We start from the raw sequence: 57,224 nt of genomic DNA, 5'->3' as shown, positions 1-57,224 counted from the left end.
CCTCGCCGGCTTCGGACGCCGCTTCCTAGATTGTTCCCCCACCGAGCTGGCCGACGACGTCCTCTATCAGCTCGGTGCCCTCGAGGCGCTGGCACGGGCCGCCGGAGCGGGCATCAAATACGTCAAACCACACGGCGCCCTCTACAACACCATCGTGCATCACGAAGCCCATGCCCAAGCCGTGGTGGATGCCATCCGTGCCTTCGGTTCGGATCTGCCGGTGCTATTGCTGCCCGGCTCGGTTGCGCTCACCAAGGCTGCGGCCGCAGGACTGCGACCTGTCGCCGAGGCATTTGCCGATAGGAACTACAACCCCGACGGTACCCTTGTCTCTCGCCGCGAAGCCAACGCGGTACTGCACGACCCTGCGCAAGTCACCGCAAACATGCTCCGGCTGGCCACCGAGGCAAGAATCGTGGCCATCGATGGCTCGGTGATCCCGATGAACGCCGAGAGCATCTGCGTGCATGGGGACACCGCAGGGGCAGTGGCCATGGCCGCGGCGGTACGCGCAGGCCTGGAAAACGCGGGCGTCGGCATCAAGAGCTTCGTATGAGCGTCCTAGCCACGCGCTTCGCAGGTTCCCGGGCGGTGCTCGTTGAGCTCTCGGACCTCGATTCGGTACTGGCTCTGGCCGCGTTGCTGAGCGCTAACCCGCTGCCGGGTCAGATCGATGTACTGGCTGCGGCAAGCACTCTCTTCATCAAGGCAGATTCCACGGAGAACGCAGAAAAAATCGCGACCGCGGTGCTGGCCTTGGAACTTGGCACAGCGGCAGCCAGCACCGGTTCACTCGTCGAAATTCCCGTGCACTACGACGGCGATGATCTTGCCGAGGTCGCGGGGTTGACCGGACTGAGCGTTGAAGCTGTCATCAACGCGCATACGCAACAAACCTGGCGGGCGGCTTTCGGTGGGTTCGCGCCGGGCTTCGCTTACCTCATGGGTGAAAATCAGCTGCTCAACGTCCCTCGCCGTTCCACCCCGCGTAAGGTGGTCCCCTCAGGGGCCGTGGCACTGGCCGGGAATTCTTCGGCCGTCTACCCTCGGCAATCTCCTGGCGGCTGGCAACTGATCGGCCACACCGATGCTGTGCTGTGGGATCTTGACCGTGAAAAACCAGCATTGATCCGACCTCAGGATCGTGTGCGCTTCGTACCGAGCCGCGAGACTCTCCATGTTTCCCCGGCGCTAGCCAACACCCACGTTCCGGCAATGCTTGCCGGAACCAACCTGCTAGAAATCTTGGACCCGGGTCCGCAATCTCTCATCCAGGACCTTGGCCGTCCCGGACTGGGCGATCTGGGCGTCTCCGCCTCGGGATCAGCCGATACTCGCTCAGCAGCTCAGGCCAACCGCCTAGTGGGCAACGACGATCGGTGCGCGGTCATCGAAAATCTCATGGGTTCCTTGAGCTTGCGCGCCCAGGGCGATGTGGTCCTGGCTGTTTCCGGCGCCACCGCAACCATCACAGTGGATCCGGTGGATGGCGATGACTTCCACGGTGTACGCGAACTTCCGATGGACACTCCGTTTGCGTTGCTGGAGGGTGAAACCCTCAGCCTCACCCCTGCAGGCGACGGCCTACGCAGCTATCTTGCCGTCCGCGGTGGCATAGATGTTCCCCAGGTGCTGGGCTCGCGCTCCACCGACTCCATGTCCGGCATTGGCCCGGCTCCGCTGGCCCGCGGCACCATGCTGCCCGTGGGAGCCATCCGTGGTGCCCACGTAGTTGGCAACCCGGAATCCTCCACGCTTCCACTACCCGACGCCGAGGGTGTATACACCTTACGGATCAGTCCGGGTCCCCGCGATGACTGGTTCGATGCCGCGGGGCTTGCCCAGCTGACAGGACAAATCTGGAGCGTCTCGACGGAATCCAACCGCGTCGGCATTCGTCTGGCGCTTGGGGCTGACGGCACAGCACTGGAACGCGCCCGCACCGGCGAGCTGGCCTCGGAGGGCGTCGCGGCTGGTGCCCTGCAGGTCCCACCCTCGGGGCTGCCGGTACTCTTCCTGGCAGATCATCCGGTGACCGGCGGCTATCCCGTCATTGCCGGAGTCATTGCCGAGGATCTGCCCGCGGCTGCTCAGTTGCCGCCCGGTGCCTCTCTCCGTTTTGTTTTGTCTGATCTGCACGCCCCCATTCAGGCCCTCCCCGATGAAGGAATCCACGCATGAAAAAAGTATTGATTGCCAACCGCGGGGAAATCGCCGTCCGCATTGCCCGCGCCTGTGCCGACGCTTCAATGGTTTCGGTGGCCATCTACGCGGATCCCGACGCCGATGCGCTCCACGTGCGCCGGGCCGATGAGGCCTACGCCCTGAATGGCTCCACGGGTGCCGACACCTATCTGAACATTCCCAAGATCCTTGACATCGCTGCACGCTCTGGTGCCGACGCGGTGCACCCGGGATACGGGTTCCTCTCCGAAAATGCCGACTTTGCGCAGGCTGTCATCGACGCCGGGTTGAGCTGGATCGGGCCCACCCCCGAGTCCATTCGGTTGCTGGGCAACAAGGTCACGGCCCGTGAAATTGCGGTTCGTGCCGGAGCCCCGTTGGTCCCGGGCACCGATGGCCCGGTGGCATCAGGTGCCGAGGTCCGCGCCTTCGCCGAAGAATTCGGCATGCCGGTGGCCATCAAAGCCGCCTTCGGTGGCGGCGGGCGCGGCATTAAGGTGGTGCGTAGCTTCGAGGAGATTGACAACGCCTTTGAATCGGCGGTCCGTGAGGCCACGTTGGCCTTTGGCCGCGGCGAATGCTTCGTAGAACGTTTCCTCGATAAGCCGCGCCACGTCGAAGCCCAGGTTCTGGCTGACACGCACGGCAATGTGGTGGTGGTGGGCACCCGCGACTGCTCACTGCAGCGACGCAACCAGAAGCTCGTCGAGGAGGCGCCGGCCCCTTTCCTGAGCGAGGAACAGCGTGCCTCCATCCATTCCTCAGCGAAGTCCATCTGTCGCGAGGCCGGTTATCATGGCGCCGGAACCGTGGAATACCTGGTGGCACCGGATGGGCTGATCTCCTTCCTGGAGGTCAATACCAGGCTGCAGGTTGAGCACCCGGTCACCGAGGAAACCACCGGTGTGGACCTTGTGGCCGAGCAATTCCGGATTGCCGCGGGACTGCCGCTCTCCTTCACCGAAGACACTGCACCGGTGGGCCACTCCTTCGAGTTCCGGATCAACGCCGAAGACCCTGCCCGTGGCTTCTTGCCCGGCCCGGGCCGCATCACCGGTTTTGAGGCACCCACCGGTTCGGGTATCCGGGTGGACTCCGGGGTGCGGAGTGGATCGGTGATCCCCTCACACTATGACTCGCTGATGGCGAAGCTGATCGTCACAGGCGCCACCCGCGCCCAGGCGCTGCGCCGGGCCAAGGTGGCACTGGATGAAATGGTCATCACCGGTGTCCCCAGTGTGTTGCCCTTCCACCGTGCCGTGGTGCGTAACGCCGACTTTGCCAACGACGAGCGCTACGGGGTCTACACCACGTGGATCGAATCCGAGTTTGCCCAGGAGCTGGCCGCCAGCCCGGAAATCGCCGCCGCCCAACCGGGTGCCGAACGCGAAACTCTGACTATCGAGATCGATGGCAAGGCCATGAACATTGGCTTGCCCGCCTCACTGGTTGATTCGATCCGCCATGGCGCAAGCGGGACGGCACGCGATGTTGCGGCCGAAAATATTGCTGCGGCCACCGACGATGCCGCGCTGAGCGCCCCGATGAATGGGAATCTGATCAAATGGGTCCTCGTGGACGGCGCGGTCGTGGCCGAGGGTGACACCGTGGCCGTACTGGAGGCTATGAAGATGGAATCGAACATTGTGGCGCATAAAGCCGGGACCTTTACTCGCGGTGGTCAGGAACCGGGCGCTGCGATATCCCGGGGCGATGTCCTCGGAACTATCGCTTAACACTCGCGGGTGCGTGGTTGGGGACCGGGGTGGATTAGATTGGGAAGATGCCAGTGAACGCGTTATTTTCAGTCCAACCCCTCGCGGAGGGGTCCACCCACGCGCACACCGGCGCCTGGGTAACTTCCGTGATCCGCGCCCGCATCGCGGAAGGCCAACTACTTCCGGGGGCCAAGCTTTCGGAACTGGCACTCTCCGAAGCGCTGGGGGTATCCCGGAATACGTTGCGTGAGGCCTTTACCGTGCTTGATCATGAGCTGATCATCACCCGCATCCCCAACCGCGGTGTCTTTGTGGCGTCTCCCGGCGTCGCGGGCGTGAAGGAAATTTACGGTGTGCGGCGCATGATCGAACCTGCGGCCGTCCTCTGGGGCCAACAATTAGACGTTCAGGCGCTGGCGGATGTGGTGGTTGACGCTCGGGCCGCGCTTGCTGAAGGTGACACTGCGGCCATGGCCGATGCTAATCAGCGCTTTCATGAAGAGTTGGTGCGGGCCACCGGCAGCGAACGTCTGCAGGAATTGATGACGCGCGTATTGGCGCAAATGCGTCTCGTCTTCCATGCCATGAGCGATGCACCAGACTTCCATTCACACTACGTCGAGCTCAATGGCTCACTGGTGACGCTTTTGCAGGACGGCAAGCGCGAGGAGGCAGCACAGGCGCTGCGCCTTTACCTGGACCGGGCAGAAGCCGAGCTACTAGAGCATTTGGAGCAGGAGAACTAACAGGTGGGGTGCTCTCGTCCTGCCGCACCTGCGAGCATGGTGGGCGAGCACCCCACCAGCCCATTGCGAGCAATGTCCTACCCCTCGGCTACGGTTAAAGCATGAACCTGACCGTGGATCAACTCTCCGAATCCGAGCTTCTGGCCCGTATTTTTCCGCGCCTACACACAGGCACCACCACACTGCTCGGCCCCGGGGACGATTCCGCCATCATCGCCGCCCCCGACGGACGCACCGTCATCTCCATCGACACCCAAGTTCAAAACAAAGATTTCCGCCTCCTCTGGCCCAACGGCAGCATCTCCTCCGGGTACGACGTCGGCTGGAAGGCCGCCGCGCAAAACCTCAGCGACATCAACGCCATGGGTGCCGTTGCCACGGCCATGGTTGTCAGTCTCACCCTCCCACGTACGACGCCGGTCACCTGGGTTGAGGACTTTGCCGACGGCTTGAGTGCCGCGATAGTAGCGCTCGGCGCCCCACAGTGTTCAGTTGCGGGAGGAGACCTTTCTGGCGGCAGTGAACTAGTGGTCACCGTCGCGGTCACAGGATCACTCGAGGGGCTTGAGCCTGTGCTGCGCAGCGGAGCTCAGGTGGGGGACCAGCTTGCCGTGTGCGGAAATATGGGCGTCTCCGCCGCTGGCTGGGCCTTGCATGAGAGCAGCGTAGTCGCATCAGATTTCACCCCGGCCATGGCTCATGCCGCGGGACTCTTTGCCCGCCCTGTACCGCCGCTGGCCGCCGGGCCCGCAGCAGCACGCGCCGGAGCAACATCCATGATGGACATTTCAGATGGGCTGCTGCGCGACGCCACCCGCATCGCGGCAGCGAGTAAAGTCTGCGTAGATCTAGACTCCGCCATGCTCGCGGCCATGGCAGCGGAACTGGAGGAAACCGCCGTCGTACTTGGGAAAAATGCGCTCCAATGGGTCCTGACGGGCGGAGAAGATCATGGACTGTTATCCACATTCCCGGCAGGCCGCACCCTCCCGGAAGGGTTCATTGGGATAGGCTCAATAGTGTCTATGGAAGCGGCTGTTGCGGCCGTGATCATTGACGGACAGAATTTTGAAGGCGTCGTTTCAGGCGCCCTGGGATGGGATCATTTTGCAGTCTAAGATCACCGCAACTGCACCCGTAGTCCGCCGCTGGCTGGCCATGGCCGAACAAACGTTGGCCAACCACAGCGACAGGCTCAACGCCATCAACATCTACCCGGTGGCGGATGCAGATACGGGCACCAACTTGTACTTGACGGTCCGTGCGGCCGCACAGGAAGTGGCGGACCTGGAGCCCTCCGATGTTGGCGCCACACTCGCTGCCGCCGGTCGTACCGCGATGGAACAGGCTAGGGGCAACTCCGGAACTCTTTTCGCCGTATCGCTGGCCGCCATGGCCGAACCTCTGATCGGCGCCCAGCGGATCAGCGGACCCTTGCTAGCCGCAGCCTTGCACCGTGCGCAATTGCGAGCCTGGAGCGCCCTGAGCGAACCCATGCCAGGCACCATGCTTTCCGTGCTGGAAGCCGCAGCCCGGGGCGCCGTCTCCGTGGAAGCTACCCTCAACGGGGATGAATCCAACCAGGTGTTGGCTGAGACCATCGACAGCGCCGTCAGTGCTGCCCGCGACGCCGTGGTGCTGACCGAATCTCAGCTGGGCGTCCTCACAGACGCGCAGGTGGTGGATGCCGGCGGCGTCGGTCTGCTGCTCATCTTAGACTGCTTGCGTTCGGTCATGATCGGGGAGCCGTTGCAGGAAGATTTATTGGATGGTTTGTCTGGTTACAAGGTTCAGGACCCCAATATTGCCCTGACCATGCCGGAACAGGAAGGTGTCGAGGTCATGTGCACCATCTCCTTGACGCCGCTGGCCGCCGCTGGCCTCCGTTTGGAACTCGATGGCATGGGTGACTCGGTCATCATGAGCGCGGTATCTGAACAGGCTGACCCCACCGGCGCGTACCCGTGGCGGGTGCATGTCCACGTACCCTCAGCCCATGTTGCTCTCGAAGCTATCCATGCTGTGGGTGATCCCAGCAACGTGAGCATTTCAGCGCTGTCCGCCACTGCAGCGCAGGACGCCCATGAGCTCCTCTGACCCCGGCCCCAGATTCCCCAACCCTGCACAAGGGAATTCAGACCTTGCCATGGATATCTCCCGTCTGCTGGGCCAAGCCACGGCCAATGTGGTGGAAAAAAACCTAGGCCTCACCACGGCCGGCCAGCTGCTGCACCAGTTCCCGCGCCGGTATCTGGAGCGCGGTGATCTGACCGATCTGAACCGATTGGAACTGGGTGAGGACGCCACCATCTTGGCACGCGTGGTATCCCAGCACACTCGCTTTATGCAGAAGCGCAAGGGCACCATCACCGACATTGTCATCAAGGACAACTCCGGGCGTCCGGCCGATCTAGCCATCAGTTTTTTCAACGGCTACACCGCTAAGAAGGAACTCCAAGAGGGAGTGTTGGCTCTGTTCTCCGGCAAGGTGGGGGAGTACGGTGGCCGCCAGGTGCTGACCAACCCCGGCTATGTTCTTTTGCCGGATGACGAACTGGCCGAGCATGAAGCAGAGCTTCAGGCTGCTAGGCCCATTCCGGTGTATCCGGCCACATTGAAGTTTCCCAGCTGGAAAACGGCGGATGTTATCGAGGCGCTGCTGCCTGTGCTGGATCTGGATAAGGTGCCCGATCCCATCCCCAAGCACATTGCCGCGCGTGAGCAGCTCATGCCACTGCCTGAGGCCTACAACGAGATCCACGCTCCTACGGATATGGAATCGTGGCCCCGGGCACGCAAGCGCTTCCGCTATCAAGAGGCTTTGGCGCTGCAAACGGCTTTGGCGCAACGCCGTCTGGCGGTCATGAAGCAGGACGCCACCGGCCGGCCTCCGGTCCACGGCGGATTGTTGGATGCCTTCGACGCCAAACTGCCCTACACCCTCACCGCTGGCCAGCAGGAGATCGGCGCGTTGCTCGCCTCCGAGGTTGCCCAGGGCCACCCCATGCACCGGCTCTTGCAAGGTGAGGTGGGTTCCGGCAAGACGGTTGTCGCCCTGCGTGCCATGCTCCAAGTGATTGACGCCGGTGGGCAGGCAGCATTCTTAGCCCCCACCGAGGTGCTGGCCGCCCAACACCTACGCTCCATTTCTGCGCTGCTGGGTCCGCTGGGTGAGGGCTCCTTGCTGGGTGGTACCTCCGCCACTCAAGTGACGCTACTGACCGGATCCATGCCCGCCGCGGTCAAGAAGAAGGCGCTACTGGCGGCCGCTTCCGGCGAAGCTGGCATTGTTATTGGCACGCATGCGCTTTTATCCGACAATGTGCAGTTTGCCGATCTGGGGCTCATCGTGGTCGATGAGCAGCACCGCTTCGGGGTGGAGCAGCGCGATGTGCTACGGGCCAAAGCCCACAAGCCCCCACACCTGCTGGTCATGACAGCCACGCCCATTCCGCGCACCGTGGCCATGACCGTGTTTGGAGATCTTGAGGTCTCGGAGTTGACGGAGCTGCCGGCTGGGCGCACACCCATCCTTACCTACGTCGCTCCTCTGTCGGAGCACCCCAGCTGGGAATCGCGCGTGTGGGCCCGCACTCGTGAAGAGGTCGACGCCGGACATCAGGTGTATGTGGTCTGCCCCAAGATCGGTGATGCTCCCGATGCGCAGGACATTCCTGCGGACAAGACAGACGCGCGCCCCATGACAGGTGTGTTGGAAACTCTGGAGTACTTGCGCACGGTTCCGGCCCTAGCCGGTCTGCGAATTGAGATGCTGCACGGACGGATGGATTCTGCCCGGAAGCATGACGTTATGGAGGGATTCACCGCCGGTGAGATTGATGTGCTGGTGGCGACCACGGTGATCGAGGTGGGGGTGGATGTGCACAATGCCACGCTCATGGTGATCGTGGACTCCGACCGCTTTGGCATGTCACAACTGCACCAGCTCCGAGGCCGTATTGGGCGCGGCGGGCACCCCGGAACCTGCCTGTTGGTGACCGGCTTGGAACGGGATCACCCGAGCCGGAAACGGCTCGATGCCGTGGCTGCCACCATTGACGGTTTTGTGCTGGCCAAGCAGGATTTGGAAATGCGCCGAGAAGGCGACATTCTGGGTGCTCGGCAATCAGGCGGCGTCAGTGGTTTACGGATGCTCAGTGCGGTGAAGGATGAAGCGTTGATTGGCAGAGCCAGGCAGGACGCCATCAGGATTGTTGAGCTGGATCCTGACCTGGAATTCCATCCAGCCCTGAAGCTGGAAATTGAGATGTACTTGACCGAACAGAATGAGGCTTTCCTTGAACGTGGCTAAGAATTCCGTGGCTCGCAGTGGCCGCGCTACGAGCGGCACAGCTGTGCCTGCCACAGCCCTGGCCGTGAACTGCATGGTAGCTGGAGCGCGGGCATGACCCGCATTGTTGCCGGAGCAGCTGGCGGGAGCACCTTGGTGTCAGTCCCCGGGGAGGGCACCCGACCCACCACCGACCGAGTCAAGGAAGCACTTTTTTCTCGGCTGGAATCCATGAATATGCTCGCTGACACGCGGGTCCTTGACCTGTACGCAGGCTCCGGATCTCTGGGTGCCGAAAGTGCCAGCCGCGGTGCAAAATCTGTAGAACTCGTCGAGTTCAACGACAAAGCTGCGGCCGTCTGCCAGCTCAATGCCGAACTGGTCAACAAGGTACTCGGCTCCAAAGTTGTCACGGTGCAGCGCTCCAAAGTGGAAACGTTCCTGGCTAGGACTGCCGAGGCTGCCCTAGAACAGTGGGACCTGGTCTTCATGGATCCGCCGTACCCCCTGACCGAGGCAGAACTCTCTGTGGTGCTGGAATTGTTGGCTCCGCAGCTGAGCCACTTTGCAGTGGTGATTGTGGAGCGTTCAGCACGCACGCCCGAGCCCACCTGGCCGGCCGGATTGACTGGACTGGCACATAAAAAATACGGTGAGACCCGCCTCTGGTTCGCCGAGCCTGTGACTGAAACGGCCGGCGTCGAACCTTCAACTGATTAAGCAGCCGACCCACAACGGCCCACGGCTCGAAGCGTTTTCACACTGACTAACGACAAGGATGCTTTAGTGACACAGCTGCGCGTAGGTCTCATTGGTGCCGGTGGGATTGCCGGCGTTCACATTGCCGGGTGGCAGCAGTTGGGGGCACAGGTGAGTGTTTATTCGCGCTCCGGGGCCGCTCATCTGGTGCAGGAGTTTGGTGTTAGTGAGGCCGATTCCTTGGACGCGCTGCTGGCAGATTGCGATCTGGTCAGCATTCTCACGCCTACCACGACGCACCATCACTACGCTATGGCTGCCATTGCTGCGGGTAAGGACGTGATCTGTGAGAAGCCGCTGGCCGAATCTGTCACCCGGGCCGCCGAGATCGTCAACGCCGCCCAGGCTGCAGAGGTACGGCTGTTCCCAGCTCATGTGGTGCGGTTTTTCCCTGAGTATGTGCAGGCGAAGGAGCGGCTGGATCAGGGTCTGTTCGGTGCTCCGCAGGTGGTGCGACTTAGCCGTGCAAGTGCGGCTCCGGCGGCGGGTTCCTGGTTTTTCAACGAGGAGCTGGCCGGGGGCATTGTCAGGGACCAGATGATCCATGATCTCGACCAGGCTCGGTGGCTGGCTGGGGAAGTCGTCCAAGTTGAGGCTCTGCAGGACCCGCCTACAGTAAACGGCGTGGTTCCGCGGCCAGTCACGGCGAAGGTGTTTCTGACCCATGAAAGCGGTGCCGTCAGTTTCCTGCAGGGGGAGTGGGGCCCGGACATCATGCCGTTCCACACCTCCATTTCTGTGGAGGGCGACGCCGGAATGTGGCGTTTTCCGCTCCCCATGGCCGCCGATGACGACGGCGCAGCTGAGGATAAAGTGGGCGGTCAGCTGCCGGTGCAGTCACCGGCTGATAGCCCTTACACTTTGCAGATTGCGGAGTTTGCTGCGGCACTGGCCACTGGTTCGCCATCTCGGGTTAGCCCGCTTGACGGTGTCATGGCGGTTGCGCTGGCAGAGGCAGCTTACGCTTCAATCGCCTCGGGCGAGCCGGTGGAATTCTCGGCCGCTGAGGTGGCTGGGCTGCTGGCTCATTAGCGTGTGATCGTGGCGGGCTGGGTGGTCTAGGGCGTGAACGCCAGGTGCTCTAGCGCGTGAACAAGGGTGCCAGCGCTAGCACGAGGGCTGTGGCTGCGATCAGTACAACGCAGGCGGAGATGATCGCGAAGGCGCGGCGCTTGTTGCGGTTGGAGTGGTCCACTGAGTGGTTCATGCGGCGATAAGCCGGTTTGTCAGAACCGTGTTTGCTAGAGCTTCGGCGGTCCGATGTTCGGACCCTTGCTGAGCGGGACATTGATCTCCATGAATAAGCGGTAATTCCTCGGGTGCCAGCCCGAACCGTCTTCCATCTTACGGGGAACCGCCTCCGGAATGAGAATGTGGGCCGTGTAACGGTGCTCTCGCTTTCCTCAAACAAAGCCGTGGGACCGATTGTTGGAGGGTCCGTGCACGGTTGAAAACTCAACGTTGACAGCCCGGCAGTGTTGTCATAAGTTCAGGACACTGCACACTTGCTGAGCCAAAGGCTTCAATTATGCGCACCCGGACTGCAACTCTCTCACTCGTCCTTGGAGCTATGGCGTTGTCAGCGCTGACAGCCTGTAATGGCGGGGCATCAGATCCGCCAGGATCCGGGGGAGAATCGGGCGCTTCGGATGGAACCTCCATCGAAGCTACTGCAACGGGCTCGGCTGGCACTAAACCGTCAACCGCTTCATCGAAACCCAGCTCTCCCACGCCCAGCGCAGTGGATATTCGGAGCATAGATCTGGCCAACACCACGTGGCTGTATTCTTTCCGCGGATTAGAACTGCCGAGCGAGGTGAAGCTGGTCAACGGGGAGGCGACTATAAATCCCGGGGAATTTTCCAGCACTTACAAGCTGGGTGAGATGGTCTACGGCGACGTTGACGGGGACGGCGATGACGATGCGGTGGCTCGCATCGACGGTCAGACGCCTGAAGGATCTAGAGGTTTCTGGTACATCTGGATCGCCGAAGTCTCCGGGGCTGTGCAGTTGAAGTATCCGATAGCGGAAACCGGCAGGTGCGCCACATTGGTAGAACTCCCGGTGATCACCGAGGGGGCCATTAACCTGACCGAGTACCACCGGATTCCTGGACTCGATGACGAAATTCCATGCTCCGATCCGGGCACGGGTCTGAAAAAACGAACCATCACTGTCATCTCAGACAACACAGGGTCAGAAGCTGACTCCGGAGCGGAGATGTGGCCGGTGCAGACGGCCCCGGTTGTCGCGTGGGGTGGCATTTGTCCTGGACCAAAATATCCCGACTCTGCACCCGGTCTTGTCGATCTATGGGCGAGCCCGTCCAAGACAGCCCAAGTGGCCGCCACTGCCGGACAGGAAGGCGTTATTTTTGAACAAATCGACTTTCCCTTAGTTGCACGTGAGGGATGGAATCTAGTGGGCTTTAGAGTGTTCGGCGTTGAATCAGATTTAGGCGGCAAGGACATGGCCTGTGCTTGGGCCGTGAAGTAACGCCGGTTTCTGCAGGAGCTCCCTCGCTGGGTGATTGAAGGGTTGGGAAACGCCGTTTCTAGTGCGCTAGCGTCTGGAGAAACACGGCATTTACTGCGCTAGCGTCTGTAGTGGGGCGGGCGGCTAGCTCGTCAGTTGATCAGTTCGTCTAGCTCTACGCCGCTCATGACTGTAGCCGGGTGCGGTCCTGCCGCCACTAGTGCTTGCGCCCACCCTTGTGGCCATGGGCTGTTCTTGCCCAACAGGATGATGTTTCCGGGGTACCGGCGGCTAAATAACATGGTTGTGCCATAAGCGGCCACACTGGGCATGGCTTCCTGCAGTGCCTTGGTCTGGCTGGTCACCAGGGTGAAACCGGGCTCGTCTCCTACGTTGACGGCCAGGATTCCTTCCGGCGCCAGCACTGCCGCGGCTTCGCGGTAAAAGTCTTCGCAGGCGAGATGAGCAGGCGCGTCCGGACCGCTGAAAATGTCCAGGACAATGACGTCGAACTTCAGGCCTTCCGTCAATGCTGCCATTTCCTCGCGGGCATCGCCCACATGGCTGGCCAGATTTGTGCCGGCGGGCAGGGGCAGCTGCTCCAAGACAAAGTCCAACAGTTCGCGCTCGAGTTCCACGGCGTGCTGCAGCGAACCCGGACGGGTGGCCTGAATGTAGCGGGCCAGCGTCAGGGCTCCGGCGCCCAGATGCAACGCAGTAATGGGTTCCCCAGCAGGCTTGACCAGATCAATGGCGTTGGCAATGCGGCGTAGATATTCGTAGAACACTTCCTGCGGTGCAGCAAGGTTTACGTGCGACTGCTCCGCACCGTCGATGCTCAAGACGAAGGCATTGTTGTGCCAAGGATCGGCTTCGATCGTGGCGTGGACACCGCCGGTGCGCAGGAAACGGCTGGGCATGGCCATTAGAGCTTGTCCTTGAGGGTTGCGAGGCGTTCGGCGGCCTGTTCCAGCAATGGAACTTGTTTGCAGAAGGCGAACCGCAGCAGGGAGCGGGTGCGCTTGGCGCCTTCGGGGTGGCAGAAGACCGGGACAGGGATGGCGGCAACGCCAATGAGTTCCGGGAGGCGGCGGGCTAGTGCGGTGGCGTCGGTGATGCCCAATTTCTGAGTATCGGCGTTGATGAAATAGGTGCCCTGCGGCAAATAGACGTCAAGGCCGGCAGCGCGCAGACCCTCGGCGAGGATGTCGCGCTTGTGAGCCAACGTCGCGGCGGCGTCGGTGAAGAAGCTCTCTTCCATCCTTAGCCCTGCGGCAACGGCACCTTGGAACGGTGTGCCGGAGGAGTAGCTCAGGAACTGTTTGACGGTGCGGGCTGCGGCGACAAGTTCCGCGGGGCCCGAGAGCCAGCCGATCTTCCAGCCGGTGAAGGAGAAGGTCTTGCCGGCGGAGGAGATGGTGAGCGTTCGTTCTGCCGCGCCGGGCAGCGTGGCTACGGGTATGTGCCGGGGACCAAACGTCAGGTGCTCATAGACCTCATCGCTGAGGATGACGGCGTCGTACTTGATGGCGAGGCGGACAATTTCACTCAGCACTTCTAGAGGGAACATGGCGCCGGTGGGGTTGTGCGGGTTGTTCAGGATGACCATTTTGGTGCGCGGGCTGAAGCTCTTCTCCAGCGCGGCCAGATCCGGCATGAAGTCAGGTGCCAGCAGCGCAGCCGTGGTGTGTTTGGCGCCGGTCAGGGCAATCATGGCGCCGTAGGAATCGTAGAAAGGCTCGAAGGTGAGGACCTCATCGCCGGGGCCGGACAGTGCCAGAACAGCGGCGGCGATGGCCTCGGTGGCGCCCGTGGAGATGATGACTTCGGTTTCCGGATCGAGGGTGATGCCGTAGAAGCGGTGCTGATGGTCGGCAACGGCGCGGCGCAGATCCAGAATGCCCTTGCCGGGCGCGTACTGGTTGTTGCCGTTGGCGATGGCGTCTTGGGCGATGCGGCTGAGCTCCGCAGGGCCGTCTTCATCCGGGAAGCCCTGGCCGAGATTGATGGCCTGGTGCCTGTTGGCGAGGGTGGTTATTTCCTCGAAAATGGTCACCCCGAGGGACCCGTCCGGGCCTAATAGATTGGCTCCTTGTGCGGTCCGGTGCCAGGGCGTGCTCATGGATGCTCCTCAATCAAGTGCTCATAGTGTTCTCATATAACGCAGGCTACCTTGGCAAGGTTACCGGCCGGGGCGCGCTAAGCCCTATAAGTAGCTAGGCCGAGCGGGGGAGGTGTGCCGGGTTTGCGCTGTTGGGTGGCTCTGGTTGGTTCCTGTGTTGGGTGCTTATTGATCGTTACCGGCTGGTACTCGACGCAAGATGACGTGTGTGTGCCAAAAACATTGGTCAGCGGCATGCAGGTGGACTAGATTCTTCTGTATGCGACGCGCTGTATGCCCCGGATCCTTTGACCCTATCCATAAGGGACACATTGAGGTGATTGCCCGCGCTTCGGCCTTGTTCGACGAAGTGATCGTGGCGGTCTCCACGAACTATGCGAAGAAGTACCGATTCACGCTCCCTGAACGTCTGGACATGGCGCGGAACACCTTCGCGGCATTGTCAGGGATTGTGGTCGAGCCCATGGGGGAGGGCCTACTCTCGGACTACTGTCACGACCGCGGAGTCTCCGCCATCGTCAAGGGTCTGCGGTCCTCCTCAGATTTTGATTACGAACTGCCGATGGCCACCATGAACCGCCAGCTCTCCGGAGTGGAGACTGTGTTCCTGCCCGGGGACAGCCGTTACCTGCACCTGTCCTCCACCCTCATCAAGGAAGTGCACACACTCGGCGGTAGCGTAGCTGATTTTGTGCCACGCGCAGTGTTGCGCCGCTTGCAAGGCGACGTCGGTCCGGACACCAGACCTGTCACCGTGGTCCCGCCGAAGGGGTAGCCGCTTTGGGTTCCGCTTTCCGCGACTTATCCGCATCGGCGGCGGGCCCGCAATGCGGATACGCAAAGTTCGACTTAACTTATGCGCAACCGGAGGGCGCCTAGCTGCGGCAGTGTCACAGCACCGCAGCTTGGCCGGGCGTGGCGTGCGCATAAATAAAGTGCTGTCTTGCTGTCTTGCTGTGTTGCTGAGGCGCGGGGCGGGGAGACGCGGGCTGAGGGATGTCTGGCGGTTATGGCCCTGTTTCGAGGTTTTCCTGCTGGGCAGGGTTGAGCTGATGTGCCGGAAAGTGCCCGCCCGGATCATATACTGTCCCGGAAAGTGGCGCATACGCGAACCACCCCACGCCGTCGCTCTGATCGGCCTCGATGCGCGCCTTGAGTTCCTCCTCGGCGGCCACCATGGCACGGAAAGCGTCTGCTGCTGCGGGGTTCTGGCTGGGCTGCTCCGAGCGGAAGCGCTTGCGGGTGGACCTGGGCGCGTAAGAGTGGAAGTCCACTTCAAAGCCGTCACCCAGTTCTTCGGCGAGCCGCTGTGCTAGTTTCGTCCCGGTGGCGGTGAACGGTGTAGCAGCTTTGGGATGCTTCCATGATTGGTTGCTGTCGAGCGAGGCGTAGTACGAGGCCTCCCACGCTTCCATGTCTGCAGTGAGAGCTGGGGAAAGCTTGGCGTCGGCATACGGCACAGGGCCGTACAACCACAGCACGGTATCGGCATAGTGGGGATAGAGCCTGATACGGATAAGCGAGCCAGTTGCGTCGGCCTGTGTGGGGTCAGTTGTAGCGGCCGCTGCCTCTGGATCCACGGCATTGATGTCCAGATGCAGCACCACACCTGTGGTCACCAGATGAGGAGACGATTCGGTGCCCGCCCCGGCCTCGCCGGCTGCTGGCACATAGTCTGGATAGTTGCTGATGGGTCGGAACTGCTGCTCGTGACCGTGGGCAGGAGCCCAATGCACTCCGCCACCGTCTGCGTTTTCATAGAGCAGTGTTGCCAGTTCCATGGAGACCACCACACCGGAGGCTTCCGGAAAGCCTTCGGGCACCTTGCCGTAATCCGTGGCATCGATGATCCCGGTCAGCGTCACCGGGCCTTCGGTCAGGGTAGGAGCATCCCAATACAGCTCGAATCCCTCGCAATGGATCGCTGTAGGGAAAGCGCCTAGGGCATACACGGATTGGGGCCCCAGCGGCTTGGCCACTCCGCACACCGTGACTTCCTGACCAAAGTTCCCATACGACTGGTCTTGTTCAGTATCCAACTTTGGACGGCGGTTGTCCGTTTCCAAAACCAGCACATGACTCAGCGACATGCCAAGGCGGGGGTGCTCGATGTCACCATCGCCTATTTGCCAGTCGGGGACGTACACGGGGAGGATCATGGTTTCGATTATGCCCACTTTGCTGCCACTGCGCCTGAAAACAGCAGCTCTTGACGGCCGTGGCGTCCCCAACCCTGGGCCAAGCCAAAGGAAGCGAGAGGGACACGGGCCGGCCATCCGGCGTCGTGCTTAAGGAAGAAAACCATGCAGATCAGGGCCAAAGTGGACAAAGCAGCCAATCGAGCACGGCCTGAGAGTTACATCACGGATTGCGGTTCGTCGCAAAGGCACTTACTGTCGTAGACTGAATAAGGCCAATTTGGTCTGGTACCGCTCATTTTGATGCCCGGGAGCTTTCGGGCTAAGATGGTGCGTCGGTCATATGTTCTTACAGGAGTTCTCATTAGCGAAACCACGTTGGGCAACAAGCCCAGCCATGGCACGCCCCTCACCGTCAGTGTAAGGGAGCTTGGGCGCAGCCCGGGCAGTATGTGGAAGTTCGAAGAGCGTATACCTGTGCCGGAAGATTTTGGCACCCCGCTCATTGGCGCGGTTCCTGGATCCGAACTGGATCTGGAGCTCCGTTTTGAGGCCGTTCATGAAGGTATTCTTGTTTCGGGTAACGTACTTGTCGATGTGACAGGTGAGTGTTCCCGCTGCTTGGAGACGTTCGAGGATGACTTCGAAGTCGATGTGCAAGAACTTTTCTTCTACGAGGAGCCGTCCGCGGAATTCCTTGAACAAGAAGAAGATCAGCAACGTTGGGTCGAGCACGATTCTATCGATCTTGAACCGGTGTTGCGGGACGCAGTGGTAACCGCCCTGCCGTTCCAGCCGGTGTGCCGGGAAGACTGCGAGGGTCTGTGTTCCGAATGCGGAATACACCTTGCGGATGAGCCGGGGCACCATCACGAGATCCTAGATTCTCGGTGGGCTGCCCTACAGGGCTTAACCGGCGAAGAAAACTAGCAAATAAGTTTTACTCATGGGCAGATGCCTGTGAGTTATCGAGAGAAAAGAGTTTGCCGTGGCTGTTCCCAAGCGGAAGATGTCCCGTGCCAATACGCGCGCACGCCGTTCCCAGTGGAAGGCCACCGCGCCTGCTCTGGTCAAGACCATTGAAAACGGCGAGGTTGTTTACAGCCTGCCGCACCAGGCCAAGGTCGTCACCGACTCAGCCGGTACCGCACTGTTCTTGGAATACAAGGGCCGTAAGGTTGCTGACGTCTAAAGACGCCTGGACCATTTGGTTCGTTCAGTTTGTTTAATACTTAAGCAGGAGAGTCATGTCCGCAGAAATTCCATCACCGGAACTCACGGACGGACACAAACTGCTCTTGAAGCGTCTCGGTGTCAGTATTGATGCCGGGACGCTTCGTCTTGCCCTCACGCATAGGTCCTACGCCTATGAAAACGGCGGCCTCCCCACGAACGAGCGCCTCGAGTTCCTGGGCGACTCCATCCTGGGTTTCTCCGTGACCGACGCGCTCTACCGCGACAACCCGTTGTTGCCAGAGGGTGATCTGGCCAAGCGCCGTTCCGCCGTGGTCTCCACCCGCGCCTTGGCATCCATTGGCCGCGAACTGGGGATCGGCGAATTCATCTACCTCGGACAGGGCGAAAAGCTCACCAAGGGCCGCAACAAGTCCTCCATCCTGGCTGACACCATGGAAGCGCTCATTGGCGCCGCCTACCTCACCCACGGCATCGAAGTTGCCCGCCAACTGGTCATGCGCCTGGTTGGCCCACTGCTGGCCGATTCCGCCGTGCTCGGCGCCGGCACCGACTGGAAAACCAACATCCAGGAAATTGCTGCTTCCCGCCACCTCGGCACCATTGTCTATGACATCACCGGTGTGGGTCCTGACCATGACCGCTCCTTCACCGCCAACCTGATGATTGGCGGCAAGCATTATGGCACGGGCACCGGACCCTCCAAGAAGGAAGCCGAGCGCACTGCCGCCGCTGCCGCTTGGGTGGATCTGGAGAAGAAGTTCTTTCCGGGTGCTGCTGCTGCGTCCACTGCTGCGTCCACTGGCAAGAACGACGCCGTACCTTCCACCGCGGGTGTGTCGCCTGACGTTTCTTCCGCTGGCAAATAATGCCGGAGCTGCCCGAGGTTGAGGTTGTCCGCCGCGGCCTTGAGCGCTGGGTAGCCGGGCGGAGGATTGTGGATGTTTCTGTCCCTGATCCCCGCTCCATCCGCCGGCACTCGCTGGGTGTTGAAGATTTCCGCGGCAACTTGATCGGCACCACCGTGCTGGACGTGGTTCGCCGCGGCAAGTTCCTGTGGATGCCGCTGTCGGATGACCCGTCCGTTTCAGACACGCCGCACACAGCACTCGTGGCTCACTTGGGTATGAGCGGGCAGTTGCTGGTGGAGTCACCGGAACAGCCGCACGAAAAACACCTTAAGGTCCGTCTTTCCTTTTCCTCGCGAGCCGACGCACCGGAAGAATTGCGCTTTGTTGACCAGCGCATCTTCGGTGGACTCTTCGTGACCTCACTTGTCCCCACCGCCGACGGACTTCCCGGCGGTGCTGGCGTGAGTGATTGGGCTCTAATCCCCGAAGAAGCGGCCCATATTGGCCGGGATCCGCTGGACCCACACTTTGACATTGAGGCTCTCCATCAGAAGCTGCGTGCTCGCAAGACGGGAATCAAGCGGGCGCTGCTAGATCAGGCTTTTGTTTCCGGTATTGGCAATATCTACGCTGATGAGGCGCTCTGGGCTGCCAAAATGCACTATGCCCGTCCCACGGAAACGCTCCGTCGTCCCGATACTGAGCGCATCATTTACGCGTCACGGGATGTCATGTCTAGGGCGCTGGACGCCGGTGGCACCAGCTTCGATTCGTTGTACGTGAACGTCAACGGCGCTTCGGGGTACTTTTCCCGCTCACTGAATGCCTACGGCCGTGAAGGCGAACTCTGCCATCGCTGCGAGGGGCTTGGCCTGTCCACCAGGATTCGCCGCGATACGTTCATGAACCGCAGCTCCTACAGCTGCCCCGTCTGTCAGCCCAAGCCCCGCAACGCCCGGATGTAGGGTTTTGGCAAAGCAGGCTGTGGGTGCGTCGTCTTACTCGATCGTCTACGTACCATCTGTTGCGAAGGCGCTTCGGAAACTCAATCAGTCGATTGCGCATAATATTCTGCTCGCCATCGAGAATCTGAGCGAAGATCTAAGCCCGTCGGGGTGTATTCAGCTGACCGACGGTGATGGTGAACTACGCATTCGCGTCGGTGACTACAGGGTGGCCTCTGACGTCAACGATGACCAACGTGTTGTGCTCGACTTGCGGCTCAGACACTGCCGCGAGATCTACCGCTGAGCCACGTTGGGCCTGTCCACCAGATGATCGGTGCTTAGCCACGTGAGAGGCTGTGTATCTACCGATCTCGAGGCTAACTCCAGCCCAAGTTTTTCAGTTTGTACGGCGAGGAGCTCGCGTTATCCACAGAAACGGCGCTTTCCTGACTTTGCCATTGTTTGAGCGTCCAATTTTTACCAGACTTTCTTCCATGGACAGTTCACCCACGGAGGCACGATTTACGCAGCTCTGGCCTCAAGGCAGAATTATTGCCACCACAGGGCAGCTGCTCAGCGCTGGATTGACCACCAGAAATCTGGAAGTTGGCGTCAACGCGGGGCTTGTTTATCGGATGCGTCGTGGTGTGTACATTCCCATGCACGAGTGGCAGGGACGGAAACCGTGGGTTCAGGACAAGCTTGTCCTGTCCGCGCACATTGTCCAGTCCAACAGTCAGCACGTCTATTCGCACTTCAGCGCCGCGAGATTACATCGCCTGCATGTGTGGAACAGTTCTCCGCTCATCCATATCAGTTCTCCCAACAATTCATCACCGTCAAAAACTGCGTCGGACGTGGTGATGCATGCCCAGGAAGTCCGTGACGAGGACATCGTCGAAAGGGTCATTCACGGACTGGGCCGGGTCAAGTTCACCACATTGGAGAGGACCGTGCTCGACTGTGCAACGGTGGCACCCTTTGCCCAGGCTGTGGTGATCGGCGATTCGGCTTTGGCGGCTGGGCTGAGTCTTCAGGAGCTGGACAAATTGCTTGAAGGAGCCTTAGGGCGACGTGGTATTCGCCGGGCGAGGCAGGCTATCAGATCCTTGAGCAGATCCTCAGAATCCGCTGGCGAAACAAGAACCAGACTCATTGTTGGAGAACTGCCTATTGAGCAGCCGGAGCAACAAGTCTGGATCAGCACAAACAACGGAAGCTTCAGAGTGGATTTCATGTGGCGTGGCATCCGGCTGATCCTGGAGTTTGACGGTGACACTAAGTACTTCGACTACGGGGACAGCCCAGAACAGGCATTGATCAAAGAACGTGAACGCGAAAACGCTTTGGTCGAAGAGGGCTGGAGATTCATTCGGGTGAAGTGGAAGCACCTCGAGGATCCCGAAACGCTCAAAGTCAGGATCATGCGGGCCTATCTTTCTGCCGCACAAGCTGCCGCGTAGCAGGCGCATATCTGACCACGGCAAACGTGGGCTGATGTTAGCCCCGAGATCGGTAGTTACACATCGAAGAACGTGGCTAACCACCGATCAGCTGGTAGTTTCATCTGCGGTGGGCCCAGCAGGAGTCTGTTCCGGCAATATATGCGGCTCGCAGGAGCCCGCCCCACCCTACACAGGGGTCTCCAAACAACGCGACGGTCAATACCTAGCGCGTGCTGTAGTACTCCGCGAGCCGGGCCAGACCCTCATCGAGTGACACCGAAGGGGTCCAATCCAGCACCGCTTGGGTGTGCCGCTGATCGAACCAGTGGGCGGTGGAGAGCTGTTCGGCGAGGAATCGGGTCATGGGAGGTTCGTCGTGAACCCAGCCCCGCGAACCGGCAGCTGTCCAGACCTTTTCAATGACAGAACCAGCACCACGAGCCAGCCATCCTGGGACGGAGTAGCCCGGAGCTTTTACGCCAGCAGCGGCGCAGATTCCGGCAATGAGCTCGCCCACGGCACGGGGTTCGCCATTGGTGACAACCAGTGCCTGCCCGTGAGCCTGGTCCATGCGCTCGAGTCCGCGCACAATGGCCTCGGCTGCGTTGTCCACATAGGTGGTGTCGATGAGCGCGCGCCCGCCATCAAGCAATGGGAGGCGTCCCGCACGGGCGCGTTCCACCACGCGCTCCACCAGCTGAGTATCGCCAGGACCCCACACCACGTGCGGGCGAATAGCCGTGACTCGGAACTCGGGGGAGTCCTCGGACAGTGCGATTACCTCGGCGGCTGCCTTGGACCGCGCGTAGTGTCCACGGGCCAAATCAGGATTGGCGGTACCGGCGGAAGCGCCCACAATGGAACTCCCAAAATGCGCCACGGAGGGAGAAGAAACAAACACGAAATCTCTCAGGCCTTCATGCTGGGACGCGGAGATCAGCTGACGTGTACCCACAATGTTTGTGGACACAAAGTCTGTCCAATCGCCAGTGAAGGAAACCTTCGCCGCCAAATGCACCACGGCGCCCATCCCTGCCACGGCCCGGGCCGCAACATCAGGATCCGCAACAGAGCCCTGCATGGATTCCCAGGGAGCTTCGACCGGGCGGCGCTGCAAGCTGCGGACAAAATATCCACGATCGTGCAACAGTTGCGCCACGGCACGGCCCAGCATGCCGCTGGTTCCGGTGACCAGCACACGTCGCTGGCCGGAGCCGGAGCCAGGGCCAGAGGCTGCAGCGCCGCGCAAGCCCGCAACTTCAGAGCCGGTGCTCACGGCTGTCCGGCTTTCTCCCCAGCCAACATGCGCGCCGCCCAGCGCGACAACTTGGCCCGGTCCATCTTGGAATTGTGCCGTACATCGGTGGGCATGGCGTCAATGGTGATGACCGCGGCCAGCGGCAAACCCACTGAGAGCGACGCTTCCCGAACAGCGGCGGCCAGCGGCGCAGACGCCAAGCCCGGGCGCTTGACCGCGGGGTTGGTTTCCACGATCGCCACAGCAGCTTGAGTGCCCATCGGCCCTACACCAACCACAGCCGCCCGAGAAACTTCAGCCACGCGTTCGATAGCCTGCTCGGGAGCAACAGGAGTCTTCACGCCAGCGGCTGTGGTCAGGATGTGCTCCATCCGCCCCTCAACCCACAACCGGCCCTCAGAATCCAGATGCCCCACATCGCCAGTCCGGTGCCAGCCTGGAATCGAAACGCTGTGCTGTTCGGTGATCCACAGACGATCGTAACGTTCCTTCACATGCGGAGCGCTGACCAGAATCTCACCGGTGACATTCGCCGCCGTCGTCGACTCCAGCACCAGCCCCTCGCCCGTGATCGGCGCGATCGACACCGTAGCGCCAGCCACCGCAGTCCCAACACACACGCCATTTCCCACGCCGGCGGCAAGGATGCCCGGCAGGTCAATGTCGGTGATCGGCAACGCTTCGGTCATTCCGTACGGCGTGTGAAGTTCGGCGTTGGCGGCCAGTTCCTGCACCTGGGTGAGCAAGGTATGTCCCAAGGGAGCACCGGCCGAGAGGAGAAGTTCGACGCCGGCCATCACCTTTTTCAGCTCGGGTGAGAGTTCCGCTGCGGTCGCCACCACGTTCACGAGTGCCGCGGGGGAGGCGAAAACAACCGTTGCGTCAATTGCGGCAGCAGCCTCCGCCAACGCTTTGGCGCTCAGCGTGCGCGGGGCCGTGACGTCCATATCGGGGGTGACAGTGGTTGCTCCCAGCGCCGGACCTAGCAGTGCGAACGGAGCGAATCCGGCCACAAGGGCGGTTCCAGCCTCCAAGCGGTAGGTGGCCTTGAGAGTGTCGCGCATAGCGGCCAGGCGGCGGTGTGTGTACACAACTCCCTTGGCCGGGCCCGTGGAACCAGAAGTGAACAGCACGGCTGCATCAGCATCGGGTTCGGGAACGGCAAAAGCGGTGGGGTAGCCGGCAAGACGGGTGACGCGACCATTGGCCATTAGCTGCGGCACCGTGGCAGCAACGTTGAACAGGGCCTTCTTCACGGCGGCCGTGGAGCCGGTGAAATCTTCGGCGGCGATCCGGATGCCGGGCCAGTTGTAGAGGCGAGCACCAGCTAGACCGCGTTCAATGCCAATGAGGAAGTCCGGTCCGGCTCCCTTGATGGCTCGGCTGAGTCCCTTGGTACCGAGCCCCGCATCGGCCACAACAATGACAGCACCCAATCGCAGGCACGCGTAGATCAAAGTGGTCAGGTTGATGCCAGGGGGCACCAGGAGGTTGACCCGGTTTCCGGGCTTGACACCGAGTTCGCGCAGACCAGCGGCGAGATCGTTCACGTCGCGGAATAACTGAGCCCACGTCAGGGCGCGGGTTGCTCCACCAGGCAGCATGTCTACGACGGCGGTGGTGGTGTCAGTACTGCGAGAATCCAGCTCAGCCAGCATCGGCATGTAGTCGGTGGCGTCGGTGGCCGCGAGAGTTGAGCTTGTGGAAACCGGCGCCACAGGCTCGGCTACCGCTTGGGCCAGCCACGCGAATGCCGGAGTGGCAATGTCGCGGTCTTCTTGAACCAAATGGCTGGCACCTTCAAAGCGGTGCACCTGGGCCTGCGGCAACCGGGTCAAAAGATCACGCAGATACCGGTCCGAGAACACCGGGTCCTTGGGACCCCACAGCAGCAGCGCGGGTACATCCAAGGAGCTGATGGACGTAGATACTGCATCCAGCGCAGCCCATGAGGGGTGCGAAGGGGTGGCCGGAATATCGGCCACAAAGTTACCTACACCGGCTCGCCGCGCCACAGAGCGGTACGGGGCCATGAACGCGTCCCTGACCTCATCAGCCAAGGCGGGCTGCGCGAGATTGTGGGTGACGCGCAAAAAGGCGGAAGACGTCGTCGTGCCCCACTTGTGAACGGCGGGATGAAGGGCCAATTGCAGGGCCGGGGGAAGTGAGAATCCGGCTGGGTGAACAGCCGTGTTGGTAAGAACGACGGCGGCCAGCTGGTCCTTGTGGCGGGTGGCCCAGCCAAGGGAAATAATGCCGCCCCAGTCGTGCCCCACGCTGATAATCGGACCGCTCAGGCCCAGATCGGCGGTGAAGTCGGAGAGGTCGGTGATGCGGTCTTCGAGGCGGCGGAAGGTGCCGGTGCGCTCAGAGAAACCCATGTCGAGCTGATCTACGGCGATGACGCGCCACGGGCCGCCGGTGGCCAAGGTCTCCGGGGAGGTGGCTTCTGCGAGCAGGGTCCGCCACAAATACGACCACGTGGGGTTGCCGTGCACACACAGCAGGGTACCGCGGGGCACAAGACCGGTGGCCAACACATCGGACTCGTTGTCCAGATAGTGCCACTGCCGGCTGGTGCCCTCGGGATCAACCGCGGCGGTGGAGGGAACGTTGCGAACGTGTCGCCACGCTGCTTCAACACCGGGCCACGGCTGAGAAAGCGGCTGTGCTTCAAGCTGAGAAAAAACAATTCCTTCAGAAGCCACTGCTACCACGCAATTTCCATCATGGCGGTGTTCAAACCGGAGCCAACACCCATGCACAGCACGCGGTCGCCACGGTTCAGGCTCTGGGATTCCTGGGCCAAGGTCATGGGCAAGGATGCCGGGCCCACATTGCCCCACTTGGGGAACGTGATGGGGACGCGGCCCTTGATCAGATCCACGGCCTTGATGATGGCGTTGGTGTAGGAGTTGGACACCTGGTGGGTCACGTAGCGGTCCATGGAACGCCAGTCCCAACCGTCGGTGTGAGCCTCATGCCAGGCATCGGTGACCAGTTCCAGGCCGTTGTCCAGCAGGCCCTTGGTGTCGGTGAACATGCCGTCGGGGCCGCCAACACACAGTTCATGGTGCTGGGTGCCTGCGCGGGAGACGCCACCCACAATACGGTGACCATCGGGGTGCAGATCCGCCGGACCCATGACGGCAGCGGCAGCACCGGAGCCCAAGGTCAAGGTGGCGAATTCCTTCAAGTAGTCTTCACGCGTGGACGATTCGGCATTGAGGCGCTTGAACGTGGTTTCCTGCGTGGCTTGGGCGTCCTCACCGGCAACGATCAAGGCGTACTTGATCTGACCCGAATCGATCATGTTTGCGGCCAAGGTCATGCCGTTGACGAATCCCAGGCAGGCGTTGGCCACATCAAAGTTCATGGCGGAGGACGGCAGGCCCAGGCCGTTGTGGACCTTGACGGCAACCGAGGGTTCCAGATTGCGGCGGGTCACGGAGGTGTTGATCAGCAAGCCCACCTGGCTGGCATCGATGCCGGCCTCGGCCAAGGCTTTGGCGCCAGCCTCGATGGCGGCGTCGTCAAAGTCGGTACCGGGAGCCCACCAGCGGCGTTCGTCCACACCGGCCACGCGTTCCAACAACCGTTTGGAGAGCCGTAAGCGTTTTAGGCTTGGGGCTAGGCGGGCGTCGAAGTCGCTGGACTTGACCACCACTGGAGCCTCAATGCTGGAAACAGCGAGCAAAGCGGTGTTGTGGTGACGAAACGTAGCGTTGCCGATCAAGTTCCAGCCTTTTTCTTGGGGTATATAGGTGTTAGGCGGCACCGGAAATCCAGTGACCGTTTCCTGATGTGTGCGGGATTGGTGCCGTAAAGCCGTTTATGATCCCCAAACATATCAAGACCCACCCTTAACTATGCACCTAATAGGGGTGTTCCCGCACATGCACCACGATGCATACACGGAGGCGGCGCCAGGGTGAGAGCGAGGAATTCACGATAGATTAGCTTGTGAGAAACGGCCCGGCGCAGGAGAAGAAAATAGTTTGCATCTAAAAAGTCTTTCCGTGCGCGGATTCAAGTCCTTCGCCTCGGCCACCACCTTTGACTTTGAACCCGGTGTGACAGCTGTTGTGGGCCCCAACGGCTCAGGGAAATCCAACGTGGTCGACGCGCTGGCCTGGGTCATGGGGGAGCAGGGAGCCAAGACCCTGCGCGGCGGCAAAATGGAAGATGTCATCTTCGCCGGCACCTCCGGCCGCCCCGCTTTGGGCCGCGCCCATGTGGCATTAACCATAGACAACACCGACGGCGCCCTGCCGATCGACTATGCCGAAGTCACCATTTCGCGCACACTGTTCCGTGCTGGTGGTTCCGAATACGCCATCAACGGCACAGCCTGCCGGCTCCTGGATATCCAAGAACTCCTTTCTGACTCGGGCCTGGGCCGGGAAATGCATGTGATCGTCGGCCAGGGGCAGTTGGACAAGGTTCTCCATGCCACACCTGAGGATCGCCGCGGCTTCATTGAAGAAGCAGCCGGTATCCTCAAACACCGCCGCCGCAAGGAAAAGACCCTCCGCAAGTTGGATGCCATGGGCGCCAACTTGGCAAGGCTGACAGATCTGACGGGCGAGATCCGCCGCCAGCTAACACCCTTGGGCAAGCAGGCCGCTGTGGCCAGGCGCGCCCAAAGCGTGCAGTTTGATGTGCGCGATGCCAAAGCACGCCTGCTCGCGGACGACATCCTCACCCTGACTCAGACCGTGGAACGTGATGAAGCAGCCGAACGCGAGCTCAAGAACCGCCGAATCCGTGTCGAAGAAGAACTCCAGGCGGCCCGCGCCCAGCAAGCAGCGTTGGAGCAACAAGCTGCGGCCGCCACCCCCGTGCTCAACGCGGCACGGGACAACTGGTACCAGCTCTCCGCCACCCGTGATCAACTCAAAGCCCTCGGTGTTCTCGCCGCGGAGCGTCGACGCCATCTCGGGGCGACCGAAGCGGCCCCTGATCCCAGCCGTGACCCCGACCGTTTGGCCGAACAGGCTGCCCGGCTGCGCGCCGAGGAGGCGGAGCTAGACCTCGCATTAGAGGAGCGCCGCTATGGACTGGAAACGGCCATGGAGATCAAGGAGGACGCCGAAGCTGCTGTCCGTGCCGAGGAGGAGCGGGTTCGTGAGCAGTTGCGTGCCGCCGCGGATCGCCGCGAGGGTCTGGCCAAGCTGGCTGGCAAGGTGTCCGCCGCGCGCTCCCGAGTGGAGTCTGCTGAGGCTGAGATCGGTCGCCTCCACAACAGCAAGGCTGCTGGCGCGGAACGGCACGCTGTTGCTTCGCAGGAATTCGCTGCGCTCGAATCCCAAGTTGCCGGTGTGGAGGAGGGCGAAGAACGCCTCGACGCCGACTATGAGGCCGCCGCCGCAGCTCTCGCCACCGTGGACGCGCAGATTGCCGCGCTCACGCAGGAGCAGCTGGCTGCCGAACGTGAGCGCGATTCCCTGACCGCCCGCCGCGATGCGCTCGCCGTGGGTCTGTTGCGCAAGGATGCTAGCGCCCAGCTACTAGAGGCCCGCCCCGAGGGGGTGCTGGCGTCCATGGCTCAGCTGCTGGTGGTGGTGCCCAGCCATGAGACAGCCATCGCCGCCGCCTTGAACGCCGCGGCAGAAGGCGTAGGAGTCACCGGTCTGGACGCAGCGCTTGCCGCCCTTGAGCTCGTCAAGACGCACGACGGCGGCCGCGTCACCTTGGTCCTCGCCGACTCCGCTACTCGAGCTGGCACAGGTGCTCGAGCTGGCACCGCCGGTCGAGACCAAGGCACAACAACTGCCGCAGCCGCTGCCGCAGCCGCAGTGCCCGGAGCCGTCGTCGCACGTTTGCAGGTGAGTGGTCCGCCCGAACTCGAACGGACGCTGGACGCGCTGCTCAGCGGCGTGGTGTTGGTTCCAGATATGAGCGCAGCCCAGGACGTCTTGGCGCAGAATGCGTTTCTGACGGCAGTGACAGCTGCCGGGGACGTGTTCACACAGTGGGTGGTTCAGGGCGGCTCGGCCACGGCGCCGTCACTGCTGGAATTGCAAGCTGCCGTAGATGAGACGGAAACGGGGCTGGCTCAGGCCATGGCCCGCGGCGAACAATCCCGCTTTGCGCTCGCAGGCTTGCAGGGGCAGCGCGGTGCTCTTGCACAAGCCGAATCTGATGCTCTAGCTGCGCTGAATGAGTCCGACGCCCGGTTGGCAGCAGTCGCTGAACGGCTGGGTATGTTGGGGGCTGCTTTGCGTTCGGCCGCTGGCGAGGCGCAACGTCATGAGCAAGCAGTGCAGGCCGCCACCGCCAACCTGGAACGGGAACAAGTTGCCCTCGAAGTTCTCGCGGCGCGGTTGGCAACAGCGCAAGTGGCCCCGGCCGACGTCGAACCTTCCATGGATGAGCGCGACGCCCTAGCCGCGGCTGCCACGGCAGCCAGGGCTGTGGAGCTGGAAACCCGCTTGTCCCTGCGCAGCACGGAGGACGCGTTGAACGCCGCGCGCAACCGTGCAGCGGCGCTGGAACGGGCGGCTGCCACGGAGCGGCAGGCACGGGAGCAGGCGGCCCAGCGTGCTGCGCGTCGGCTGTTCCAGGCGCGGAAGGCCGCCGCTGTGGCTGCGGCAACCACGCACATTTTGGAGCACGTTCAGGAGTCCATTGAGCTGGCCGAGCACGTTCGCGATGAGGCCGAGGAGCAGCGGGCCACGCGGGAAGTGGAGCTGATGGCTGTCCGCAGCGCCACGCTGGAGGCTGAGAAGGACTTGGCGCGGTTGACCGATTCCGTGCATAAGGACGAGTTGGCCCGTGCAGCGCAGAAGCTGCGAATTGAGACGTTGGAAAACAAATCGATCGAGGAATTAGGTCTCAGCGTGGACCACCTCATCAAGGAATACGGTCCCGAAACGCTGGTTCCGCTGGGTCCGGGTGAGGTCACCGATAAGTGGGCTGCACTGCGCGTGGCTGTGGATGACGACGGCAATGAAGTCCGCGAAGGTACTGTGTTTGTGCGCGAGGAGCAGGAAAAGCGGCTCAAACGGGCCGAACGCGATCTCGCCGCTCTCGGTAAGGTCAACCCCTTGGCCCTGGAGGAATTCGCCGCCCTGGAAGAACGCCACCAGTTCCTGTCCGCCCAGTTAGAGGACCTGAAATCCAGCCGCAAGGACCTGCTGGACATCATCAAGGAAGTGGACCAGCGCGTCGAGGAAGTGTTCACTGCCGCGTACGCGGACACCGCCGTGCAATTTGAACGAGTCTTTGGCCGGCTCTTCCCCGGTGGCGAAGGGCGCCTGGTCCTGACCGATCCGGAGAACATGCTGACCACCGGCATTGAGGTCGAGGCGCGGCCCGCCGGCAAGAAGATCAAGCGACTCTCCTTGCTTTCTGGCGGGGAGCGCTCGCTGACGGCCGTGGCTCTGCTCGTGGCCATCTTCAAGGCCAGACCATCACCGTTCTACGTCATGGACGAGGTGGAAGCCGCCCTCGATGACACGAACCTGGGCCGGCTCATCACCATTTTTGAGGAGCTGCGCGAGTCCAGCCAGCTCATCATCATCACGCACCAGAAGCGGACCATGGACGTAGCGGACGCGCTGTACGGCGTCTCCATGAGGGGCGACGGCGTCTCCACCGTCATCAGCCAGCGTCTAGACCGCGCCACATCCTAACGCGGCACCACTGTCCGGCAGGTTTTGAGTAACGCGGCATCAGTTTCCGGCGGGTTTTGAATAGCGCGGCATCAGTTTCTGGCGAGATCTTTACTGAACGCGAGGAACGGCAGGGACTCCGAGGGGACCTCGAGGGCGAACAGCGCCGTGTAGTTGGTGCTCAGGTAGAGGCCCCTGGCCTCGGGCTGACGCGGGCCGCCGAGCTGGCGCTCTTGCACGGGCCCGTGGTCAGCTCGTGGATCTGGCCGCGGCGGTCAAGGGATCTGCGGCGCTTGCGTCCCTGCGTCCCATCGTCTGATGGCTAGAGCAGTTTCGTGTCCTTCGCGGGTAGCCAGAACAGGAAGCTGATGAGCGCTACCGCGGTCGCCATGAGGAAAGCCGGTCCAAAGGAGAAGGCATCGACCAGCATGCCGGCTGCGATAGGTCCGATGATGGCGCCCAGATCTGAACTCATTTGGAAAGTCGCCAGTACCTTGCCGCCGGAGCGCTCGTTTCCAATGACGTCGGCGACGACGGCTTGCTGGGCGGGGCCCATGAGACCGCTGCCCAGACCTGCAATAGCGGAAACCAGGAAGAACCAGAACTCGTTGCCCGTGAAGCCAAGAACTCCCATGGCGATGCCATTGACGGCCAGCCCGGAGAGGATCATGGGTTTGCGGCCCCAGGTGTCAGCCAGTTTTCCTGAGAAGGTCAGCGCAACGCCGGTCCCCACGGCAAATACGGCAAGTGACAGGCCGGCCACTTCTGTCCCGGCTTCCAAGGCCACTGTGGCGAAGAGCGGAACCAGAGCCATGCGAATACCGAAAGCGGACCAACCATTGGCGAACCCCGAGGTCAAGACGGCGCGGTAGGCCGGCATGCACAGGGCTTCACGCAGCGGAAGTACCGCCTTTTTCACAGCAGTCGTAACACCGGCCCCATTCCTGGTCCCACTACCTGACTGAAAACCTGTCCCATTGTCTGTGGCAGCCCCGGTCCTTGCTTGTGCAGCAGCCCGGCGAGCAGCGGCAGCAACAGAGGGTAACTGGGTAGCCACCAAGAGGGCTACCAACACCAGTGCGGCCGCGTACACCAGGAATGGAAGCTGCATTCCGAGACCTGCCAGCAAGCCACCGACAGCTGGGCCAGCAATATTGCCGAGCAGAAATGATCCGGCATAGAGACTTGAAATCCGTCCGCGGGCCTGTGGGGGAGCGAGCCTGATCAGCAGTCCCATGGCTGCCACCGTGAACATGGTTGAACCAATTCCACCCAGGCCACGGTAGAGAAGTAGCTGCCAATAGTTCTGAGCGAAGGCGCATGCAGCGGACGACGCGGCAACGATCAGGATGCCAAGAATGTAGGTGCGGCGTTCTCCCATCCGCTCCACGAGCCACCCGCTCATGGGGGCAAACAGCAACCGGGTGAACGCAAAAGCGCTGACCACCACGGCGGCAGCGCTGACGCTTACGTCGAAGCTCTGCGCGAATTGCGGCAGCACCGGGGCCACGATGCCAAAGCCAATGGCAATCATGAACGCAGCTGCGACCAGGACCTTGATGTCACGGGGCAGTTTCACCACGGGCAGATCAGAAGATTTCTTCGCAGGCGGAGTATTCGAGGAGGAAGTAGAGGGTGACATCACTGATGAGTGTCCCACAAAGGGCCAAAAATGGTGTAAAAACGGGCTCCTTCCATGCCCGTGAGAGACTGGTGGAGTGAACGAACTTCTCCCCATCATCCTGTCCATCGTGGTTGGACTCGCCGTCATTGGCGGTCTCATCCCCGTCTTCCTCAAGGCCCGCCGGAACAGCCAGAATTACACCGGCCCGCGCGACGCCAATGATCCGGCCCCGCTGGACTCTGCTGGCCCCCAAAGCGGTGATGCCCAAGGTGGTGGCACCTTGGTGGAGGACCGCCCGGAAACCCAGGTGCCGCCGTCGGACCTTGAAACCGTAGAGCTTGAGCCGGAAGCGCCAGCGGCACCTTCGCTAGAGACCCCGCTGCCCGTTGAGGGCCGTCTGGTGCGCCTGCGTGCCCGCCTAGCCAAGTCCAACAACGCGCTGGGCAAGGGCCTGCTCGCGCTGCTGTCCCGCGACACCATTGATGAAGATGTGTGGGAAGAGGTCGAGGAGACGCTGCTGCTGGCGGACATCGGCACCGATTCCACGATGGAATTGGTGGACACGCTGCGCGACCGCGTGAAAGTTCTGGGCGTCCGCAGCCCCGAACATGTCCAGTCGATGCTGCGCGAAGAACTCATCAAACTGGTCGATCCCACCATGGACCGCACCCTGAACATCACCCGCCACGATGACCGCCCGGCCGTGCTCATGGTGGTTGGCGTCAATGGCGTGGGCAAGACCACCACCGTTGGCAAGCTGGCCCGCGTGCTGGTGGCCGAGGACAAGGACGTGCTCCTGGGCGCGGCTGATACCTTCCGCGCCGCCGCCGCCGAGCAGCTGGCCACCTGGGGTGCCCGCGTTGGCGTTCCCACTGTGAAGTCCGACGTCGATGGGGCAGACCCAGCCTCCGTCGCCTTTGAGGCGGTCAAGGTGGGCATCGAGCAGGAAGTTGACGTTGTCATGATTGATACGGCCGGCCGCTTGCAGAACAAGGTTGGCTTGATGGACGAGCTCGGCAAGGTCAAGCGCGTCATTGAAAAGCAGGCCACGGTTGACGAGGTGCTGCTGGTGCTTGATGCGACCACCGGGCAGAACGGCCTGACCCAGGCCAAGGTTTTCGCCGAGGTTGTCAACATCACCGGCATTGTGCTGACCAAGCTTGACGGCACCGCCAAGGGTGGCATCGTAGTGGCCATCCAGAAGACGCTCGGCGTGCCGGTCAAGCTCGTTGGCTTGGGCGAAGGCGCCGACGACCTGGCCCCGTTCGACGCCGAAAGCTTTGTGGATGCACTGCTGAACTAGCTGACCTAGCCGAGCGAGTGCCAGGGAATCGGTTCTTGCCTGAGCACCAGAAAATGTCCGCTACGGCGGGCATTTTCTGTTTTAAGCGCCAGCTTCACAAGCGGGACGACCTCGGCCAACTGGGCAGCTTAGTGTTACTGACAGGTTGGGCCAGCCTAGTTAGAAACATGCCCGAAACCTACCCGTCGCAACGAGTTAACCTACGCGCCCCAAATGTAACGCCGTGGAAACTTAGTCCGCGCCATCACGAAACACGCAAGCACTTTCATTGTAAGAGTCCACCCTGCACAGCCTCGAAGAAGCGGCCGGCAACAACTCTTGCAACGAAAGGCCAGCCCAATGAACACTGGCGATACAGCATGGGTCCTCATCTCAGCAGCACTAGTTCTGCTGATGACACCGGGGCTTGCATTCTTCTACGGCGGCATGACTCGCGCCAAGGCCGTCCTGAACATGATGATGATGAGCTTCGGAGCCATCGGCGTAGTTGCCGTCCTCTGGGTGATGTTTGGTTACTCCGCAGCTTTTGGAACTGACCTAGGTGGAGGACTGCTCGGCAACCCGTTGGAGAAGCTGGGGCTGCAGGGCGTCCTGGATACCGGCGACGGCGCGCCGCTAGTGGGCACCATCCCCGAGATTGTTTTTGTTGGCTTCCAAGCCGTCTTCGCCATCATCACCGTGGCACTGATCACCGGCGCCATCGCTGACCGTGCCAAGTTCGGTGCCTGGATGACGTTCGCTGCCATCTGGGTCACGGTGGTCTACTTCCCCGTAGCGCACTGGGTGTTCTCTTTCACCGAAGACGCCAACGGCAACCCCACAGGTGGTTGGATCGGCCAAGGCATGGGAGCCATTGACTTTGCCGGCGGAACCGCCGTACACATCAACGCAGGTGCCGCGGCTCTGGCGCTCGCCCTGATCCTTGGCCGCCGCAAAGGCTTCGGCAAGGATCCCAGCCACCGCCCTCACAACCTCCCGTTCGTCATGCTCGGTGCCGGCCTGCTCTGGTTCGGTTGGTTCGGCTTCAACGCCGGATCCGCGCTCGGCGCCAACGCTGTAGCCGGGTACGCCTGGATCAACACCCTCGCCGCCCCTGCCGCAGCAATCCTTGGCTGGCTGGTAGTTGAGAAGCTCCGTGACGGACACGCCACCTCCCTTGGTGCCGCCTCGGGTGCCGTGGCCGGTTTGGTCGCCATCACCCCGGCATGCTCGGCCCTGACTCCTATGTGGTCCATCGTGCTGGGTCTGCTGGCTGGTGCAGTATGCGCCCTGGCGGTTGGCTTGAAGTACCGTCTGGGCATCGATGACTCGCTCGACGTCGTTGGCGTTCACTTGGTGGGTGGCCTGGTTGGCACCTTGTTCATTGGCCTCGCTGCCGATCCCAACTCTCCCGCAGCCGGAACGGGCCTGTTCTACGGCGGCGGACTGGAACTTCTCGGCAAGCAGGCAATCGCTGCCGGAGCAGTCATGATCTACTCATTCGTCATCGCCTACGCCATTGGCTGGGTCATCAACAAAACCATGGGCTTCCGGATTTCATCTGCCGACGAGGCAGCAGGAGTGGACGTATCAGTCCACGCCGAGTCCGCTTACGACTTCGGTGGCCGCGCCACCGGCAGCTTTGTACCGATGACCGAGAAGCGCAGCGTCACCTCCGAGCCCGCAACGGCCGCCACCACCGAAGTAAAGGTAGACGCATGAAACTGATCACCGCCATCATTCGCCCCGAACAACTCGAAGACGTCCGCAACGCGCTGGAAAGCTACGGCGTACAAGGCCTGACCATCAGCGGGGCACACGGCTACGGACGTCAGCGCGGGCACACCGAAGTCTACCGAGGCGCCGAGTACGCAGTGGACCTCCATGCGAAAATCCGGATCGAAGTTCTAGCCTCTGATGAGGTGGCCTGGGATCTGATGGACATCATTGTGGGTAGCTCCAACACTGGAAACCCCGGCGATGGCAAGGTCTGGATGGTCGCCGTGCAAGAAGTAATGCGCGTGCGAACCGGCGAACGAGGCGTCGCCGCGATCTAGCCTCACGATCGGTCCAGTCCCACCGTCAAAGAGACGCTCGCAGCCACACCCAATCATCTGGTGTGGCTGCGAGCGTCTTTGTCGGTCCTAAGCTGGCCATACAGAAGAGAGACCATACAGAAGAGAGTCAGTCCCCGCTGGTAGTCCACGTCTCTGGTCCGGTGGAGCCAGCCGGGTATTCCTCCATGGGGACGGTTGCCGCCTTCCAGGCTGCGAATGCCGGTTCCACGATCCGCCAGCACTCTTCGGCAGTGTCTCCGCGTACGGACAACAGCGGGTCCTCGCTGAGTACGCCGTCGAGCACTTCACCATAGGGCAGTAGAGGATCGCTACCCAGTTCAGATTCCAGCTGTACCCGATCGAGTGTGAAGAGATCGCCGGGGCCAATGACGTCCAGATCCAGGGTTAGGGACTCCGGGCCGAAACCAATGTGCATGCGAGTGGGGGAGTCGGTGCCTTTGAAGCCTAGGGGCAAATGGGGGACCGGCTTGAAGGTGACTACGGCTTCCTTGCGGGTCCGGCCCAGCGCCTTCCCGGAACGCAAGATGAACGGCACTCCGGCCCAGCGCCAGTTGTTCACATAGACCTCTACCTCGGCCAGGGTCTCGGTATCGTTGGCCGGGTCAACGCCGTCTTCGGAGAGGTAATCGGGCACCTGGCGGTCGCCAATGGTGCCGGCTGTGTAGCGGGCCCGGCGGGTGTGGGAGACGAAGTCGGTACTGCCGTGCGGGCCGATGGTGCTGGCACGCATCACCGCGGCGATGTTGGAGCGGACATCGTTTGCTTCCAGTGTTGCCGGCGGTTCCATGGCCATGATCGCCATGATTTGCAGCAGATGGCTCTGGATCATGTCCCGGCCGGCTCCTGCATGATCGTAGTAGCGGGCGCGGTTCTCCAAGGTGAGGGATTCATCGAAAATGATCTCCACCTTTTCAATGTGCTCACTGTTCCACGAATGCTCCAAGAGGCGGTTGGCAAAGCGCAACCCCATGATGTTCAGGACCGTGGACTTGCCCAAGAAATGATCTACGCGGTGGATGTGGTCCTCTGGAACCAGCTTGGCCAAGGTGGCGTTGAGCGCCCGGGCAGATTCGGCACTTGAACCGAACGGCTTCTCCATGACCAACCGGGTGCCCGGAGGCAGTTCCTTGGCCAACAGCGTTTCACAGGCCTTCTGGCTTACCGCCGGTGGCAGGGCAAAGTACAGCGCAACAGGGCCTTCAACAGTTGCAAGGAATTCTCCCAAGGCGCCCTTGGCCGTGACATCGAGCTGGTGATAGCTGCTGCCCTCTTGGACCCTTTGCAATTCCTCCCGGCCCTCGGAACTGGAGTCTGACTCGAGGGAGAATGCATCAGCGAAACTACCGCTGAGCCGTTCCTGCCATTGCGCCGGCGACCAGTCATCGCTACCGGCGCCCACCAGCTGCAGCCCGGGCGCGCGGCCCGAGGCAATGAGCCGGGCCACACCGGGCAACAGGAGCCGGCCGGTGAGATCACCTGAGGCCCCTAAAATCACTAACGTCTTGACCCGCCCACCCGGGCTGGCCGCGGAAGTCGGGGACCCGGCGTCGTGCGTGGAATTCGGATTGGCAGAGGCTTCGGTGTTTTTCATCACCCCTTCAGCATGCCACCAAACGGGGCCAATTTTCAGGGTGTTGCGCTGGTGCGTGGCGGAAATTTTCCCCGTGGCGCAATTGCCAAAGTTGAAACGGAATGTGCAGCGAAGAGTCGGCGTAGTTGGTACCCTTGATAGTTAAGTCCCTCAGGAAAGGGAGTGGGGCGGTGTTAGCGCCGTTCCGCCGTTCTCATCCTGACTAACGTAAATTGCCGCGTTCATGCGCGGGCCGGCCGCAGGGCTGTCCCGCGCGGGCGTTGGTTAATCCCTGACGAAAGAAGTACCCGGCGCGTGTTCAACTCCCTATCTGACCGGCTGACAGCAACTTTTAAGAACTTGCGTGGCAAGGGACGGCTGAGCGAGGCCGACGTCGATGCCACAGTGCGCGAGATCCGCCGCGCCCTCCTGGACGCCGATGTTGCCGTGCCCGTGGTCCGCGCGTTCACCGCCAAGGTCCGCGAACGCGCCCTGGGCTCGGAGGTCAACGAGGCGCTGAACCCGGCGCAGCAGATCGTGAAGATCGTCAACGAGGAACTCGTTGCCATCCTTGGCGGCGAAACCCGGCGCATCAACTTGGCCAAGAACCCGCCCACCGTGATCATGTTGGCCGGTCTGCAGGGTGCTGGTAAAACCACCCTCGCCGGAAAGCTGTCCAAGTGGCTCAAGGGTCAGGGTCACAGCCCGCTGTTGGTCGCCGCGGATTTGCAGCGCCCCAACGCCGTCAAGCAGCTGCAGGTCAACGGTGAGCGCGCAGGCGTTCCCGTCTTTGCACCGCACCCCGGCGTGTCCAGCGAGTTTGAATCCGCAACTGGCGATCCCGTCGCCGTTGCCCAGGCCGGTATTGCTGAGGCCAAGTCCAAACTGTACGACGTGGTCATTGTTGACACCGCCGGCCGCCTGGGTATTGACGCTGAACTGATGAAGCAGGCTGCGGATATCCGCGCCGCCATCAACCCCGACGAGGTCCTGTTCGTCATTGACGCCATGATTGGTCAGGATGCCGTCAACACGGCCCAGGCCTTCAATGAGGGCGTCAACTTCACCGGCGTTGTGCTGACCAAGCTCGACGGCGACGCCCGCGGTGGTGCCGCACTCTCGGTTGCCTCGGTGACCGGCAAACCCGTCATGTTCGCGTCCACCGGTGAGGGCTTGGACGATTTCGAGCTGTTCCACCCGGACCGTATGGCCAGCCGTATCCTAGACATGGGCGACGTCCTCACGCTCATCGAGCAGGCTGAAAAGAACTGGGACAAGGGCGAAGCCGAGCGGATGGCGCAGAAGTTCGCCGACCAGGAAGACTTCACCCTGGATGACTTCCTCGCCCAGATGCAGCAGATCCGCAAAATGGGCTCCATGAAGAAGATGCTCATGATGATGCCCGGCGCCGCCGGCATGCGTCAGCAGCTGGAAAACTTCGACGAGCGCGAGATCGACCGGGTCGAAGCCATCGTCCGCTCCATGACCCCGCACGAGCGTGTTGCGCCGAAGATCATCAACGGTTCACGCCGCGCACGCATCGCCAAGGGTTCTGGCGTTCATGTCTCCGAGGTCAACGGCCTGCTGGAGCGCTTCGGCCAGGCTCAGAAGATGATGAAGAAGATGGCGCAGGGTGGCGGCATCCCCGGCATGCCCGGCGTTGCAGGCCCCGGCGGCTTCAATAGCGCCCGCAAGGGTAAGCAGGGCGCCAAAAAGAAGGCGCGCTCCGGCAACCCGGCCAAGGCGGCTGCCGAGTTGAAGGCCGCACAGGAGAAGGCCAACGCGCCCAAATCCCTGCCCACGGGCGCTGCTTTTGGCGCCGGCGCTCAGGACTTCGACCCTTCGAGTTTGAACCTGCCCAAGGGATTCGAGAAGTTCCTGGGCAAGTAGTTTTCAGCGGCCAGTTTTAATGGCTGGGCCCTGTCCGCGTTGTTGATTTACGACGCCGGACGGGGCCTTTCGCTGTCTCGCGGGGGTTGTCGCCGTGGTAAACCCGCGTAGGCATAGGAATGGCGGGCTTTGTCAGAGCTATCCGGTAACCTGCATCAATGAGTAAAACCCGGATTGTGTTTATCCACGGCATGGATAGCTATGGGGCCGCTGCCTGGCCAGCCCAACACCTCCTCGCCGGGAACTACGATTGTCTCTTTCTGAAGCGGACGGGATTCGACGCCGTCGCACCTCCTGCCGCAACTGACTTTGCCGCCGACGCCAAGATTGTCATCGACGCTCTCGGCCGCGGTGGGCACGTAGTGGCTCACGCCCAAGGCGCAGTGGCCGCCATGATGGCAGCGGTGCAGCGGCCAGATTTGGTCCGCTCGCTCATTTTGATTGAGCCATTGCTGCCGTCACTGACTGCCGAACTGCCCGCAACCGCGGCCTATTCAAGGCGTGTGCAGGAATTGTTTGCCCGCTCCGAGGTACTTGGCGATGCGGAATTTCTGATGGAGTTCAATACCCTGCTGGCCATCACCACGGCGGGAACTGCGGAGCCGGTGATTCGCCGGGCTGCCCGGGCCAGGTTGCAATTGCCTTCGGCAGAGGCTCCGCTGCTGATCGTCCCGGGAGTACCCACCTTGGTCCTTACCGGAGGGTGGGAACCGCTGTACGAAGAGGTCGCCGACTACCTTGAAAGTACTGGCGCCAAACACGTGGTCCTTCGTAGCGGGCACCGGCCGCAAGATACCACCGACGGTGCCGCGCAGATCGAGCAGTTCATTGAAGCAGCGCAGCGCGGGGTCTAAGGGCCCAGTGCCAGCCGATTCGCAGCAAGCCATTCTGATTGTCACAGCCAGCGGATAGTCTTTTGAGATGTTGGAAATCCGCCCGGCCGCATTGACAGAGTTCGCGCTGCTGCCTGCCATCGAAGCCGACGCCGATTCGGCTTTTGAAACCCTGGATCCGCCCATCTCCATTGCAGACTTTCCCGCGCCAGACTCGGCGGAAGATTACGCCGACGCTTTTCACATCATGGTGGCCGGGCGCCCGCCAGCGGGTTTTGTCAGGCTGGAGATCGTCGACGGCCAAGCACATATGGCGCAATTGTCGGTGAGCCCGCAGTATGCGCGGCAGGGGATCGGACGCCAGCTGGTCAACGCGGCCATTGCCTGGGCCACCGAAGCCGGTTTTCATTCCATGACACTGACTACTTTTGCGTCCATTCCGTTCAATGGACCCTTTTATGCAAGCTGTGGCTTTAGTGAGCTTCCCCACGAACAGTGGACGCCAGCGCTGGCAGAACTGCGCAACCATGAGGCTTTTCTGGATGTCAAGGGTGCCCGGGTAGTCATGAGAATAAAACTAACCCCTCGGGAATAGGTTGAAGCTTCAAGTAGTTTGCTACTATATAAGTAATAACAAGCCAACAAGCCTTGGAGACATCATGACTGTACAAAACGATCTGCTTTCCGCCGACCTCACCATGGGCACTGTGATGCTCAAGGTTGGCGATATGACAAACATGAGCAACTACTACCAAAAGGCCCTCGGCCTGGATGTGGTTGCCGAAGCCGACGGTGGTCAGTACCTGGGACGCGGTACCACCCCGCTGGTGCACCTGCAGCCCGCTGGTGGCCTGCACATTCCCGGCCGCGGCGAAGCTGGCCTGTTCCACACCGCTTTGCTCTTTGATGATCAGGCATCGCTGGCCGCCACCGTGGCAAGTGCGGCCCAGTACAGCCCGCAGGCTTTTGCCGGCAGCGCCGATCACCTGGTCTCCGAAGCCTTCTACTTCACCGATCCCGAAGGTAACGGCATCGAGCTCTACTGGGACCGCCCCCGCGACGCCTGGAAATGGGTCAACGGCGAGGTAGAAATGGCTTCCTTGGCTCTTTCGCCCCAGCGCTACCTGCAGCAGCACCTCACCGAAGAGGCTGTTGTGGGTCAGCGCAACACCGACGCCGGCATTGGCCACGTCCACCTACAGGTTGGCGACGTCAAGACGGCAGAGCAGTTCTACGTTGACACCCTCGGCTTCGAAAAGACCTCAGGCTTCCACGGCCAGGCACTGTTCGTCTCGGCCGGTGGCTACCACCACCACATGGCAATGAATGTCTGGAACAGCCGCGGCGCCGGCCCCCGTAAGGACACCTTGGGCCTTGGTGAGGTACTCATCCAGCTCCCAGGCAAGGACGACGTCGGGGCCTTGGGTGAGCGTTTGGCCCACCATGGCATTGCCGTCGCCAACACCGGCGCCGATCTCCGCTTCGAGGATCCGTGGAAGAACCAAATTCGCGTTAGTGTTGATTCCGTACAGTCCGCTTAGTTAATCAGCGGGCCTCCCCAGCACCTCAAACCCTGCTAGGTGCCGGGCCACCGACTTGAAAGGCTTCTGCGTGGCCAATTACTCTGAGTTCTTCATCGCCGACCACCACCAGGCAGTCGCCCGGGCCAAGGCGCGGCAATCCGGAAAATCACCCAAGATCGATGTGCCGGTGCTGCCGACCCCCGGTCTGAGCGACTTTGAGATTGAAGTACTTGGCGAATTTGCCGTCAAGAAAGTCCATGCAACCGGTGTTGCTGCCGAGCTGAGCTTGGTTGACATTGAGCTCGATACCCTCTTCGCCGTTCCTGATGCGCTGTTGGAGGTCTTCGCCGAGCTCAACGCTCCCGAGGATCCCGAAGACGTAGCCGAGCTAGCAGCTCAGTGGGCTGGTGCCGAGGAGATGGAATCCACTCCCGAGGTCACCGAACCGCTACTGCGTGCACTGACCGCCATGGCCGCCGCGGCGGTGGCGGCCTCTGAAGACAACGCCAAAATGAGCCTGTTCTTCTACTCGGCCGAGTAACTCCCAGCCGCTCCCACCGCTCGCTAGCTGACAGGGCGCGGAAATGAAGCCGATCCCGCTTTCTGAGCCCGAAATTCCGGGATCAGAAAGCGGGATCGGCTTCATTTTTGCGAAGGCGCACCCTCCGCTCCTCGGTCATGACGGATAACACACAACACAGGTTGCGTCACGCGTCGCACACCCCACCTTTAATCTGGCATAATGAACAGGTACTCGATCCACGTGGCCCCTCTCTCCGCGTGCTGGTCCTGTCCTTAGAAGTCCGCAGCACGGCCCGCCCCACGGGAGCGTAAAACGGATTTCGCCCCTTTTCCGAAACAGGAGTAACCACAAAAGTGGCTGTAAAGATTCGCCTTAAGCGCTTTGGTAAAATGCGCGCCCCGTACTACCGCATCGTCGTCATGGACTCACACTCAAAGCGTGACGGCCGTGCCATCGAGGAAATCGGTAAGTACCACCCGACCGAAAACCCGTCCTTCATCGAGGTCAACAGCGACCGCGCTCAGTACTGGCTCTCCGTCGGTGCTCAGCCGTCCGAGCCTGTTGCCAAGATCCTGAAGATCACCGGTGACTGGCAGAAGTTCAAGGGACTCAAGGGCGCCGAAGGCACCTTGAAGACCAAGGCTCCCAAGGAAGCATTCGTTGCTCCGGAAGCCAAGAACGTTGTTGTCAAGGAAGCCATCACCAAGAAGGCCAAGAAGGCTGACGAGGCAGAAGTAACTGAGAGCACCGAGGCTGAGTAGCTTGTTGGCTGAAGCGCTGGAGCATCTTGTCCGCGGGATCGTTGATTCTCCCGAGGACGTTAAGGTGAGCGTCAAGAACAACCGCCGCGGGGAATCCCTCGAGGTGCGCGTTCATCAAGACGATCTAGGTCGGGTTATTGGCCGCCAGGGCCGCACCGCTCGCGCATTGCGCACAGTGGTTTCCGCTCTGGCCCACGGCGAGCCGGTACGTGTTGACGTTGTTGACACGGATCGCCGCCACTAACCTGCCCAGAGCTTGCGCAGCTAAGGCTGCAACAAGTTTTCAGCAGTAAAGCCAAACGTTTGGCCCCGGCACCATAATGGTGACGGGGCCAAATTTTTCCCCAAATTTCAGTAACAACTTAGGAGTTCCCATGCAGGTCCAGGTCGCCCGGATTGGCAAGCCCCACGGCATCAAGGGTGAGGTCACCGTTTTGGTCCTTACCGACGCCCCCGATTCCCGCTTCGCGGTCGGCTCCGAGTTCGTGGTGGAGCCGGCAAAGATCGGCAGCTTGACGGTCAAGAGCTCGCGCTGGAACAAGGACATTCTCCTGCTGGGATTCGAAGGCACTAACACCCGCAACGACGCCGAACTGCTCCGTGGCGCCACGATGTTCTTCGAATCCGATGATGACGAGGATGACGACGCTTGGTACGAACATGAGCTGCTCGGCCTTGAAGTTCGGGTTGGCGCCAAGAAGGTTGGCAAGGTCGCCGGGTTGCGGACCCAGGCCGTGCAGGACCTGCTCATCGTTGAAGACAATGAAGGCGATGAAGTCCTGGTGCCTTTCGTCGACGAGATCGTCCCCGAGGTCAACATTGAGGACGGCTACGTGCTAGTCACTCCGCCGGCTGGCCTGTTCACCGTCAACAAGGATGTTTCGGAAAACGATGAGAGTGGCGAAGCTGCCGATCTCAGTGGCGCTGACGGTGCTGATGGTTCGGAAGGAACGCCCGAATAATGCGGTTCGACGTTGTCAGCATCTTCCCTGAATACCTGGCGCCCCTTGACCTGAGCCTGATTGGCAAGGCTCGCACCGAAGGTCTGCTCGAGCTGGCGGTCCACGACCTGCGCAGCTACACGGCAGATCGCCACCGCACCGTGGATGACACACCCTACGGTGGCGGCGCTGGCATGGTCATGAAGCCGGAGCCGTGGGCGCAGGCGTTGACCGACATTGCGGCCGCCTCTCCCACGTCCGACGGCGTGCGGCCCACCTTGATCGTGCCGTCACCTGCGGGTGAGGTTTTCACCCAGGCGTTGGCTTACGAGCTGGCCGAGACCGAACACCTTGTCTTCGCTTGCGGCCGTTACGAAGGAATCGATGAGCGGGTCCTGGAATGGGCTGCCGATGAGTACATCGTCCGCCCTGTCAGTTTGGGCGACTACGTGCTCAACGGTGGTGAAGTTGCTGTTTTGGCAATGGTTGAGGCCATTGGCCGGCTGATCCCCGGAGTAGTGGGGAACCCGGAGTCCCTCATTGAAGAATCCCACTCTGACGGGCTGCTGGAGTACCCCGTCTACACCAAACCATCCTCATGGCGTGAGCGGGAAGTGCCGGATGTGCTGCTCAGCGGTAACCACGGCAAGATCGCCAAGTTCCGCAAGGAATTGCAGTTGCGTCGCACAGCCGAACGCCGTCCAGACCTGATTCATGCCCTCGATGTTTCCAGTTTTAGCAAGACGGACCGTAACGTGCTCTGGGAACTCGGGTACGCCGTCGTCGATGGTAGGGCCGTGCGTCGCGACGACGCATGAACACAGCGACGACGCATGAGCACAGTGAAGCCGCGTCTGAACTGTGACGTTTTGAGCACTTGGGCCACCGCACTGGATTAGCGAGATGGCCATGGGTGTGGCAAAATAAATAGATGTGCCTACTGGGCGCGTTCCTGCCACAGGGGGAGCGATCGTCAACAGGGCGGCACGCTGGTATTCCATCCATGGAATCCGGTCCAATTCTTTCGCTTCTCATGACTGGCTTTGTGCCGTCCCTGAGAAACGTGACACAAAGTAAATGACCTGTGGCGTTTGCCTGGAGTGAGAAAAATGCAGATTCTCGATTCTGTTGACGCAGCTAGCCTGCGTAGCGACATCCCCGCCTTCCGTGCCGGCGATACCGTCAATGTTCATGTGAACATTATTGAAGGTTCCCGCTCACGTGTTCAGGTATTCAAGGGCTTCGTCCTTGGCCGCCAGGGCGACGGCGTCCGCGAGACCTTCACGGTCCGCAAGATCTCCTTCGGCGTCGGTGTAGAGCGTACCTTCCCGGTACACTCCCCGGTCCTGGAAAAGATCGAAGTTGTCACCAAGGGTGACGTTCGCCGCGCCAAGCTGTACTACATGCGCAACCTGCGCGGCAAGGCTGCCAAGATCAAGGAAAAGCGCGACAACCTCCCCACCAAGTAATAAAGGGGAGTCGCACTTTGACTCAAGCGAAACGCCAGTCCAGGAAACTGGGCTGGCGTTTTGTGGTTCTGGCGGTAGTGGTGCTCTTCCTCTTCCTGGCCTTGCTGCGCAACGTCTGGATTGATGTCTACTACATCCCGTCTGAATCGATGGAACCGCTACTGCTCACCGGCGACCGTGTGCTGGTGTCCCGCCTTGCTTTCACCAACAAACCCATTGAGCGCGGCGACGTGGTGGTCTTTGACGGCAGAGGTTCCTTCCTGCCGTTGAAATCTGGTGCAGGAGAAGTGGCAGACGGCATCGTGGGGGCCGGCCAATGGCTGGGGATGGTTCCCAACGACAATATGTATGTGAAGCGGGTGCTCGGCGTTGCTGGCGACACCGTGAAATGTTGCTCCACGGACGGATCCTTGGAAATTAATGGTGTCCCCGTTACTGAGAATTACCTGTATCCCGGGGACGAGCCCAGCGCGTTGACGTTCGAGGTGACGGTTCCGCAGGGTAAGTTGTGGCTTATGGGTGATCACCGCAATGTTTCGCTGGATTCGCGATCCCTCTTGGGAGCGCCCGGCGGAGGATTGATTTCAACCGATCGGGTGATTGGCACTCCCATCGCCACGGTGTGGCCGCTGGGGAGACTACATCTGATTGACAACGATTCCAGCAGCGGAAAAACCAGTGGCGGACTGCCCTAGCTCGTTTCCTAACACCCTGACTGCTTAACACCCTGACAGGGTGTGTACGCACATTTTTGACCTGACTTTGCTAAGGAAATAAACGTTGACGCAACACAGTGTGCCGGAAGAAACCGGTGAGCCGGATCCCCACGAGGGAACCGAGCCGGTCGCTTCCGACGCGCGGGTGCGGCAGGATCTACGAGCCCGTCATTTGAACTCGGGCCAGGCAGCGGAGAATGCGGATCACCGAGCGGCCGAGCCGGCCACACCCGGCCAGCGCTTCGCCCGGCAGGCGCTGGCGTGGGGCAAAGAGATTCTCACCATTGTTGTGATTGCCTTGGTTCTCTCCTTTCTCATCAAGACGTTCTTGTTTAGGGCCTTTTTCATTCCGTCGGGATCGATGGAAAACACGCTGCAAATCAATGACAGGATCTTCGTCAATCTGCTGGTGCCTGAGCCCATCGGTCTCAAGCGCGGCGACATTGTGGTCTTCAAAGACACCCAGGGATGGCTCAAAGAAGAGCCTGTTGCTAACAAACCTTCGGGTTGGCTCAATGATGTGGCCACCTTTATTGGCCTAGCACCGGACAGCTCTGAGCAGCACTTGGTCAAGCGGATCATTGGTATGCCGGGGGATAAGGTCATCTGCTGCAATAACGACGGCAAGCTGACCATCAACGGTGCCGCCATCACCGAGCCCTATCTTTTCCCGGGCGCAGCGCCGTCGGAATTCACCTTTGAGGTCACCGTTCCTGAGGGACACTTGTGGGTATTGGGCGACCACCGCAATAATTCACAGGATTCGCGCTATCACCAGAGCTTCAACAGCACCGGTTTTGTCCCCATCGCCGATGTTGAGGGCCGGGCGATTGTGATTGCCTGGCCCCTGAACAGGGTGGGAATCCTGGGCAATTACCCGGACGTTTTTGCCGACGTTCCTGATCCCAAGAGCGTCAGTGACGCGCCCCAGCCGCAGCCCACCGTCTCGACAGGTCCATAAATGGCTGCCGCCGCACCCACCCTTGAATGGGAAAAAGAACTCGCAACCCAGGGTTACCAAGCCGTGGCCGGCTGCGATGAAGTGGGCCGGGGCTCCCTCGCCGGACCCGTCAGTGTTGGGGTGGTCATCATCCATCCCGAATCCACGGTTGAGCTCCCCGGCGTCAAAGACAGCAAGCTACTGCGAGTTCCCGTCCGCGAAGCACTCGTGCCCACCATCATTGATTGGGCGGCTGCAAGTGCCGTTGGTCATGCCTCGGCGCTGGAAATTGATGCGTTGGGGTTGGTGGCAGCTCTGCGCCTCGCAGGCCAGCGCGCCATGGCCCAGGCGGCGGCCTCGGTGATCCCTGACTTTGTGATTCTCGATGGCAATCAGGACTGGCTTTCTGTCCCGCAACAAATCGGGTTGGACTTGTTCACGGTCCCAGAAGCAGAACTAGAGCAGCCCGTCGCAGCGCCGTGGCGGATTCAAACACGCATCAAGGCGGATATGACGTGCATGTCCGTTGCCGCTGCCAGCGTCTTGGCTAAGGTGGAGCGTGACGCCATCATGGCGGGCCTCGCACAGGAGTTCCCTGCGTTCGGCTGGGACTCCAATATGGGTTATGGAACGCCGGTACACAAGGCAGCAATTGCTGAACTCGGCGCCACCGACCACCATCGCAAGACCTGGCGACTCGTATAGTTTTCGCCACCCCAGCGGCCCCGTTGGGAAAGTGGGGTCCCGGTGATGGATGATGGAAGCATGAGTGCTGAGGATCTGGAAAACTACGAAACCGAGATGGAACTGCAGCTTTACCGCGAATACCGCGATGTGGTGAATCTTTTTAGCTATGTGGTGGAGACTGAACGCCGCTTCTACCTGGCCAATCACGTGGACCTGCAAGCCCGCTCGGCCGACGGCGAAGTGTATTTTGATCTGACCCTGCAGGACGCGTGGGTGTGGGATGTTTACCGCACGGCCCGCTTCGTGAAGAACGTCCGAGTCATCACCTTCAAAGATGTCAACGTCGAAGAACTCATGAAGTCCGATGACCTGCAGATCCCCAAGGATGGCCAGCTCGGCTCTTTCGGCTAAGGCTGTGCCAGCCCCGTGATCGAGGCCCAGCCCCACCTAAAAGATAAGGACGACGCCGGAACTTACCTTCCGCCGTCGTCCTTGTGTTTTGTGTGGGGCTGGCTTGGGCAATTATTTTTGGGGGAGCTGAGTGGCGTCGTAGCCGTCGCGAGCTCGCATGATGGCCGGCATGTTTTCCTTGGCCCACGTCTCCAAGGCTTGGAGAGGTATGGCCAAACTGGATCCGAATTCACTGAGCTGGTAGTCCACTCGAGGTGGAATTTGGGCGTACATGGTGCGGGTGATCAGGCCGTCGCGCTCTAGGCCGCGCAGAGTTTGCGTCAACATTTTTTGTGACACACCGTCCACGCGTTTGGCCAATTCCGAGAACCGGAGCGGACCCTGACTCAAAGCACCCACCACGAGCACACTCCAGCGGTCGCCGATTCGGTCCAGCACCGCCCGCGAAGGGCAGTTTCGATCGTAGGGGTCCCATAGCGGCTGGCTCATAGTTCTCTGTTCTCTTCTCCGCGATCTTCTTCTGCGCACCGCTGGAACACCCATTCTAGCAAATTTACTAACTGTAGGTATGTTACTCTCTTTTAGTAAGCATTGAGTGAATGCGGCTATGTAGGCCGTCTAAACGTAAGTCAGGGAGTAAGCGAATGGCAAAGATCAAGGTCCTCGGCGGAACTGGGTACGCCGGGAGCAACATTGTTCGGGAGGCAGTTAAGCGCGGTCATGAGGTGACGTCCCTGAGCCGGAATTTGCCGGCGAACCCAGTTGATGGGGCAACGTACATCACCGGTTCCGTGTTCGATTCAGAATTTTTGGCTTCCAGCGTCGTCGATGCAGATGTTGTCATTGAGACGCTTTCGCCCCGTGGTGAGCTGACGGGAAAGCTGGAAGGTGTTGTGGCGGAGCTGTTGCCGCTGGCTGCAGCGGCGGGTGCACGCCTGGGTGTCGTTGGTGGCGCAGGATCTCTGCAGGTGGCCCCCGGCGGCCCTCGCCTCATGGATGTGCCAGAGTTCCCGGCGGAGATCTTGCCGGAGTCCCAGACCGGAGCCCGACTTTTGGAGATGCTTCAGGACGCTCCCGCCGAGCTGGACTGGTTCTATGTGAGCCCTGCTGGCGGTTTTGGCGATTTTGCGCCTGGTGAGGCAACGGGTTCCTACCGTATCGGCGGCGAGGTGCTGCTCGTTGATGCAGCAGGAAATTCGAACATTTCCGGAGCCGATTTCGGGCTGGCTGTCATCGACGAGGTCGAGTCCGCGGCCCATCGCAAGCAACGCTTCTCGGTGGCCTACTAACTTTAGGGTGGCCCCGAAGCAGCATCTACGCGGCAGAATGTGCCAGTGTTCTCTTTGCCCGGTCGGAATGGTTCGGCCGGGCATTGCTGCGTCCTGGCGGAATTTAGCCAGTGTTGGAGAGGCCCTCCCTGTTCCCGCAAGGAGCAACCCGCCGTCCTGTTGAGATGAAATCGGGGCTGCTATTTCGACCACTTGATGGGAGAGCAAAGGCTAGGGGAGCGAGGGCAGCCTTAGCTCAATGTGGCCACGTCTGGGGTGCCATGCCGCGCCAAAAGCGCATCCTGGACCGTCCACGGCCAGTTCGGGGTGCTTCCAGCTACCTCCAATAGCCGTAAATGTCGACGCTGTGGGGTCTGTGCAGCCAGTTCTTGTTAGGAGATCGTTTTGGCCGGATTCATTCACTTCTATGCTGACCAGCGTTGGCTTGTCAACGGGAATCACGGATTCCAGTTGTGCTGGCGCCACTAATGCTGCAATTGCAATGGCGATAGTTGACGCGATGAATGCACGAAGAAAATTTCGGAACGCTATTTGGATCTCGTGATAAAGAGACCAATCACGCAATACCTCTACCGCCAACTTGAACTGATCGATTTGAGAGGTGTCGTTACGTGGGGGGCTATTTGGATCTTTGGGTGCTTTTGCTATTTCACCCAGTGCTTCATTGAACGTAGCTAAGTCTAAGAACCATGGGGCGGTGGTGCCTGTCCCGATCACGGCCGCAAGCTCTGACCGTTTTTCCGGGGAATTGAGGAGAGGCCCAATGTCTTGGGGTTCGACGCTGAGAACTTTAGTGCCGAAGGAAAGTATCACGGTTAGGCCGCCGAACAGGACGGCAATGCAGAGAAGGACCACGGTATGCTCGCCGATCCAAGCAGGGAGGGAGGGTGCGTCTTGAATGCTTCGGAGGACTGGAGGGCCGAGAGTCAGTATGGAGGCGACCATGGCTGTCAGCGGGACGAAGGCAGTTAACCACTTCGTTGTCTCGCGGTAAGCGGCCGTTCCGTCGGAATAGATGGACACTTTCAGCTCCTTCGGTATTCGATTCACCTGACCGCGGTTTCAAGGTAATATTCTACCTATAGAACAAGGAAGAAAGTTGGTGTATTTGGATGAAACCCTCAGAATATGGACCGATACCCATCTCTCGAATCAAGGACGAGGCTAGCCACTTGTTTGAAGCTCTTCAAGGGGGCAGGCGAGTCTCTCTAGCCCGACATGGCCGCGTTGTGGCAATCATTGAACCAGCTTCAGTCGAAAAATACGCACATGAATTAGCGGAATACGCGCTGCCCACGGACAATAAAAGACTCTTGGAGTTGACCGCTAGCGAAATCGGGCAGGGTTCACCGTCGTCATTCATTCGCCAGGCTGAAGCCGGGCACTCGAGCTGGGTAACCCGCGGCAACAAAGTTTACGGCGTGCTTAAAGCTGTCCCGGCCGCCGAAGGCTCGAGCCAAATGGTTGATATGCAGGAAGAAGCGCTCAAGCAGTTCGAACATGATCACCCTGACGCAACGGCCGCAGAGTTTGCAGAAGCTGCGGAAAGGTTGTCTTTCGAAATTCCAGAGAAGGCGGACGGGCCCGTAGCTGAGGCCGATGAGCTGATCACAGTCCTCATCGATGCTCTTCATGCTCGTGCCGTCGCACTGTACAGCTCTGGTCAGAAGCCGCAGGCCAAAGCGACGTATCAGGATATAATTTCGCGATTCGGAAACGTCCACAACACCTTGATCAGCCAGCAAGTTGCTGGCAGTATGGTCGAACTGGCCAAAATATACACCCGAGATGACAATCCTGCCGAGGCAATAGCAGTCCTTGATCTGGCTATCAGCAGGTTGCAAGAGGCTGATGCGTTCGAATCAAACTAGCTCGACTCAACCATTACCGTTGATCCTGTAGGAGCATGACGAGAGACTGTCGGAGGTGGTCATGGGGAAAGGGATCATCACCTCGTATGGCCACGACCCGCTCGGTGAATACGCGTTTCGAATTAGTACCTTTAACTCCCAGTTGCTCTCTGACGATGTTCGACAGTTACTCTCCGGCCAGGTGGTCAATGCTGAAGACGGGGTACTGGAGTTGACTACTGCGCCGGCACCTTCGTCACTGCATAGGCTCAGCGTCAGACGCCCTAACGAACCCTACGTGGTAGACATCTTCTTACGCCCGGTGGAACCGAGAGACAATGTATCCAAGCTGGATGGGCGTAGTTCCACGCCTTCGCCGGATCAATGGGGACCCATACCGAACGCCCACATCGCCCAATGGGAGCTCTTTAATTGCGTCATTCACTCCGTAAAATCGCGCGATAATTAGCAGTATTTCACTAGCCGTTGGAGCGGGAAAAAATAGAGTCCTCCGGATACTAACCCCACGCAGATTTCCACGTCGGCTTGAACCAGGCCTTTTGCTGCGGGCTCTAGGAAGAGCGAACCTCAAGAATTTTCCACAAGCTGAGCCGGCTATCGGACTAAAAATTCTGCCTTGATTCAGGCGTTGAGTCCCTCACAGGCAGTAGTCCCGGTCCAGTATCCACAATTGAGTGTTGGGACCTTTCGCTGTCCTGCCAAGCCCGCCAAGCTGGCAGTGGAGGCGGTCATGAGAACAAAGGACATACTCGGCCAGACCGGTGAACGGATGGCCGCAGATTACCTGGAAGAACACGGCATTCGGGTCATTGACAGCAATTGGCGGTGCGCCAGCGGTGAGATAGATCTGGTGGCGTTAGACGGCGGCGAACTCGTCATCGTCGAGGTTAAGACGCGCCGTTCTCGGCGATACGGTGACCCCTTAGAAGCGCTAACCCGGGCCAAACTTTTACGACTGCGCACCCTGGCGGTGCTGTGGGCCCGCGATCACCACTACGTTGTGGGATCCCTGCGCATCGACGCCATCGGGATCGTGATGGATCAATCTGGCCCACCCTCAATAGACCATCTCAAGGGGGTGGCCTGATGGGTATGGGCCGAGCCCTCGCTGTGGCGCTGGTGGGGCTCAATGGGCACGTCATTGAGGTCGAGGCGGACATTGGTCAAACGCTGCCCAATTTCATACTGTTGGGACTCCCTGATGCTTCGTTAAATGAGGCCCGCGAGCGGATCCGTTCAGCGGCACAGAACTCTGGAATACCCTTGAGCAGGCGCAAGATCACCGTCAATCTGGTGCCGGCATCGCTACCCAAAAAAGGATCAGCTTTCGACTTGGCCATCGTGATGGCAGCGCTCAATGCGGCCGGAGATCTGCGCGGAACCGGGGGCACGGTGTTCATTGCCGAGTTGGGTCTGGATGGGCGGTTGCGCCCCGTCCGCGGAGTGCTGCCAGCCGTCCTAGCGGCGCTGTCGGCAGGCTGCCAGGAATTCGTTGTGGCCACCGCCAACTTGGCCGAGGCACAACTGGTTAAGGGCGCCAAAGTTCGCGGCTATGACAATTTGGCTCAAGTCGCCTTCGCCTTCGACGCGGACCCTAAAAATCTCCGCGGTGTTGGGGGCGGATGGGCCGGAGGCAGCGCCAAGGACAAGGCCGGACGGGCTGGGGCCACGAAGCAACAACAGGTGGATCTGGCTGAAGTAGCGGGCCAGCCGGTGGCTCGTGTGGCCTTAGAGATTGCGGCGGCCGGTGGCCACCACCTCATGATGGTGGGACCGCCGGGCTCAGGCAAAACGATGCTGGCCGAACGCCTGCCCGGGCTGCTGCCCGATCTCAGCGATGCCGAGGCCATGGAGGTCACCGCCATTCACTCGCTGGATCATCGTGGCGAGGCTCTCATGGAACTTGTTCGACGCCCTCCGTATGAGCGCCCGCACCACTCTGCCAGTACAGCAGCGATCATTGGTGGGGGCAGCGGGATTCCCCGTCCGGGCGCGGCCACTCGCGCTCACCGGGGTGTTCTATTTTTGGACGAGGCTCCTGAATTCGATAAGCGTGTGCTGGATGCGCTGCGCCAGCCCTTGGAGAGCGGTGAGCTGGTCTTGCATCGTTCAGCCGGAACAGCGTCTTATCCTGCACGGTTCCAGCTTGTCATGGCAGCCAACCCTTGCCCTTGCGGGAAAGCCACCGGCAAAGGCATTAATTGCCAATGCACGCCTATGGCCCGGCGCCGTTATTTTGGCCGACTCTCAGGTCCCTTGCTGGACCGGGTCGACATCCAGCTGCAAGTGACCAAGGTGCAGTTGTCACAACTGGCTGATTCGCAGCCACGGGAATCCAGTCAACAGGTTGCTCAACGAGTACAGCTTGCCCGCGACATTGCTGCTGAGCGGCTGAAGCCATGGTCCCTGGTTCACAATGCGGATGTGACCGGACAGGTGCTGCGCGGGCCCTTGCGGTTGGGTAGGCACGACACCGCGCTTTTAGACAAGGCCATGGGAACGGGGGTCCTGAGTGCCCGCGGCTATGACCGCGTGCTGCGCCTAGCATGGACGGTCGCCGATCTCCAAGGACGAGAACGGCCGGGCAGCGAAGACGTTGGCTTGGCGTTGACACTGCGGCAACGAGGAGAAATACCATGACTGACATCGAGGCAACGGATGAGCCCACTGAACAGGACCGTACGGGCCGCGCTCTGCGGATTGCTCGGGCCGCATTGACCCGGCTCATGGAGCCATCGGATTTACCGGGTTTGGCACTGGTCCAGGTGCTTGGTCCCGAAGAGGCACTGTCCTTGATTCGCAGCAATGATTCCTCCAATGCCCGGGTTGAACAACTCGTCACAGAGGTTCTGAACGCGGCGGGGACAGAACGATGGTCCGGCCTTGCAGACGTGCTGGCACGGTGGCGTCCACGTCTGGCTGATGTGGCGCCCGAACGCGATCTAGCCAGTCTGGCCAGAATGAACGGCCGGCTACTTATCCCAGAAGACCCGTCCTGGCCCACCGCTCTTGACGATCTGGAATTGGCGGCGCCTCTCGCCCTATGGTGCAGAGGAAACCTTGCGCTGATACCTCCCCAGGAGCAATGCATAGCCGTGGTTGGTTCGCGGGACAACACCAGCTACGGCGCAAATGTCAGTGTCGAAATTGCCAGTTCGTTGGTACAGCGGGACTTCACCGTGATCAGCGGTGGCGCCTACGGCATTGACGCTCACGCCCACAGGGGTGCCCTGAGTTCATCGCTAGGGCTCACAGGTCAGCTGAGCCCACCACGGCACCGTCAAAGCGGTGGTGTGGGCAGCGGCCCTGACCCCAGCGATCGTGTGCCGCCAACTATTGCGGTCATGGCCGGGGGAGTGGACAGGTTTTATCCTTCGGGAAACGAGGACCTGTTGCAGACCATTGCCGAGCAGGGGCTTGTTATCGCCGAAGTTCCGCCAGGAACGAACCCTACACGTTATAGATTTTTACAACGCAACCGCCTTATCGCAGCGCTCTGTTCGGTGACGGTAGTGGTCGAAGCTCGCTGGCGCTCAGGCGCTTTGAATACTGCACATCATGCTGAGGGGCTGAGCAGGCTGGTGGGGGCCGTGCCAGGATCGGTGTACTCGGCCAACTCTGCTGGTTGTCATCGGTTGCTCAAGGAAGGCTCGGCTGTGTGTGTCACTGATGCTGGGGATATCGCAGAATTGGCCGGCGGCATGGGTGAGCACCTCACGGCTGAACCCCACGTCGAAGCTGCCCTGCATGACGGGCTGGGAACCTCAGACCTGCTGCTCATGGATGCTTTGCCGCTGCGAACAAGCACCACCGTTGAAAAGCTGTGTGTTGTCGCGGGGCTGAGTGCCTCAACGGTGCTGGCAGGTTTGGGGCGGTTGGAAGCTCTCGGTGTGGCAGAACGGCTTGCCGGCGGCTGGAAGCGCAGCAGTCGAAAGTGACGGAGTAGGAGCTGAAAGACTATGAACGTTCGTCGCGGGAACTGCAGACTGAGACTGCCAGTCACCGTTTGTAGGGCCTTCAATACGGAGCTGTAACGATGGCCCGCGGAGAACAGACAAAACCCTTTGGCGGTGGCATTATGAGCCTATGAGCATCAACGCGGAGCAGCCTGTCCCCGCCCGCCGCCGGCATCACACCCGGGGGAAGATTCTGCTTGTTGTGCTGGCCCTCTTTCTGGCTGCAGCTCTGGGCAGCCTGGCGTTCGTCGCCAATCTGGCCCACACCTACGATCAGCAGACCCAAAAGATCCCCCACGCCTTTCCGGACGAGACGGTGCGGCCGGTAAAAGTTACTCAGGGTCCGGCCGCGGAGGCTGTAAACATCTTGCTGCTGGGCAGTGATAGCCGCGGCGATTCCCTCGATTTAGCTGAAGGTGGCGCTGCATCCAATCAACGCTCGGACACCATGATGTGGCTGCACGTACCGGCCGATCGTAAACACCTCTACTTGATGTCGATCATGCGCGATACCTGGGTAGATATCCCGGGCGTCGGACAAGCCAAAATCAATGCGGCCATGGCCTACGGCGGTGTTCCGCTAGTGGTCCAGACTCTTGAAGGACTCTTCAAAAGCAGAATTGACCACGTTGCCATTGTTGACTTCGAGGGCTTTAAAGCAATCACCGATTCACTGGGCGGAGTGCAGGTCAACGTACCGCTGGACTTCACTACGCTGCACGGAAACTACACCTTCAAAGCCGGTCCTCAGAAACTCAACGGTGACCAGGCCTTGGCGTTCGTCCGCGAACGCTACGCCTTCATCGATGGAGACTACCAACGGGTCAAGGATCAGCAGATCTTTCTCAGGGCCATGTTGAACGGTGTTCTTTCGGCATCGACGCTGACAAACCCGTTGAAGCTGACGGATTTGGTGAATAAGATCTCGCCCTATGTCAGTGTGGATGCCGGCCTGGATTCTGGCACCATCGGTGCCTTGGCTCTGAGCCTGAACGGTATTCGCGGCTCTGATGTCATCACCTTCACCTTGCCTACGTTAGGCACAGGGACCAGTGTGGATGGCCAATCTATAGTCAACCGAGACGACTCAGCGATAGCAGCCATCGGCCAGGCGCTAAGCAATGACACCCTTGGGACCTACCTCCAATCCGCGGGTCTAGGCTGAGCTGCGGCGGGGCAACTTGCTACAGGCGCCCAGCTGGCGCAGAGTGAGTATGTGGATTCAGAAGAACGCGCAGCATTGCCTCCGGCCCTCGCCGACGCGGCTGCTGGCTTTGAGCGGTACCTACGGTTGGAACGAGGGCGTTCGGAACACACAGTCCGGGCGTACCTTGGAGATCTAGATGCTTTGCTGATCCATGCTGTTGCCGAAGGCAGCACCTCGGTGGCCGACCTTGAGCTGGGATCGCTGCGGCGTTGGCTCGGCGAGCAGAGCAACGCAGGTCTGGCTCGCTCGACCCTTGCCCGGCGTGCGGCAACGGCACGCAGCTTTACGGCGTGGGCCTTGCGCGAAGAAATTATTACGGTGGATCCGTCCCTGCGCCTTAAGGCCCCCCAGCGTGAAAAGAAATTGCCCGCCGTACTGCAGCAGCAACAAGTCCAACGGCTGTTGGATGAGCTCATCGCTGCAGCGCAAACTCGGGATCCCGTAGCGATCAGGGATCTGGCCATCGTTGAGCTTCTCTACGCCACAGGTATTCGTGTCGGGGAACTGGCTGGATTGGACGTGGCCGACATCAACCGTGAACGTCGCACCCTAAAAGTATTGGGCAAGGGGAACAAAGAACGGACCGTTCCCTTTGGGGTTCCGGCCGATCGCGCCCTAGGAGACTGGCTGGACTTTGGCCGCGGAACCCTGCTCAAGCCAGGTGCCGGGGCTGCCCTGTTTTTGGGCAAACGCGGTGGCCGTATCGACCAGCGGGCTGTGCGAACAGTCGTCGACAGACTGCTGCAGGCCATGGGCGATACTTCTGCAACAGGTCCACACACGCTGCGCCATTCAGCTGCCACGCATCTTCTAGATGGTGGTGCCGACTTGAGGGCAGTGCAAGAAATCTTGGGTCATACGTCCTTGGCCACCACGCAGCTTTACACCCATGTTTCGGTGGAACGGCTGCGCGATAGCTACCGCACAGCACACCCGCGGGCCTGAGCACGGAAAGGCTCAATTCATTACGGTGGCGTAATCCGTCCAGCTACGGCACAATGAGTAGAAGTAAAAGCCATACAATCGAAATAGAAGCATGAAGCGGGTCAAAAGCCCGGACAACATGGGCCAGCTCAAACAGGTTCCGCGCACTAAAAGTTCCACTTTCAAGAAGCAAGAAGGTCGTTGGGGAAGACGTACCTACTGCTATGGAGGATGGAATGAAGGTCGTATCAACGCGCGGTGTTTTGTTCGTGCACTCAGCCCCGGCTGTCATGTGCCCGCATATTGAATCATCCATCGCATCAGTGATGGAACAGCGCTCGGACTTGCAGTGGACTGCACAGCCCGCAGCGCCAAACGTGCTGCGCACGGAAATCAGTTGGCAGGGTCCTGCCGGAACCGGTGCCCGGTTGGCTTCGGCTCTGCGCGGCTGGGCCAATGTCCGCTACGAAGTCACAGAGGATCCCAGCCCCGGCGTGGACGGTTCACGCTGGTCCCACACCCCGGAATTGGGTATCTTCCACGCCGTCACGGACGTCCACGGCAACATCATGGTTTCGGAGGACCGGATCCGTTACGCCTACGAATCAGGCAAGGGTGATCCCTCGATGGTCTACCAAGAGCTCTCGCTGGCCTTGGGCGAGGCTTGGGATGAGGAACTGGAGCCGTTCCGTCACGCCGCGGCAGGCGCCCCTGTCCGCTGGCTGCACCACGTAGGCTAAGCAGTTTCTCGTCTGCCTAGCCGTGTTGGCATGGACATCCTCCCCATTGCAGGACATTGGCATTGCCGGACATTAGCTACGAGGCGCTTCTAGAAACGTGCTCAAAGTGATGCAACAACGACGCCGGCGCTCACCTGAAAAGGTGAGCGTATTGGCAGCGAGCACAGCGCTTGGCGGCCTGCTGCGGAGAAGGTGTTGCGCTCACTGGCTACCACGTTGCTGGTCCGCGGCGCCGATATTGCTG

The 57,224-nt window shown here is 60.7% G+C and carries 54 protein-coding genes (1 of these 54 running past the window's edge); 43 read left to right on the top strand and 11 right to left on the bottom strand.

Going from position 1 to position 57,224, the window contains the following annotated elements; all coding sequences use genetic code 11:
- From AB0O97_RS13925 to AB0O97_RS13885, 9 genes are all read left to right on the top strand, one after another.
- Positions 1–556, top strand: partial view of a 5-oxoprolinase subunit PxpA gene (locus tag AB0O97_RS13925; RefSeq protein WP_363839159.1) — the 3' portion only. It extends 203 nt beyond the left edge of the window; 556 of the gene's 759 nt are visible here — the last part of the coding sequence; its start codon lies off the left edge, out of view; its stop codon occupies positions 554–556.
- On the top strand, positions 553–2,181 hold the full coding sequence (locus AB0O97_RS13920) for a 5-oxoprolinase/urea amidolyase family protein (RefSeq protein ID WP_363883437.1): 1,629 nt from the start codon (positions 553–555) through the stop codon (positions 2,179–2,181). Before AB0O97_RS13925 ends, AB0O97_RS13920 begins: the two co-directional genes overlap by 4 nt.
- Positions 2,178–3,920: a biotin carboxylase N-terminal domain-containing protein gene (locus tag AB0O97_RS13915; protein ID WP_363883435.1), complete on the top strand. Its 1,743-nt coding sequence runs from the start codon at positions 2,178–2,180 to the stop codon at positions 3,918–3,920. Before AB0O97_RS13920 ends, AB0O97_RS13915 begins: the two co-directional genes overlap by 4 nt.
- A gap of 47 nt (positions 3,921–3,967) precedes the next feature.
- Positions 3,968–4,648, top strand: coding sequence for a GntR family transcriptional regulator (locus tag AB0O97_RS13910; protein WP_363839168.1), 681 nt, complete (start codon positions 3,968–3,970; stop codon positions 4,646–4,648).
- A 101-nt stretch (positions 4,649–4,749) separates the two neighbouring features.
- On the top strand, positions 4,750–5,766 hold the full coding sequence (thiL, locus tag AB0O97_RS13905; RefSeq protein WP_363883433.1) for a thiamine-phosphate kinase: 1,017 nt from the start codon (positions 4,750–4,752) through the stop codon (positions 5,764–5,766).
- A 40-nt stretch (positions 5,767–5,806) separates the two neighbouring features.
- Positions 5,807–6,745 carry a DAK2 domain-containing protein gene (locus tag AB0O97_RS13900; protein WP_363883474.1) on the top strand — a complete coding sequence of 313 codons (939 nt, stop codon included), beginning with the start codon at positions 5,807–5,809 and terminating at the stop codon, positions 6,743–6,745.
- On the top strand, positions 6,732–8,960 hold the full coding sequence (locus AB0O97_RS13895; RefSeq protein WP_363883432.1) for an ATP-dependent DNA helicase RecG: 2,229 nt from the start codon (positions 6,732–6,734) through the stop codon (positions 8,958–8,960). The genes AB0O97_RS13900 and AB0O97_RS13895 overlap by 14 nt, the downstream gene beginning before the upstream one ends.
- 93 nt (positions 8,961–9,053) lie before the next feature.
- A complete protein-coding gene (gene rsmD, locus AB0O97_RS13890; protein WP_363883430.1) occupies positions 9,054–9,659 on the top strand; it encodes a 16S rRNA (guanine(966)-N(2))-methyltransferase RsmD in 606 nt (201 codons plus the stop codon).
- 66 nt (positions 9,660–9,725) lie between these two features.
- Positions 9,726–10,730, top strand: coding sequence for a Gfo/Idh/MocA family oxidoreductase (locus tag AB0O97_RS13885; protein ID WP_363883428.1), 1,005 nt, complete (start codon positions 9,726–9,728; stop codon positions 10,728–10,730).
- A 49-nt stretch (positions 10,731–10,779) separates the two neighbouring features.
- Here the strand turns inward: AB0O97_RS13885 and AB0O97_RS13880 are convergent, their stop codons facing one another.
- Positions 10,780–10,905, bottom strand: coding sequence for a hypothetical protein (locus AB0O97_RS13880; RefSeq protein WP_363839182.1), 126 nt, complete (start codon positions 10,903–10,905; stop codon positions 10,780–10,782).
- 321 nt (positions 10,906–11,226) lie between these two features.
- Between AB0O97_RS13880 and AB0O97_RS13875 the strand changes: the two genes are divergently transcribed.
- Complete coding sequence (locus AB0O97_RS13875; RefSeq protein ID WP_363883426.1) at positions 11,227–12,195, top strand: hypothetical protein; 969 nt, start codon at positions 11,227–11,229, stop codon at positions 12,193–12,195.
- A 131-nt stretch (positions 12,196–12,326) separates the two neighbouring features.
- Here the strand turns inward: AB0O97_RS13875 and AB0O97_RS13870 are convergent, their stop codons facing one another.
- Positions 12,327–13,100 (bottom strand): fused MFS/spermidine synthase, encoded by a 774-nt coding sequence (locus tag AB0O97_RS13870; RefSeq protein ID WP_363883424.1) that lies wholly within the window; start codon positions 13,098–13,100, stop codon positions 12,327–12,329.
- A complete protein-coding gene (locus AB0O97_RS13865; RefSeq protein ID WP_363883422.1) occupies positions 13,100–14,296 on the bottom strand; it encodes an aminotransferase class I/II-fold pyridoxal phosphate-dependent enzyme in 1,197 nt (398 codons plus the stop codon). Before AB0O97_RS13865 ends, AB0O97_RS13870 begins: the two co-directional genes overlap by 1 nt.
- A gap of 259 nt (positions 14,297–14,555) precedes the next feature.
- Here AB0O97_RS13865 and coaD point away from each other — a divergent pair, with 259 nt between their 5' ends.
- Complete coding sequence (coaD, locus tag AB0O97_RS13860) at positions 14,556–15,071, top strand: pantetheine-phosphate adenylyltransferase (protein WP_363839194.1); 516 nt, start codon at positions 14,556–14,558, stop codon at positions 15,069–15,071.
- A 232-nt stretch (positions 15,072–15,303) separates the two neighbouring features.
- On the opposite strand, the gene AB0O97_RS13855 is transcribed toward coaD, so the two are convergent.
- A complete protein-coding gene (locus AB0O97_RS13855; RefSeq protein WP_363883420.1) occupies positions 15,304–16,455 on the bottom strand; it encodes a hypothetical protein in 1,152 nt (383 codons plus the stop codon).
- A 429-nt stretch (positions 16,456–16,884) separates the two neighbouring features.
- Here AB0O97_RS13855 and AB0O97_RS13850 point away from each other — a divergent pair, with 429 nt between their 5' ends.
- The 6 genes from AB0O97_RS13850 to AB0O97_RS13825 all read left to right on the top strand — a co-directional run bounded on the left by AB0O97_RS13850 (position 16,885) and on the right by AB0O97_RS13825 (position 20,889).
- On the top strand, positions 16,885–17,364 hold the full coding sequence (locus AB0O97_RS13850) for a YceD family protein (RefSeq protein ID WP_363883472.1): 480 nt from the start codon (positions 16,885–16,887) through the stop codon (positions 17,362–17,364).
- A 58-nt stretch (positions 17,365–17,422) separates the two neighbouring features.
- On the top strand, positions 17,423–17,626 hold the full coding sequence (gene rpmF / locus AB0O97_RS13845; RefSeq protein WP_054011667.1) for a 50S ribosomal protein L32: 204 nt from the start codon (positions 17,423–17,425) through the stop codon (positions 17,624–17,626).
- 55 nt (positions 17,627–17,681) lie between these two features.
- Positions 17,682–18,497, top strand: coding sequence for a ribonuclease III (gene rnc, locus AB0O97_RS13840; protein WP_363883418.1), 816 nt, complete (start codon positions 17,682–17,684; stop codon positions 18,495–18,497).
- Positions 18,497–19,444 (top strand): bifunctional DNA-formamidopyrimidine glycosylase/DNA-(apurinic or apyrimidinic site) lyase, encoded by a 948-nt coding sequence (gene mutM, locus AB0O97_RS13835; protein ID WP_363883416.1) that lies wholly within the window; start codon positions 18,497–18,499, stop codon positions 19,442–19,444. Before rnc ends, mutM begins: the two co-directional genes overlap by 1 nt.
- 19 nt (positions 19,445–19,463) lie before the next feature.
- Entirely contained in the window at positions 19,464–19,730 is a 267-nt protein-coding gene (locus tag AB0O97_RS13830) for a type II toxin-antitoxin system RelE/ParE family toxin (RefSeq protein ID WP_363883471.1), read from the top strand.
- 190 nt (positions 19,731–19,920) lie between these two features.
- The gene (locus AB0O97_RS13825; protein WP_363883414.1) at positions 19,921–20,889 is read left to right on the top strand and encodes a hypothetical protein; all 969 of its coding nucleotides are present in this window, start codon (positions 19,921–19,923) and stop codon (positions 20,887–20,889) included.
- 205 nt (positions 20,890–21,094) lie between these two features.
- Here the strand turns inward: AB0O97_RS13825 and AB0O97_RS13820 are convergent, their stop codons facing one another.
- From AB0O97_RS13820 to AB0O97_RS13810, 3 genes are read right to left on the bottom strand one after another with little or no spacing between them, the layout of a single operon-like run.
- Positions 21,095–22,120, bottom strand: a complete 1,026-nt coding sequence (locus AB0O97_RS13820) for an NAD-dependent epimerase/dehydratase family protein (RefSeq protein WP_363883469.1) — start codon at positions 22,118–22,120, stop codon at positions 21,095–21,097.
- Between the two features lie 23 nt (positions 22,121–22,143).
- A complete protein-coding gene (locus AB0O97_RS13815; protein ID WP_363883412.1) occupies positions 22,144–24,837 on the bottom strand; it encodes an alpha/beta fold hydrolase in 2,694 nt (897 codons plus the stop codon).
- A gap of 2 nt (positions 24,838–24,839) precedes the next feature.
- A complete protein-coding gene (locus AB0O97_RS13810; protein WP_363839217.1) occupies positions 24,840–25,865 on the bottom strand; it encodes a 3-oxoacyl-ACP synthase III in 1,026 nt (341 codons plus the stop codon).
- A 262-nt stretch (positions 25,866–26,127) separates the two neighbouring features.
- On the opposite strand from AB0O97_RS13810, the gene smc reads away from it, so the two are divergent.
- Positions 26,128–29,766: a chromosome segregation protein SMC gene (smc, locus tag AB0O97_RS13805; protein WP_363883410.1), complete on the top strand. Its 3,639-nt coding sequence runs from the start codon at positions 26,128–26,130 to the stop codon at positions 29,764–29,766.
- 301 nt (positions 29,767–30,067) lie between these two features.
- Here the strand turns inward: smc and AB0O97_RS13800 are convergent, their stop codons facing one another.
- Entirely contained in the window at positions 30,068–31,387 is a 1,320-nt protein-coding gene (locus tag AB0O97_RS13800) for an MFS transporter (RefSeq protein WP_363883408.1), read from the bottom strand.
- A 76-nt stretch (positions 31,388–31,463) separates the two neighbouring features.
- On the opposite strand from AB0O97_RS13800, the gene ftsY reads away from it, so the two are divergent.
- From ftsY to AB0O97_RS13785, 3 genes are all read left to right on the top strand, one after another.
- Positions 31,464–32,672, top strand: coding sequence for a signal recognition particle-docking protein FtsY (gene ftsY / locus AB0O97_RS13795; RefSeq protein ID WP_363883407.1), 1,209 nt, complete (start codon positions 31,464–31,466; stop codon positions 32,670–32,672).
- A gap of 339 nt (positions 32,673–33,011) precedes the next feature.
- Positions 33,012–34,373 (top strand): ammonium transporter, encoded by a 1,362-nt coding sequence (locus tag AB0O97_RS13790; protein ID WP_363883405.1) that lies wholly within the window; start codon positions 33,012–33,014, stop codon positions 34,371–34,373.
- Positions 34,370–34,708 carry a P-II family nitrogen regulator gene (locus tag AB0O97_RS13785; protein WP_363839234.1) on the top strand — a complete coding sequence of 113 codons (339 nt, stop codon included), beginning with the start codon at positions 34,370–34,372 and terminating at the stop codon, positions 34,706–34,708. Before AB0O97_RS13790 ends, AB0O97_RS13785 begins: the two co-directional genes overlap by 4 nt.
- Before the next feature lie 127 nt (positions 34,709–34,835).
- On the opposite strand, the gene AB0O97_RS13780 is transcribed toward AB0O97_RS13785, so the two are convergent.
- Positions 34,836–36,320: a glucose-6-phosphate dehydrogenase gene (locus tag AB0O97_RS13780; protein WP_363883403.1), complete on the bottom strand. Its 1,485-nt coding sequence runs from the start codon at positions 36,318–36,320 to the stop codon at positions 34,836–34,838.
- 294 nt (positions 36,321–36,614) lie between these two features.
- Between AB0O97_RS13780 and ffh the strand changes: the two genes are divergently transcribed.
- From ffh to AB0O97_RS13710, 14 genes are all read left to right on the top strand, one after another.
- Positions 36,615–38,189, top strand: a complete 1,575-nt coding sequence (gene ffh / locus AB0O97_RS13775; protein WP_363839239.1) for a signal recognition particle protein — start codon at positions 36,615–36,617, stop codon at positions 38,187–38,189.
- Positions 38,190–38,347: 158 nt separating this feature from the next.
- Entirely contained in the window at positions 38,348–39,043 is a 696-nt protein-coding gene (locus AB0O97_RS13770) for an alpha/beta hydrolase (protein WP_363883401.1), read from the top strand.
- A 67-nt stretch (positions 39,044–39,110) separates the two neighbouring features.
- A complete protein-coding gene (locus AB0O97_RS13765; RefSeq protein WP_363839245.1) occupies positions 39,111–39,617 on the top strand; it encodes a GNAT family N-acetyltransferase in 507 nt (168 codons plus the stop codon).
- A 64-nt stretch (positions 39,618–39,681) separates the two neighbouring features.
- Positions 39,682–40,563, top strand: a complete 882-nt coding sequence (locus AB0O97_RS13760; RefSeq protein ID WP_363883399.1) for a VOC family protein — start codon at positions 39,682–39,684, stop codon at positions 40,561–40,563.
- A gap of 70 nt (positions 40,564–40,633) precedes the next feature.
- Positions 40,634–41,086, top strand: a complete 453-nt coding sequence (locus tag AB0O97_RS13755; RefSeq protein WP_363839252.1) for a hypothetical protein — start codon at positions 40,634–40,636, stop codon at positions 41,084–41,086.
- Between the two features lie 335 nt (positions 41,087–41,421).
- Positions 41,422–41,829 (top strand): 30S ribosomal protein S16, encoded by a 408-nt coding sequence (gene rpsP / locus AB0O97_RS13750; protein WP_363883397.1) that lies wholly within the window; start codon positions 41,422–41,424, stop codon positions 41,827–41,829.
- Between the two features lies 1 nt (position 41,830).
- Positions 41,831–42,073 carry an RNA-binding protein gene (locus tag AB0O97_RS13745; RefSeq protein WP_363883396.1) on the top strand — a complete coding sequence of 81 codons (243 nt, stop codon included), beginning with the start codon at positions 41,831–41,833 and terminating at the stop codon, positions 42,071–42,073.
- A 130-nt stretch (positions 42,074–42,203) separates the two neighbouring features.
- Entirely contained in the window at positions 42,204–42,791 is a 588-nt protein-coding gene (gene rimM, locus AB0O97_RS13740) for a ribosome maturation factor RimM (protein WP_363883394.1), read from the top strand.
- Positions 42,791–43,588, top strand: a complete 798-nt coding sequence (gene trmD / locus AB0O97_RS13735; protein WP_363883392.1) for a tRNA (guanosine(37)-N1)-methyltransferase TrmD — start codon at positions 42,791–42,793, stop codon at positions 43,586–43,588. The genes rimM and trmD overlap by 1 nt, the downstream gene beginning before the upstream one ends.
- Positions 43,589–43,879: 291 nt before the next feature.
- The gene (rplS, locus tag AB0O97_RS13730; protein WP_363839266.1) at positions 43,880–44,239 is read left to right on the top strand and encodes a 50S ribosomal protein L19; all 360 of its coding nucleotides are present in this window, start codon (positions 43,880–43,882) and stop codon (positions 44,237–44,239) included.
- A gap of 17 nt (positions 44,240–44,256) precedes the next feature.
- The gene (gene lepB / locus AB0O97_RS13725; protein ID WP_363839269.1) at positions 44,257–44,934 is read left to right on the top strand and encodes a signal peptidase I; all 678 of its coding nucleotides are present in this window, start codon (positions 44,257–44,259) and stop codon (positions 44,932–44,934) included.
- 277 nt (positions 44,935–45,211) lie between these two features.
- On the top strand, positions 45,212–45,916 hold the full coding sequence (gene lepB, locus AB0O97_RS13720; protein ID WP_363839390.1) for a signal peptidase I: 705 nt from the start codon (positions 45,212–45,214) through the stop codon (positions 45,914–45,916).
- Positions 45,917–46,600: a ribonuclease HII gene (locus AB0O97_RS13715; protein ID WP_363839272.1), complete on the top strand. Its 684-nt coding sequence runs from the start codon at positions 45,917–45,919 to the stop codon at positions 46,598–46,600.
- Between the two features lie 60 nt (positions 46,601–46,660).
- The gene (locus tag AB0O97_RS13710) at positions 46,661–46,993 is read left to right on the top strand and encodes a DUF2469 domain-containing protein (RefSeq protein WP_363839276.1); all 333 of its coding nucleotides are present in this window, start codon (positions 46,661–46,663) and stop codon (positions 46,991–46,993) included.
- A 111-nt stretch (positions 46,994–47,104) separates the two neighbouring features.
- Here the strand turns inward: AB0O97_RS13710 and AB0O97_RS13705 are convergent, their stop codons facing one another.
- Positions 47,105–47,482, bottom strand: a complete 378-nt coding sequence (locus AB0O97_RS13705; RefSeq protein ID WP_363883390.1) for a helix-turn-helix domain-containing protein — start codon at positions 47,480–47,482, stop codon at positions 47,105–47,107.
- 155 nt (positions 47,483–47,637) lie between these two features.
- On the opposite strand from AB0O97_RS13705, the gene AB0O97_RS13700 reads away from it, so the two are divergent.
- Entirely contained in the window at positions 47,638–48,282 is a 645-nt protein-coding gene (locus AB0O97_RS13700) for an NAD(P)H-binding protein (protein WP_363839282.1), read from the top strand.
- Positions 48,283–48,492: 210 nt separating this feature from the next.
- On the opposite strand, the gene AB0O97_RS13695 is transcribed toward AB0O97_RS13700, so the two are convergent.
- Positions 48,493–49,305 (bottom strand): hypothetical protein, encoded by an 813-nt coding sequence (locus AB0O97_RS13695; protein WP_363883388.1) that lies wholly within the window; start codon positions 49,303–49,305, stop codon positions 48,493–48,495.
- Between the two features lie 296 nt (positions 49,306–49,601).
- Between AB0O97_RS13695 and AB0O97_RS13690 the strand changes: the two genes are divergently transcribed.
- The 7 genes from AB0O97_RS13690 to AB0O97_RS13660 all read left to right on the top strand — a co-directional run bounded on the left by AB0O97_RS13690 (position 49,602) and on the right by AB0O97_RS13660 (position 56,980).
- A complete protein-coding gene (locus tag AB0O97_RS13690) occupies positions 49,602–50,153 on the top strand; it encodes a tetratricopeptide repeat protein (protein ID WP_363883386.1) in 552 nt (183 codons plus the stop codon).
- A gap of 730 nt (positions 50,154–50,883) precedes the next feature.
- The gene (locus AB0O97_RS13685) at positions 50,884–51,240 is read left to right on the top strand and encodes a YraN family protein (protein WP_363839291.1); all 357 of its coding nucleotides are present in this window, start codon (positions 50,884–50,886) and stop codon (positions 51,238–51,240) included.
- On the top strand, positions 51,240–52,793 hold the full coding sequence (locus tag AB0O97_RS13680; RefSeq protein ID WP_363839294.1) for a YifB family Mg chelatase-like AAA ATPase: 1,554 nt from the start codon (positions 51,240–51,242) through the stop codon (positions 52,791–52,793). The genes AB0O97_RS13685 and AB0O97_RS13680 overlap by 1 nt, the downstream gene beginning before the upstream one ends.
- The gene (locus tag AB0O97_RS13675) at positions 52,790–54,091 is read left to right on the top strand and encodes a DNA-processing protein DprA (protein WP_363883384.1); all 1,302 of its coding nucleotides are present in this window, start codon (positions 52,790–52,792) and stop codon (positions 54,089–54,091) included. The genes AB0O97_RS13680 and AB0O97_RS13675 overlap by 4 nt, the downstream gene beginning before the upstream one ends.
- Before the next feature lie 148 nt (positions 54,092–54,239).
- The gene (locus tag AB0O97_RS13670) at positions 54,240–55,274 is read left to right on the top strand and encodes an LCP family protein (RefSeq protein WP_363883383.1); all 1,035 of its coding nucleotides are present in this window, start codon (positions 54,240–54,242) and stop codon (positions 55,272–55,274) included.
- Positions 55,275–55,325: 51 nt separating this feature from the next.
- Entirely contained in the window at positions 55,326–56,261 is a 936-nt protein-coding gene (locus AB0O97_RS13665; RefSeq protein ID WP_363883381.1) for a tyrosine recombinase XerC, read from the top strand.
- Between the two features lie 215 nt (positions 56,262–56,476).
- The gene (locus AB0O97_RS13660) at positions 56,477–56,980 is read left to right on the top strand and encodes a DUF3145 domain-containing protein (RefSeq protein ID WP_363839305.1); all 504 of its coding nucleotides are present in this window, start codon (positions 56,477–56,479) and stop codon (positions 56,978–56,980) included.
- Positions 56,981–57,224 lie beyond the last annotated feature (244 nt).

The sequence above is a fragment of the Specibacter sp. NPDC078692 genome (assembly GCF_040686835.1).
In the GTDB taxonomy this organism is placed as follows: domain Bacteria; phylum Actinomycetota; class Actinomycetes; order Actinomycetales; family Micrococcaceae; genus Specibacter.
The sequence above is the reverse complement of the archived record's forward strand: the minus strand, read 5'-3'. Positions and strand labels throughout refer to the sequence as shown.

Excerpts from the sequence above, each read along its gene's own strand:
- AB0O97_RS13790 (WP_363883405.1), top strand. The coding sequence starts at position 33,012 with ATGAACACTGGCGATACAGCATGGGTCCTCATCTCAGCAGCACTAGTT.
- AB0O97_RS13875 (WP_363883426.1), top strand. The coding sequence starts at position 11,227 with ATGCGCACCCGGACTGCAACTCTCTCACTCGTCCTTGGAGCTATGGCG.
- AB0O97_RS13855 (WP_363883420.1), bottom strand. The coding sequence starts at position 16,455 with ATGATCCTCCCCGTGTACGTCCCCGACTGGCAAATAGGCGATGGTGAC.
- thiL (WP_363883433.1), top strand. The coding sequence starts at position 4,750 with ATGAACCTGACCGTGGATCAACTCTCCGAATCCGAGCTTCTGGCCCGT.
- AB0O97_RS13710 (WP_363839276.1), top strand. The coding sequence starts at position 46,661 with ATGAGTGCTGAGGATCTGGAAAACTACGAAACCGAGATGGAACTGCAG.
- AB0O97_RS13715 (WP_363839272.1), top strand. The coding sequence starts at position 45,917 with ATGGCTGCCGCCGCACCCACCCTTGAATGGGAAAAAGAACTCGCAACC.
- AB0O97_RS13780 (WP_363883403.1), bottom strand. The coding sequence starts at position 36,320 with ATGAAAAACACCGAAGCCTCTGCCAATCCGAATTCCACGCACGACGCC.
- AB0O97_RS13895 (WP_363883432.1), top strand. The coding sequence starts at position 6,732 with ATGAGCTCCTCTGACCCCGGCCCCAGATTCCCCAACCCTGCACAAGGG.
- rimM (WP_363883394.1), top strand. The coding sequence starts at position 42,204 with ATGCAGGTCCAGGTCGCCCGGATTGGCAAGCCCCACGGCATCAAGGGT.
- AB0O97_RS13785 (WP_363839234.1), top strand. The coding sequence starts at position 34,370 with ATGAAACTGATCACCGCCATCATTCGCCCCGAACAACTCGAAGACGTC.
- AB0O97_RS13850 (WP_363883472.1), top strand. The coding sequence starts at position 16,885 with ATGTGGAAGTTCGAAGAGCGTATACCTGTGCCGGAAGATTTTGGCACC.
- AB0O97_RS13900 (WP_363883474.1), top strand. The coding sequence starts at position 5,807 with ATGGCCGAACAAACGTTGGCCAACCACAGCGACAGGCTCAACGCCATC.
- AB0O97_RS13675 (WP_363883384.1), top strand. The coding sequence starts at position 52,790 with ATGACTGACATCGAGGCAACGGATGAGCCCACTGAACAGGACCGTACG.
- AB0O97_RS13915 (WP_363883435.1), top strand. The coding sequence starts at position 2,178 with ATGAAAAAAGTATTGATTGCCAACCGCGGGGAAATCGCCGTCCGCATT.
- AB0O97_RS13865 (WP_363883422.1), bottom strand. The coding sequence starts at position 14,296 with ATGAGCACGCCCTGGCACCGGACCGCACAAGGAGCCAATCTATTAGGC.
- AB0O97_RS13825 (WP_363883414.1), top strand. The coding sequence starts at position 19,921 with ATGGACAGTTCACCCACGGAGGCACGATTTACGCAGCTCTGGCCTCAA.
- AB0O97_RS13765 (WP_363839245.1), top strand. The coding sequence starts at position 39,111 with ATGTTGGAAATCCGCCCGGCCGCATTGACAGAGTTCGCGCTGCTGCCT.
- AB0O97_RS13680 (WP_363839294.1), top strand. The coding sequence starts at position 51,240 with ATGGGTATGGGCCGAGCCCTCGCTGTGGCGCTGGTGGGGCTCAATGGG.
- AB0O97_RS13800 (WP_363883408.1), bottom strand. The coding sequence starts at position 31,387 with ATGTCACCCTCTACTTCCTCCTCGAATACTCCGCCTGCGAAGAAATCT.
- AB0O97_RS13670 (WP_363883383.1), top strand. The coding sequence starts at position 54,240 with ATGAGCATCAACGCGGAGCAGCCTGTCCCCGCCCGCCGCCGGCATCAC.
- AB0O97_RS13660 (WP_363839305.1), top strand. The coding sequence starts at position 56,477 with ATGAAGGTCGTATCAACGCGCGGTGTTTTGTTCGTGCACTCAGCCCCG.
- AB0O97_RS13870 (WP_363883424.1), bottom strand. The coding sequence starts at position 13,100 with ATGGCCATGCCCAGCCGTTTCCTGCGCACCGGCGGTGTCCACGCCACG.
- AB0O97_RS13920 (WP_363883437.1), top strand. The coding sequence starts at position 553 with ATGAGCGTCCTAGCCACGCGCTTCGCAGGTTCCCGGGCGGTGCTCGTT.
- rsmD (WP_363883430.1), top strand. The coding sequence starts at position 9,054 with ATGACCCGCATTGTTGCCGGAGCAGCTGGCGGGAGCACCTTGGTGTCA.
- AB0O97_RS13685 (WP_363839291.1), top strand. The coding sequence starts at position 50,884 with ATGAGAACAAAGGACATACTCGGCCAGACCGGTGAACGGATGGCCGCA.
- AB0O97_RS13910 (WP_363839168.1), top strand. The coding sequence starts at position 3,968 with ATGCCAGTGAACGCGTTATTTTCAGTCCAACCCCTCGCGGAGGGGTCC.
- AB0O97_RS13705 (WP_363883390.1), bottom strand. The coding sequence starts at position 47,482 with ATGAGCCAGCCGCTATGGGACCCCTACGATCGAAACTGCCCTTCGCGG.
- rplS (WP_363839266.1), top strand. The coding sequence starts at position 43,880 with ATGCAGATTCTCGATTCTGTTGACGCAGCTAGCCTGCGTAGCGACATC.
- rnc (WP_363883418.1), top strand. The coding sequence starts at position 17,682 with ATGTCCGCAGAAATTCCATCACCGGAACTCACGGACGGACACAAACTG.
- AB0O97_RS13770 (WP_363883401.1), top strand. The coding sequence starts at position 38,348 with ATGAGTAAAACCCGGATTGTGTTTATCCACGGCATGGATAGCTATGGG.
- AB0O97_RS13880 (WP_363839182.1), bottom strand. The coding sequence starts at position 10,905 with ATGAACCACTCAGTGGACCACTCCAACCGCAACAAGCGCCGCGCCTTC.
- coaD (WP_363839194.1), top strand. The coding sequence starts at position 14,556 with ATGCGACGCGCTGTATGCCCCGGATCCTTTGACCCTATCCATAAGGGA.
- mutM (WP_363883416.1), top strand. The coding sequence starts at position 18,497 with ATGCCGGAGCTGCCCGAGGTTGAGGTTGTCCGCCGCGGCCTTGAGCGC.
- AB0O97_RS13760 (WP_363883399.1), top strand. The coding sequence starts at position 39,682 with ATGACTGTACAAAACGATCTGCTTTCCGCCGACCTCACCATGGGCACT.
- AB0O97_RS13700 (WP_363839282.1), top strand. The coding sequence starts at position 47,638 with ATGGCAAAGATCAAGGTCCTCGGCGGAACTGGGTACGCCGGGAGCAAC.
- trmD (WP_363883392.1), top strand. The coding sequence starts at position 42,791 with ATGCGGTTCGACGTTGTCAGCATCTTCCCTGAATACCTGGCGCCCCTT.